Source organism: Microcoleus sp. Pol11C2 (assembly GCF_036701505.1).
GTDB lineage: Bacteria > Cyanobacteriota > Cyanobacteriia > Cyanobacteriales > Microcoleaceae > Microcoleus.
Window position 1 is genome coordinate 75,911 of the sequence record NZ_JAUBQX010000017.1, and the last position, 41,071, is coordinate 116,981.

Annotated in this window: 39 protein-coding genes, 1 rRNA gene and 3 pseudogenes (1 of these 43 only partly in view); 24 read left to right on the forward strand and 19 right to left on the reverse strand. The window is 46.2% G+C overall.

The window, feature by feature from the left end; all coding sequences use genetic code 11:
- Positions 1-571: pseudogene (locus tag QUA42_RS12560) on the reverse strand (SDR family oxidoreductase); its annotated part reaches 41 nt to the left of the window's first position; the annotation flags it as partial.
- An 18-nt stretch (positions 572-589) separates the two neighbouring features.
- Complete coding sequence (locus QUA42_RS12565) at positions 590-700, reverse strand: SDR family NAD(P)-dependent oxidoreductase (RefSeq protein WP_333137557.1); 111 nt, start codon at positions 698-700, stop codon at positions 590-592.
- A 172-nt stretch (positions 701-872) separates the two neighbouring features.
- On the opposite strand from QUA42_RS12565, the gene QUA42_RS12570 reads away from it, so the two are divergent.
- The 3 genes from QUA42_RS12570 (at position 873) to QUA42_RS12580 (ending at position 2,785) form a co-directional block, all read left to right on the forward strand.
- Entirely contained in the window at positions 873-1,421 is a 549-nt protein-coding gene (locus QUA42_RS12570) for a tetratricopeptide repeat protein (RefSeq protein WP_333137558.1), read from the forward strand.
- A gap of 76 nt (positions 1,422-1,497) precedes the next feature.
- The gene (locus QUA42_RS12575; protein WP_333137559.1) at positions 1,498-2,406 is read left to right on the forward strand and encodes a hypothetical protein; all 909 of its coding nucleotides are present in this window, start codon (positions 1,498-1,500) and stop codon (positions 2,404-2,406) included.
- An 85-nt stretch (positions 2,407-2,491) separates the two neighbouring features.
- Positions 2,492-2,785 carry a DUF3288 family protein gene (locus tag QUA42_RS12580; protein ID WP_333137560.1) on the forward strand — a complete coding sequence of 98 codons (294 nt, stop codon included), beginning with the start codon at positions 2,492-2,494 and terminating at the stop codon, positions 2,783-2,785.
- A gap of 33 nt (positions 2,786-2,818) precedes the next feature.
- Here QUA42_RS12580 and QUA42_RS12585 read toward each other — a convergent pair whose 3' ends face one another.
- The 5 genes from QUA42_RS12585 to QUA42_RS12605 form a co-directional block, all read right to left on the reverse strand.
- Complete coding sequence (locus QUA42_RS12585) at positions 2,819-4,081, reverse strand: hypothetical protein (RefSeq protein ID WP_333137561.1); 1,263 nt, start codon at positions 4,079-4,081, stop codon at positions 2,819-2,821.
- Positions 4,082-4,214: 133 nt separating this feature from the next.
- The gene (locus tag QUA42_RS12590; protein WP_333137562.1) at positions 4,215-4,925 is read right to left on the reverse strand and encodes a hypothetical protein; all 711 of its coding nucleotides are present in this window, start codon (positions 4,923-4,925) and stop codon (positions 4,215-4,217) included.
- Positions 4,926-4,977: 52 nt separating this feature from the next.
- The gene (locus QUA42_RS12595; RefSeq protein ID WP_333137563.1) at positions 4,978-6,720 is read right to left on the reverse strand and encodes a tetratricopeptide repeat protein; all 1,743 of its coding nucleotides are present in this window, start codon (positions 6,718-6,720) and stop codon (positions 4,978-4,980) included.
- A 294-nt stretch (positions 6,721-7,014) separates the two neighbouring features.
- Entirely contained in the window at positions 7,015-9,831 is a 2,817-nt protein-coding gene (secA, locus tag QUA42_RS12600; RefSeq protein WP_333137564.1) for a preprotein translocase subunit SecA, read from the reverse strand.
- Between the two features lie 397 nt (positions 9,832-10,228).
- Complete coding sequence (locus tag QUA42_RS12605; protein WP_333137565.1) at positions 10,229-11,167, reverse strand: ribonuclease Z; 939 nt, start codon at positions 11,165-11,167, stop codon at positions 10,229-10,231.
- Between the two features lie 264 nt (positions 11,168-11,431).
- Between QUA42_RS12605 and QUA42_RS12610 the strand changes: the two genes are divergently transcribed.
- Together QUA42_RS12610 and QUA42_RS12615 are read left to right on the forward strand one after the other, a co-directional pair.
- On the forward strand, positions 11,432-12,607 hold the full coding sequence (locus QUA42_RS12610) for a SpoIID/LytB domain-containing protein (RefSeq protein ID WP_333137566.1): 1,176 nt from the start codon (positions 11,432-11,434) through the stop codon (positions 12,605-12,607).
- Positions 12,608-12,853: 246 nt separating this feature from the next.
- Positions 12,854-13,078 carry a hypothetical protein gene (locus QUA42_RS12615; RefSeq protein WP_015174403.1) on the forward strand — a complete coding sequence of 75 codons (225 nt, stop codon included), beginning with the start codon at positions 12,854-12,856 and terminating at the stop codon, positions 13,076-13,078.
- 194 nt (positions 13,079-13,272) lie between these two features.
- Here QUA42_RS12615 and QUA42_RS12620 read toward each other — a convergent pair whose 3' ends face one another.
- On the reverse strand, positions 13,273-14,586 hold the full coding sequence (locus tag QUA42_RS12620) for a hypothetical protein (protein WP_333137567.1): 1,314 nt from the start codon (positions 14,584-14,586) through the stop codon (positions 13,273-13,275).
- A gap of 638 nt (positions 14,587-15,224) precedes the next feature.
- Between QUA42_RS12620 and QUA42_RS12625 the strand changes: the two genes are divergently transcribed.
- From QUA42_RS12625 to QUA42_RS12635, 3 genes are all read left to right on the forward strand, one after another.
- On the forward strand, positions 15,225-15,746 hold the full coding sequence (locus QUA42_RS12625; protein ID WP_333039118.1) for a photosystem I assembly protein Ycf3: 522 nt from the start codon (positions 15,225-15,227) through the stop codon (positions 15,744-15,746).
- A 126-nt stretch (positions 15,747-15,872) separates the two neighbouring features.
- On the forward strand, positions 15,873-16,154 hold the full coding sequence (gene gatC, locus QUA42_RS12630; RefSeq protein WP_006635952.1) for an Asp-tRNA(Asn)/Glu-tRNA(Gln) amidotransferase subunit GatC: 282 nt from the start codon (positions 15,873-15,875) through the stop codon (positions 16,152-16,154).
- Positions 16,155-16,362: 208 nt separating this feature from the next.
- Positions 16,363-17,079 carry a TrkA family potassium uptake protein gene (locus QUA42_RS12635; RefSeq protein WP_333137568.1) on the forward strand — a complete coding sequence of 239 codons (717 nt, stop codon included), beginning with the start codon at positions 16,363-16,365 and terminating at the stop codon, positions 17,077-17,079.
- On the opposite strand, the gene QUA42_RS12640 is transcribed toward QUA42_RS12635, so the two are convergent.
- The 5 genes from QUA42_RS12640 to QUA42_RS12660 all read right to left on the reverse strand — a co-directional run bounded on the left by QUA42_RS12640 (position 17,036) and on the right by QUA42_RS12660 (position 22,448).
- Positions 17,036-18,667, reverse strand: a complete 1,632-nt coding sequence (locus tag QUA42_RS12640) for a sodium:proton antiporter (protein WP_333137569.1) — start codon at positions 18,665-18,667, stop codon at positions 17,036-17,038. The genes QUA42_RS12635 and QUA42_RS12640 overlap by 44 nt on opposite strands.
- A gap of 42 nt (positions 18,668-18,709) precedes the next feature.
- Complete coding sequence (locus tag QUA42_RS12645) at positions 18,710-18,841, reverse strand: hypothetical protein (protein WP_333137570.1); 132 nt, start codon at positions 18,839-18,841, stop codon at positions 18,710-18,712.
- A gap of 78 nt (positions 18,842-18,919) precedes the next feature.
- A complete protein-coding gene (locus tag QUA42_RS12650; protein ID WP_333137571.1) occupies positions 18,920-19,048 on the reverse strand; it encodes a hypothetical protein in 129 nt (42 codons plus the stop codon).
- A 76-nt stretch (positions 19,049-19,124) separates the two neighbouring features.
- Positions 19,125-19,652 carry a hypothetical protein gene (locus QUA42_RS12655; protein ID WP_333137572.1) on the reverse strand — a complete coding sequence of 176 codons (528 nt, stop codon included), beginning with the start codon at positions 19,650-19,652 and terminating at the stop codon, positions 19,125-19,127.
- Positions 19,653-19,733: 81 nt separating this feature from the next.
- A complete protein-coding gene (locus QUA42_RS12660; protein WP_333137573.1) occupies positions 19,734-22,448 on the reverse strand; it encodes a cation-transporting P-type ATPase in 2,715 nt (904 codons plus the stop codon).
- A 337-nt stretch (positions 22,449-22,785) separates the two neighbouring features.
- On the opposite strand from QUA42_RS12660, the gene QUA42_RS12665 reads away from it, so the two are divergent.
- Entirely contained in the window at positions 22,786-23,190 is a 405-nt protein-coding gene (locus QUA42_RS12665; protein ID WP_333137574.1) for a BON domain-containing protein, read from the forward strand.
- A 132-nt stretch (positions 23,191-23,322) separates the two neighbouring features.
- Here the strand turns inward: QUA42_RS12665 and QUA42_RS12670 are convergent, their stop codons facing one another.
- The gene (locus tag QUA42_RS12670) at positions 23,323-23,709 is read right to left on the reverse strand and encodes a hypothetical protein (protein ID WP_333137575.1); all 387 of its coding nucleotides are present in this window, start codon (positions 23,707-23,709) and stop codon (positions 23,323-23,325) included.
- A 224-nt stretch (positions 23,710-23,933) separates the two neighbouring features.
- Positions 23,934-24,269 (reverse strand): YnfA family protein, encoded by a 336-nt coding sequence (locus tag QUA42_RS12675; protein WP_333137576.1) that lies wholly within the window; start codon positions 24,267-24,269, stop codon positions 23,934-23,936.
- Between the two features lie 59 nt (positions 24,270-24,328).
- Between QUA42_RS12675 and rppA the strand changes: the two genes are divergently transcribed.
- The 14 genes and pseudogenes from rppA (at position 24,329) to QUA42_RS12740 (ending at position 35,977) form a co-directional block, all read left to right on the forward strand.
- Positions 24,329-25,006: a two-component system response regulator RppA gene (gene rppA, locus QUA42_RS12680; protein WP_333137577.1), complete on the forward strand. Its 678-nt coding sequence runs from the start codon at positions 24,329-24,331 to the stop codon at positions 25,004-25,006.
- Between the two features lie 18 nt (positions 25,007-25,024).
- Positions 25,025-26,305: a HAMP domain-containing sensor histidine kinase gene (locus QUA42_RS12685; protein WP_333137578.1), complete on the forward strand. Its 1,281-nt coding sequence runs from the start codon at positions 25,025-25,027 to the stop codon at positions 26,303-26,305.
- 340 nt (positions 26,306-26,645) lie between these two features.
- Positions 26,646-27,197 (forward strand): DUF3124 domain-containing protein, encoded by a 552-nt coding sequence (locus QUA42_RS12690; RefSeq protein WP_333137579.1) that lies wholly within the window; start codon positions 26,646-26,648, stop codon positions 27,195-27,197.
- 250 nt (positions 27,198-27,447) lie between these two features.
- A pseudogene (locus QUA42_RS12695) lies at positions 27,448-28,173 on the forward strand (IS1 family transposase).
- A gap of 73 nt (positions 28,174-28,246) precedes the next feature.
- Positions 28,247-29,206, forward strand: coding sequence for an aldo/keto reductase (locus QUA42_RS12700; RefSeq protein WP_333137580.1), 960 nt, complete (start codon positions 28,247-28,249; stop codon positions 29,204-29,206).
- Positions 29,207-29,436: 230 nt separating this feature from the next.
- Positions 29,437-29,490: pseudogene (locus QUA42_RS27745) on the forward strand (hypothetical protein); the annotation flags it as partial.
- Positions 29,491-29,535: 45 nt separating this feature from the next.
- Positions 29,536-31,290, forward strand: a complete 1,755-nt coding sequence (locus QUA42_RS12705; RefSeq protein ID WP_445301311.1) for a protein kinase domain-containing protein — start codon at positions 29,536-29,538, stop codon at positions 31,288-31,290.
- Between the two features lie 28 nt (positions 31,291-31,318).
- Positions 31,319-31,885, forward strand: a complete 567-nt coding sequence (locus QUA42_RS12710) for a GNAT family N-acetyltransferase (RefSeq protein ID WP_333137581.1) — start codon at positions 31,319-31,321, stop codon at positions 31,883-31,885.
- A gap of 150 nt (positions 31,886-32,035) precedes the next feature.
- Entirely contained in the window at positions 32,036-33,280 is a 1,245-nt protein-coding gene (locus QUA42_RS12715; RefSeq protein ID WP_333137582.1) for an RNA polymerase sigma factor, read from the forward strand.
- A gap of 91 nt (positions 33,281-33,371) precedes the next feature.
- Entirely contained in the window at positions 33,372-33,731 is a 360-nt protein-coding gene (locus QUA42_RS12720) for a YciI family protein (protein ID WP_333127087.1), read from the forward strand.
- Between the two features lie 316 nt (positions 33,732-34,047).
- A complete protein-coding gene (locus tag QUA42_RS12725) occupies positions 34,048-34,500 on the forward strand; it encodes a nuclear transport factor 2 family protein (protein WP_333137583.1) in 453 nt (150 codons plus the stop codon).
- Between the two features lie 37 nt (positions 34,501-34,537).
- On the forward strand, positions 34,538-34,969 hold the full coding sequence (locus QUA42_RS12730) for a YciI family protein (RefSeq protein ID WP_333137584.1): 432 nt from the start codon (positions 34,538-34,540) through the stop codon (positions 34,967-34,969).
- A gap of 88 nt (positions 34,970-35,057) precedes the next feature.
- The gene (locus QUA42_RS12735; protein WP_333137585.1) at positions 35,058-35,471 is read left to right on the forward strand and encodes a VOC family protein; all 414 of its coding nucleotides are present in this window, start codon (positions 35,058-35,060) and stop codon (positions 35,469-35,471) included.
- 98 nt (positions 35,472-35,569) lie between these two features.
- Positions 35,570-35,977 (forward strand): VOC family protein, encoded by a 408-nt coding sequence (locus tag QUA42_RS12740; RefSeq protein ID WP_333137586.1) that lies wholly within the window; start codon positions 35,570-35,572, stop codon positions 35,975-35,977.
- 324 nt (positions 35,978-36,301) lie between these two features.
- Here QUA42_RS12740 and QUA42_RS12745 read toward each other — a convergent pair whose 3' ends face one another.
- The 4 genes from QUA42_RS12745 to QUA42_RS12760 all read right to left on the reverse strand — a co-directional run bounded on the left by QUA42_RS12745 (position 36,302) and on the right by QUA42_RS12760 (position 40,257).
- Positions 36,302-37,237: a branched-chain amino acid ABC transporter permease gene (locus tag QUA42_RS12745; protein ID WP_333137587.1), complete on the reverse strand. Its 936-nt coding sequence runs from the start codon at positions 37,235-37,237 to the stop codon at positions 36,302-36,304.
- Positions 37,238-37,276: 39 nt separating this feature from the next.
- Positions 37,277-37,846: a GNAT family N-acetyltransferase gene (locus QUA42_RS12750; protein WP_333137588.1), complete on the reverse strand. Its 570-nt coding sequence runs from the start codon at positions 37,844-37,846 to the stop codon at positions 37,277-37,279.
- Positions 37,847-37,893: 47 nt separating this feature from the next.
- Positions 37,894-38,844 (reverse strand): branched-chain amino acid ABC transporter permease, encoded by a 951-nt coding sequence (locus tag QUA42_RS12755; protein WP_333137589.1) that lies wholly within the window; start codon positions 38,842-38,844, stop codon positions 37,894-37,896.
- A gap of 156 nt (positions 38,845-39,000) precedes the next feature.
- Positions 39,001-40,257, reverse strand: coding sequence for an ABC transporter substrate-binding protein (locus QUA42_RS12760; protein ID WP_333137590.1), 1,257 nt, complete (start codon positions 40,255-40,257; stop codon positions 39,001-39,003).
- Positions 40,258-40,742: 485 nt separating this feature from the next.
- Here QUA42_RS12760 and QUA42_RS12765 point away from each other — a divergent pair.
- Positions 40,743-41,071: ribosomal RNA gene (locus QUA42_RS12765) — 16S ribosomal RNA — on the forward strand; the annotation flags it as partial.

Genomic DNA, 41,071 nt, shown 5'->3' on the forward strand with positions numbered 1-41,071 from the left:
TCCACCGGGCTTGGTCGCTGCACAAAAAAGCCGTTACATCGGCAATATCTTCAACTTTTCCGAGTCTTCCCAAAGCAGGCATTTGACTAAATCTTTGTATTTGTTCGGCGGTTTTACCGACAGTGAAGAGTTCTGTATCTGTGGGACCCGGAGAAATTACATTGACCGTAATTTGGCGATCGCCCAATTCCTTAGCCAGCGATCAAGTTAGCTGTTCCACCGCGCCTTTTGTCGCCACGTAAGCCCCGTAAGTTGGCAGTAGCATCGCCGTTGTCGAACTGGAAAAATTAACAATTCTTCCTCCCTCTGCCATGCGTTTCGCAGCTTCTTGACAAGCAAAAAACGTGCCTTTGACGTTAATTGCAAAAAGATTATCAAACTCTGCTTTGGTAACTTCCGCTACAGGTTTGTAAAGAATTACTGCCGCATTATTGACTAAAATATTGACTTGTGAATAGGTTTCCTGAGTGCGATCGAACAAATGGCGAATTTCTGAGGTTTTACTGACATCGGCTTGCACCGCTAATGCTTTGCCGCCTGCTGCTTCAATCGCTGACACCACATCTTTAGCCTGGTGTGTACCTCTGGCTTAGTTGATGACAACTGATGCGCCTTCTTGGGATAATCGCAGGGGGATAGCGCGTCCAATTCCTCGCGATTCACCAGTCACAATTGCCACTTTTCCTGCTAGTGCTCCCATGACATTTTCTCTGCAATTAGTGTTGATGCTGGTTCAGAATAATCATACTATTTTTTTCCGCATTCCGGTACACAAACAAATTTAAAATCTCAAATAGCCATAATTTTTCTAGAAATCGCGGTTGCTAACTAACACTTGTGGTAAAGTAGTGTCGGCTGTTAAAGTAAAATCTATGAGCGTAAATTTCGAGTTAGCAGAGCAGTATTTGTCCGCAGGCGACAGCCTCCAGAAATCAGGAAAACTTGAGGAGGCGATGGCTCAATATCAAAAAATCTTAGCCATTCAAGCGGATAGTCCGATCGCACTCAACAAGATAGCAGAAATTTATTATAGGCAGCAGAAATATCTAGAGGCGATCGCCTCCTGTTACCAAGCAATTCGCCAGCAACCCAATTTCGCCGCCGCCTACAAAACCCTAGGCAATATCCTGCAAGCCCAAGGAAAAATAGATGCGGCAATTCGTGCCTATTCTAAGACGATCGAATTTGATCCTAATTTTGTCGAAGCCTATGTTAACTTGGGCAGTATGTTTTACAAACAAGGTCAGCTCGATGACGCCATAACTTACTATCAAAAATCTATTGCTCTTCAACCAGATTTAGCCGTCGCTTATTGGAATTTAGGCAAAACTTTGGAAGAGCAAGGTCGAATCAATGAAGGTTTATTTTATCAAAAAAAAGCTCTAAATTTACAGCCGGGGTTAGAAGGTAGAAGCAATTAAGTAAAAAATCACACTTACTGAAGAGGAATGTTATAGTCAAAATAATTCAATCATTAACGATGCAAGCTGGATCAACATGGAAATTAGCCAGAATCCGCTCGAATTCCTAACGGCTAAAGTACAAGAAACTGTTGCCGATACCCAAAACTTAGCCAACCAAATCGCTGCTAAAGTTGAGGAAAATGCAACTCTATTAACGGCGTGGGTACAATCAGCGCCAAGTTCAATGGTTAGTGCTGGGGCGATCGCCACTCAAGAAGCTTTTAAAATAGCACATAACATCCGTTTTGAGAACCTGCCAACTAATCTGCAAATCAAATTTGCGAGGGCTGGTATGCGTGACGGCATCAGAAATGTTCAAGAAGCAGCAAAAGTATTTGAATCCATACCCGCCCAAATTCGTGCCCAAGGCCCAGAAGCAATTCGCAACTTCTGTCAAGATAAAGATTGGAGTCACATCCAAGCGCACGTCAATGGAGGCGGAAGCGAAGCTGCTAACGGGATTTTTGAATATTTTTGGGTGAATCGTGCTCGCGGTGGTGTAGACATGACTGCCGCAGAATTAGCAGTCGCTAAGCAAGTTTTAGCGGATGCAGCCTTTAAAGCAGCAGTTGCGGAAATCGTTGGGGCTGCAATGAAAGGGGCGATCGCCGCAGCAGTAATTGAGTTAATATTTTCTATCTTAGAAAACTCGCTCTTGTGCGTTGAAGGCAAAATTACGCAGTCAGAGTTAGTGGAAAAAGTCGCCAGCGCCACCGCCAAAGCTGGCATTGCTGGCGGTGTTATTACTGGCATTCTGTTAACACTCTGCATGATATTTCCCCCCATTGCGGCGCTTTTAGGTGCCGCAGCGATGCCCTTGGCGGTTGCAGGTATTGGCTTTATGGGAATTCGTGCCTGGGAAATATTTTGTCACGGCGATCGACTATTTGGTATTACTGAACAAACACAAAAATTTCTGGGAATGACTGAAGCGAAAACATAGTAAAACTTTAACTCTCATTAGATACCCGACTTCTTCAACAAGTCGGGCATCTAGGTATTCTAAATGATTGAGAAACATAAATAGTATGGATTCAGTAGAAAAAACTCAAGATCAGCAGCATCCGCAATACAAGCGCGATCGAGCCAGTGTCGATACTTTATTAGCAGGAGAAGCAACCGACTACAATTTATCGGAATTAGCAAGATTGATAATTCGCTACCGAGGCTTTCCCGGTGCTAGAGATATTCAATCGGACTTAAAAAAAGTCTTGCAAAAATGGAATCATACCGAAGAAAGTCTTTACGAACAAACCCGTAAAATTCACGCCACAGGTGAAGTTTACAGGCGACAAAAAAGCGATCAAGAAGATTGGGCATAATAATCCCCAATTTCATGTGATAGCTTCTTCAAATCACGGATTGCTACTTGTTGATTTAGAAATCTCATTAATGATAAAAGACAACAAGTAAGTAAAGGAAGCAGCACAGAAAGAAATCAGCGCAATAATGGCATCGCCAGATAAAACCCCATCTAGCCAACTCGCTTGAATTCGGGAAACAGGAAACTCCTTATCTAACCCGATCTGAATCAGTTTCGATTTACCAGAAATGCGGACTTCTAACCCTTCTTGGGGAACAATATTAAGATAGCGGATCAGTTTAATTCCCGGTTCCTCCACCATGAGAAATTGATTTCGCTTGATTTCCTTTTTCTGCTCTGCCATGTGGACTTCACCCTTAAGAATTGTTGAAATAGGTAAGTTATCGTCCTGATTTGATCCTGTCCTATCTAAACGCTGAAATTGTACATTTTTTACCTCTATTTTACCTCTAAACCATTGCTTAGATTCATTGTTTTTTGGTGCAGGTGGTTGCAGATAGATAGTAACAGGATCGGCAAGGTTTAATCTTAATTCCTGATTGTTGGGTATCAGAATAAATTCTAACTGCCTTTGTTTTTCTGAATCAATTGGCAATTTGACATTTTTCAATTGATATCCTTCTAAGCTAACTTTCAGGGGTTGATTTCCCAAATTAAGCTGTAATATATTAGTATTAGTTGGTTTTTTTACTGGTGTCAGCGAAAAAGCAAGCTGATTGCGATAGGTATCGTAACTCAGATTATTAACTTTTGTATCAGGTTGCAGCCGCAGTTCTGTGAATTCTAGTTCGCTAGATTGTTTCAGGTTGGCGGGAGCAATTGACCACTTACTTGTGCTATCTATTGGCTCTATTTCTAAGATAGTGAGTTGATTTAATGCGGGCGTAGATTTGCTTTGAATTTTTCCTGTAAAAGTGAGAGTTTGTTGGCCTTCAATTTCTAAACTTTTGATGCCGCGAACGGTATCTAAAAACAGTTTTGGCTCTTTACCAGCGTATGTAAAGCTCATCTCTTCTACGGTGAGATTGCTTTCAAAAATGTGGGTACTCGGTACAAAAGCGGCAAGCGTTAAACCGCTAAAGATTAGCAAGAGACCTAAAACAAAAGTGAGTATTTTGTTTGACCATAGATAGGTGGAGAGGGATTTTAAAGTTTTAATCACCCAATTTAACCCCTTTTTTATCCCAGAAATCACCAGCGGTCCTGTGGCAATCAGCTTTTGCCAAATTTTATCTATCTTTATCGCGCTGAGAAAAGCACCAATCTGCTGCTTAATTGTTTGCCTGCGTGCCATGTTTTAATCCTGGGTGATTTTAAGCTGGTAAGCTGCCAAATCTGACCTTTATTACAAAAAAATAGTTTGTACTAAGCTTTTTAGGGGTTCAAGGGCTTCAGTCATTACTACAAACTGAATCCTTGACAAGCATTTATTTTAGCCAGTTAGGATTGTGTTCAAAGACAAATTTCCGATTAATTTTCTCTGGAGGCTTCCCTCGTGGCTCAATGTCCGCCTCAATTTGCAATTCATAGCGGCCGGCTGGGGCATTGCGGCTATCCCAGGTAAAAATCATTTCATTAGTTTGGGCTATATTGCGGGGGTTGCTGTATACTTCTTTACCGTTTCGCAAAATTCTAAAGACAGGGAATTTTACCCGACTGGGGCTATAGAAAACAAATTCGTACTGTCCAGAACTTTGCCCTAAAATAACTGGGACGTACACCACTTGTGAACCGAAATTCACTGAGGCTAAGGCTCGCAGGCTATTGCTAGGAACCTCCTCTCGCTTGAGAACGTAGCTATCCCATAATAAGGTATAGAATCCGCTGTTTTCAGTAAGCGAAGGGTTATCTAATTGATAGTTTTTGTCTAAAGATTGCACTTTCACTTCTGGCTTTCCGCCGCCGTTGATCCCGGGAATTTGCATTGAGACTTCTGCTGGATAGCTGGGGATGTTGCGGGTGGCGATGGAAATTAACCGCAAACTATTGCCACTGACCGATTGCCGCTTGATGCCTTCGCAGCGGTTGTCTCGGCGGATGTAGTCGGTGGAACTGAGGTTGCCTTCGGGACAGGCGAGGGCGGGCATTTGGCTGAGGGTGAGGGCAATGACGCTGGCAAATAAAAGTTTGGCGTTCATAATTTGCTTCGTTGACTGGGTAATGCGGTTATCTTAGGCGGCGTTAGCAACCTTATTTAATTCCCAATGCTCGTAATTTTTCCATAATTACAGGCATGGGATAGGCAAAACCAAGGCCTCCATCAACTTCTACTACAATGCCTAAAAGCTGATTTTCTGAATTGATGACTGGGCCGCCGGAGTTGCCGGCTTGAATGGCCGTCCCGGATATCTGCAATTGTTGGGTGTTGTAGCTGCTGATTGTACCCGGTTCTATAGACCAAGGGATGCCCCGCACTGGATGGCCAATGGCCCGGACAGACATCTGGCGCTGAATGGGGTTTGAGGAAGTGGGCAAGGGTTTGATATCGTCGGGAAGGGGGTCGGTGACTTCTAAGACGGCGATATCGAGGTTGTCATTGGCAGAGGTCATGCCTAGAACTCGGGCATTTCGCCGCATCCTGAGTTTGCCAGAGGGGGGTTCGCTGAAAAATTCGACTTGAATGTTTTGACCTTGTTGTCCTGTGGCTTGCTCAAAGATAACGTGGCGGTTAGTGATAATTAAGGTGCGGTTGCCATCTCGCTGAATGACTAAGCCAGTGCCGTACTCGCTTCCCTGTTTCTCGGTGCTGGAAAAGTCGGCTTTGATGAGTACGACTGAGCGTAAAATAGCGACAGCAGGTTCATTTTGCGGCAAGTATTGGCGATCGTCCATTGCTTCCACGCTTTGGGGATTTCGCCGCAGGGTCAACAGCCGTTCTGCTTCTTTGAGGTTGTTGCTGGCAATGGGATAATTGGGGTTTATTTGGAGCGATTTTTTATATTCTTCAATGGCTGCTTCTAACTTGCCTTGCTGCTGTAGTGCCCATCCTAAGTTACTGTGAGCCATAGTATGGATACTGAAAGGTGTTCCAGACCTACTATCTGGCAAACTCAAAGCTTGCCTATAGTTGGCGCTCGCTTCCTCCACTTTCCCTTGGCGATGAAGTATCGCGCCCACCCCGTGGTAAGCATCGGCATATTTAGGGTCAAGTTGGATGGCTTGGCGGTAGGCTGCGATCGCTTCTTCTAGTTTCCCCTGGTTATCCAGACTAAAGCCCAGACCACTGTAGGGTGGGGCTAATTTAGGGTCAAGTTGGATAGCTTGACGGTAAGCTGTGATCGCTTCTTCTTGTTTCCCTTGTAAAGAAAGTTGTGTACCCAAATTATGGTAAGTTATGGCAGATTTGGGGTCAAACTGGATAGCTTGGCGGTAGGCTGCGATCGCTTCCTCATGTTTCTCTTGGTAACTCAGTATAACGCCCAGATTCTTGTAAGCTTCGGCTAATTTGGGGTCAAGTTGGATGGCTTGGCGCGAGGCGGTGATCGCTTCTTCCAGCTTCCCTTGCTCTCTCAGCATAACGCCTAGATTGTAGTAAGCTGCCGCAGATTTGGGTTCAAGTTGGGTGGCTTGACGCGAGGCGACAATCGCTTCTTCTAGTTTCTCCTGTTTATACAGCGCCATGCCCAGATTGTAATAAGCATCTGCATATTGGGGGTCAAGTTGGATGGCTTGGCGGTAGGCGGTGATCGCTTCTTCGAGTTTCCCCTGTATATAATACAGCGCAATGCCCAGATGGTTGTAAGCTTTAGCATTATTTGGCTCAAGTTGAATAATTCTGCGGTAAATCGCTTCAGCTTGCGAGTAATTCTCTGCTTTTTGAGCCGCATTTCCTTGTTGAAATAACTCCTCAATCGTTTGAGCCACCGCCAACTGAGGCATCCCAGCCAGAGACAAAGTTAGCACCAGAGCGAGTAACCGGAAGGGGGATTTCACAGAGTACAGCCTCAATCTCAAATTTTAGGTAAAAGCAATTACTTTAGTCACTTCAATTATTGTAGCGTTAGCTCGCACAGCCGGAGAAGGCACGGTTGCTGTAAAACTGCCAACCGTTGGAGCCGTTGTCGATGTCATTGAAATTGCTTGATTGCTGCAAGAAATTCTTTTTCAGCAAAGTGATCGTTTGTTTGCCTATTATGATTTTAGGGTTAAATTCCCTTTAAATAAAACTTAAAAATGAAAGATTAAATCTTTCATTTTTAAGTTTTAAGTGTCAACTATTAACTATCTTCAAACCATCTCTGGCGAAACTTGCATTGCCGGCTGCGGCTGGAACTGGAACAGCGAATAAACCACATTGCGGCGGATATCCGTCATCATATCCAAAAACAGCTCATAACCTTCAGTTTTGTACTCGATCAGCGGGTCTTTCTGGCCGTAACCGCGCAGCCCTACAGACTCGCGTAAAGCATCCATTTGTTGCAAGTGTTCTCGCCACAAAGTATCAATTTGCTGCAAAATAAAGAATCGTTCCGCATCTCGCATCAATTCGGCTCGGATTGCATTAACTTCCGCTTCTTTAATGTCGTAAGCATTGCGGACTTGTTCGTGCAGGAATGTTTTAATTTCCTCAACGGACAAATCTTCTAGCTGATCCGGTGTCATGTCAGCCAGCAGATAAACAAATTCCTTCACCTTGCTCACAAGTTTGTCGAGTTCCCATTCTTCCGAAGGTAAATCGGGATTGATGTATGCTCCCACGATGTCATCCATCGTCTGTTCGGCATATCTAATTACCTGTTCTTTGGAGTCCAAACCTTCCAATACTCGGCGACGTTCCGCATAGATTGCTCGACGCTGATTGTTCATCACTTCGTCGTATTCAAATACCTGCTTGCGGATATCGTAATAGTAGGTTTCGACTTTTTTCTGAGCGCCTTCGAGGGAACGAGTCAGCATTCCAGATTCGATCGGCATATCTTCCTCAACACCGAAAGCCTTCATCAAACCGGCCACCCGTTCGCCGCCGAAAATCCTGAGCAAATTGTCTTCCAAACTCAAGAAAAACCGCGTTGAACCCGGGTCTCCTTGGCGTCCCGCCCGGCCGCGCAACTGATTGTCGATCCGGCGCGATTCGTGGCGTTCGGTACCGATGACGTGCAAGCCTCCCAACCGCACGACTTCATCGTGTTCGGTGCTGGTAAAAGCATCGTATTCGCTGCGAGTTAAATTGTAAGCTTCCCGCAATTTTTGAATTACCGGGTCTTTTGTCGGCGCTTTTTCCGAAGCTATAGCCACGATATCATCGGCTTGCAATTCCGTGAGCGATCGCGCGCCGTACTCCTTCACCGCCAATTCCACCGCCTCCACGAGCATTTGTTTGGCATTTTTCGATAGTTCCGTGGGGAAAATCTGCGCCGAAGCTTTCCAAGACTTTACCTTTTTCTTAGTCATATCAAAACCTTGAGGGGCGGGGCGGCCACCAATACCAGGTACTTGCACCAGCGAAAAGTCTTCGTCATCCTCGGGTTTCACGATTCGGGGCATAAAATACTCCCGCAACTTGAGGCGCGCCATGTACTCAGAATTACCGCCCAAAATAATATCAGTACCGCGTCCCGCCATGTTTGTCGCGATCGTCACAGCACCTTTGCGTCCGGCTTGAGCGATAATTTCTGATTCCCGCTCCACATTTTCCGGTTTAGCATTAAGCAAATTGTGAGGAATTTTCCTCTCCAGCAGCAGCCGCGACAGCAACTCCGACTTTTCTACGCTTGTAGTGCCCACCAGCACCGGCCGACCGATCTCGTGCATTTCCGCGCAGTCTTGGGAGATGGCATTCCACTTCCCAGCCTCCGCCTTGTAAACCATATCCGAAAGGTCAGTACGGCTGGTAATCCGGTTAGTGGGAATCAGCGTCACTTCCAGATTGTAAATCTTCTCAAACTCAGTCTCTTCAGTCTTCGCCGTCCCCGTCATCCCCGACAGCTTCGGATAAAGCAAAAAGAAATTCTGATAAGTAATCGTCGCCAGCGTCTGAGTTTCCGGCTGAATTTCCGCCCGTTCCTTGGCTTCGATCGCCTGGTGCAAACCGTCACTCCAGCGCCGTCCAGGCATCACCCGGCCCGTAAACTCATCCACAATCACGACTTCGCGATCGGGAGTGACGATGTAGTTAATATCCTTAATAAACAATTCCTTGGCCTTAATCGCATTAAAAATGTAATGCGCCCAAGGGTCAGCCGGGTCGTACAAATCCGTAACACCCAACAACTTCTCAGCTTCACCAAAGCCTTCATCGGTCAATAGCACATTCCGAGCCTTTTCGTCAACCTCGTAATGTTCTTCATTTTCCTTTCTCAGAGCAGCAGCTACCTCAGCCGCCCGTATATACTTCTCACTGGGGCGTTCCACCTGGCCGGAAATAATTAAAGGCGTCCGTGCTTCATCAATCAGCACCGAGTCAACCTCGTCAATCACGCAGAAATTAAAAGGACGCTGCACTACGTCTTCCATGACAGTAGCCATGTTGTCGCGCAAATAGTCAAAGCCCACCTCGCTGTTAGTGGCGTAGGTAATGTCGCAGCTATAATTTTTCTTTCGTTCCACCTGATCCATGCCCTGCTGAATCAGTCCCACAGTCAATCCCAGGAAGCGGTGCACCTGCCCCATCCATTCCGCGTCCCGCCTTGCGAGATAATCGTTGACGGTGATGATGTGTACGCCTTTGCCGTTGATGGCGTTGAGGTAAGCCGGCAGTGTCGCCACCAGAGTTTTGCCTTCACCGGTTTTCATTTCGGCAATTTGGCCTTTGTGCAGGATAATGCCCCCGAGGAGTTGGACATCAAAGTGGCGCAGTCCCAAAACCCGTTGTCCCGCTTCCCGCACTACTGCAAAAGCTTCCGGCAAGATTTCGTCTAGTATCTCTTTCTCCTCGTTGAGAGATTTAGCTTTTGCCAGACGTTCTTTAAACTCCGCCGTTTTGCCTCTGAGGTCGTCGTCTGAGAGTGCGCGGAAGTCTTCTTCCAAAATATTGATATCAGCTACCCAAGGCTGAAATTTTCTCAGTTTGCGCGCGTTGGGATCGCCTAGCAGATTTTTAAACATGGCAGGAGAGGCAGATTTTTAATAATTTAGCTATTAGCTTTCAGGGTTAGGGGCTGTAGTGTTAGCCACAACATATACCCTCCCCGATTGTAGCAACCATTGGCTCTCCTGGGCCGTCGCTGGGGGCGATCGCTCGATTTGGGATTTTAGATTTTAGATTGAAGTTGGTGAAGGTGGGTAGCGATCGCAGCTCAGGTATATCTGCTTATTGACAATTGCAGGGCGTAACAGACTTTCCGGCCTGTTCCACAATAGATTAATGTTTTTGTTGGATTAATTTCAGCAACAGGCTTTCCGGCCTGTTCCACAATAGATTAATGTTTTTGTGGGGTGGGCCCCAGAGCCCGCCCCGATCGCCCTTATTGAAAATGGCTTCACATCTCAGGTCAGATTAACCCTAGTTTGAAACAGGGCGCGGCACTTCGTAAGTCAAAAAGTCATAGGCCATTTTCGTATTCGGAAAAATTGCCTGCGCTTCCTTGAGCAAATCATCCAGGACGATCGCATTTCCGGGAGCATAACGCGGACTAAAATGCGTCATAATTAACTGTTTCGCCCCAGCGATCAAAGCCACTTGAGCCGCCATTGTGGAAGTTGAATGCAGGCGATCAAATGCCATTTGAGCATCTTGATGAGCAAAAGTAGCTTCATGAACCAACAAATCAGCATCCTTCGCTAATTCCACGGCACCCTCACAAAAAACCGTGTCAGTACAATAAACAAACTTGCGCCCGATTTGATCCGGGCCACAAAAATCAGTACCTTTAAACTGTCGCCCATCCTCTAACTTTACCGTTTTTCCTTGTTTTAATTGACCGTAAATCGGCCCGGAAGGAATACCCACAGCCTTCGCTTTTTCTACATCAAAATGTCCCGGACGATCTTTCTCAGTTACTCGATAACCAAAAGCAGTAACTCGGTGCTTCAAAGGGCCGCAGCTAACAATATATTCGTCATCTTCATAGATGATTCCCTCGTGAATTTTGTGTATCTTAACCGGGTAAGAAAAATGAGTTTGAGAATACCGAACACCAGCTTGCAAATATTCTTCAAGTCCCGGAGGCCCGTAAAGATCGATGCGCTTGACATTCCCCGCCAAACCGCAGCTAGCCAGCAAACCCATTAAGCCGAAAATATGGTCGCCGTGCAGGTGAGTGATGAAAATGCGGCTTAGTTGGCTGACTTTGAGATCGCTGCGCAGAAACTGGTGCTGAGTTCCTTCGCCACAGTCAAACAGCCAGAGTTCCGCTCGCTGGGGCAAGCGGAGGGCGATGCTGGAAACGTTGCGCGATCGCGTGGGTACGCCGGAGCTAGTTCCGAGAAATGTAATCTGCAAGAGTCAAATCACCTCAATTAAGTCTTAAAAAATATGTTACATATATCCAGAGTGCGACAAATCCGACATATAGGAAATAGTCGCAGGCAGGAACCGGGATAAATCGCTGTTCCTGCGAACATCTCTTCGCTAAAATCATTTTTGACAAGCGTACAGAGCGATCCACCCAATTCTAACGTTTTGTTTCTTCCGTTCCCCTTCCTTTTTCCCTTGCCTTCTCTTAAAAATTCTTAAACTCATACAGCACAGGAGGAAAATTTTCAAATGCAGTCAGGAGTATTTTTTGGTTCCGTTTTTTCGACATTAAAAAAACGCTACTTTTGGATTTCGCTGTTGTTTTGGCTGGCAATGGTAGCCCCAGCACAGGCTGCGCTGATCTTGCGAGTGGCGGTACAAGACGGGGCAAGTCAGGTAAAAGTCGGCAGTTCTACTAAGGCTGCAATCCGCGACGGTAGCGGGCGCAATTTGGGCGAACTGTCGGCAAACAGTTCTCAGTCAGCTCAATTTCGGTCGGGAACAGTGGCGATCGGTCGGTGGGCGGCCAACCAAGTTTGGATCGAGCCGACGGGGAACGGTTATGTCTGGATTGGCGATCGTTGGTATCGGGGACGCACGCTTCTGGTTCCCCAAAAAGGAGGCTTGACTGCCATCAACTACGTCGATATCGAAAAATATCTCTACAGCGTTCTCGGCGCCGAAATGAGTGGCAATTGGCCTCAAGAGGCTTTGAAAGCCCAAGCAGTCGCCGCCCGTTCCTACGCTATCCACCAGCGCCTCAAAAGCGAAACCGACCTTTACGACGTAGACAGCACTCAGTCTTCGCAGGTTTACAAAGGACTGCAAACAGAATCTTCTGGCACTTATTCGGCAGTCGATGCAACAGCCGGTCAAGTTCTGGCCTACAACGGTCAGATTATTTTAGCCGCTTTCCACTCTGCCTCTGGGGGACATACTGAAAATGTCGAGGATGTTTGGACAGAACCTCTGCCTTACCTGCGTGCTGTTCCTGACTTCGACCAAGGGGCGCCGGTTTACCAATGGAAAGAAAGTTTTTCCCGGGATCAAATCAGCAATAGGATTTCTGGCGTGGGCAATGTGATCTCGATGAAGCCAGAACGCACTACCGCTTACGGCAGCGTTTTGAGGATGAAAGTAGTTGGAGATGGCGGTTCTAGGGTCATGACTGGCGCAGATTTACGCCGGGTTTTAAATTTGAGGAGTACGCGGTTTACCGTGATTCCTCAGTATGGGGGCGGTGGGAACCCAAGGAACAGCGGCCAAGCTCCTACGGGTTTTCAAGTTGCTGGCAAAGGTTTCGGTCATGCTGTAGGAATGAGCCAGTGGGGGGCATACAATTTGGCCAGACAAGGATACGGCTACCAGCAGATTTTGTTGCACTATTACCGAGGTGCTACTTTGGCCAGAATTGCAGTCCAGTAACTGCTGGGAATGCGGAAGAAGGAAGAAGGAAGAAGGAAGAAGGAAGAACGGAAAAACAACTATTCCTGTATCTCTGACTTCCGTGTCCTGAATACAAGGAATTGGGAACTTGTACGGCGCTTCGACTACGCTCAGGAACCGCGTAGCTGAAGTATTGGAAATTGGGAAGTGGGAATGACTAATGACTAATGACTAATGACTAATGACTGATCACTAACTACATGACTAACTAGATTAAGGATTGCTATGCAAAAGTGGGAGTATTTATTTGTGGATGCGAATATGTATCCTTTTGGAAACAAGCTGATCAGTTTATATGTAAACGGTGAAGAACAGCGAGATTGGAAACAAGGCTCGCTTCATCTATTTGTTAATCATTTGGGCGAGGAGGGATGGGAACTTGTGGCTCTGGATCACGACTCGAAGTATGACCAAAATTGTTTGATTTTTAAACGCCCTAAGCTTATTTAATAAACCTCGGAGTATAAAAAATTATGACATCAATAAAAATTGATATTTTCCACAATTCTTAGCAACGAGCTAAAAACCCGTTCCCCAACAAAGATATTTTTTTTTGGAACAGGCATCCTGCCTATTCTTGAAAAGAGTGCAAGATCTTAGTGCAACCTAACTTAACAACCAACAACTGTTTTTTTTTCTTAGTATTACAAGTTGTCGGAGCGATCGATCCGGCGCTGCCATTCGGCATCTATTTTGGCTGACTGTTCTAGTTCTTGTTGGGTTAATTCTGTTTCTGTTGTATAAGCTAAGTCTTCTCCAGTCAGAACGTTTTCTGCTGCAAATTCCTGGGCGTAGGCCAGTTTTTTGAGTAAGTTGGCATCTGGTTCGTTTAATAACATTGCTCGCTGCTGACGCTCTTGATTGCGGGATTCTATCCGGCTATTTTTCCACTGAATCCAGAAGTAGCGAATTAAAGGAATTGCGAGAAATCCGACGCCGTAAATCAGGATCATGGGATAAACAGCGCTGACGAAACCGATAAACCCACCGGCGATCAAATTATTAGTTAATAGATTCCCCAAAACTAACGCACCGACAAGATTGACGGCTCCTAACCCTGCCGCGAGCATGATTTGGCCGGAGCTGGCGTTGCTGAAACGCCACAGCATTTCTCGCAAATAAGCTACTACTGGTTCAGAATTTCTCTCGGTGGCTGTGGTTTGTAATTGCGGGAAGTGGTAGACTATTTGCCCTTCGGGACTGACTTCGGGACGGCCGTCAAAATGGGCGAGAGCCGGTAACATATATTCTTCGTATTCTCGGGTGTATCCTTGTCCGAGATTGTCGAGATATGGGGCAATTTGTTCGGCGACGACGGCGCCTCGGTTGTTGCGAATTGCAGTCGCAATATCACTCCACTTGCGCTCCTCTAGATTGTGATTTGGATTCCCATCTCCAAATAGAAAGGAGAAAACTGCTTCTAGAAAACTCATCTGGGGTTTTTGGTCAGTTAAGCGCGATCGCTGCTGGTAGTATGGTTGGTCATGGTTCCAGTAAAATATCCAGATTAAGTCGTTCCAGAAGTAGGGAAAAAAGGAAAAGCCGCCGCCTCTGCCGCCCCCGCTACCACCGTCTCCTCCGCTGCCACTGTTATTGCTATCGCCGCTGGAGAGTAAAATCGTGATAGCAACAAAAATTAAGAGGATAGAAGCTACCAGCACTATGCCGAAAGATATCCGAATCAGATAAAATAAAATGCGCCAGATTTTTTGCCACCATTCCTGCAACTGCAAGCGCAAGAATTTGTTTCGCAAAATATCTCGAAAGTTCTTGGGAAATAGGTAGGCAATGTCGCCGGATTCTGCTACTTGCAGGTTGCCGCCTGCTTCGGAGGCGAGGGTTAACAGTTCTCGCTGGGCAAAATTGACATCTAATCCAGCTTTTGCCGCCACGTCTCCAACCGTAACGCGGTAGCCAAGTTGTTCGACGGCTTGCATAATGGTGGGATTCGGAGCCATAGGTTTCTCTCTGTGAAAATTACCCGGTTATTTTTATTATATATTGCGGGAATTCGAGCTGGTTTTGGCGATCGGGTTTCTGATTTTTTTTGAGGCTGCTCTTGACTTTGGGGCAAAATATTGCTACTGTTTTGCCGAATAACTTTTAAGTATGGGCTGAACTCGGATAGCTTAATAAAACTTTGTGATTGAATTTCTCCTCGGCAGGCTATTTGCTTGTTTGCTCTGAGAGTCAACGAGGGGGATGGTGAGTAAAGTTAGTAGGGTACGGTGCGCGACGCGATCATCGCCCGTTGGTGTTAGCTTTCGCGATCCGAAGGAAAGCCATAGAAGAGGATTGTCCCTGCACCCTCGAGCAGAACTTTTTCCACCGTTGCGGGTTTTTGTAAGTTTTGTGTAGAGTACGAGAGAGAGGTTAAAGAAATCTGGTTTTTTTGCAAGTCTTGCAAGACTTATATAAAATAGATAGAACTTGCGAGAGTGTTAAACCCAAGGGCGTGTTTTAAGGTTCGCAGTTGCGATCGACTAAACCTTTTAGCGCCCTCAACACAACGGCCCACTACAACAGTGGCGCAATTATTAATAGGAAAACTTTACAGGCTAATTTTTCTGATTAGCCACTAACCAAAGAATCGCATATGCCAAGAACTCAACGCAACGATAACTTTATTGACAAAAGTTTCACGGTAATGGCTGATATCATCCTGAAGATTATGCCAGCCAAAAAGCAGGCGAAGGAAGCTTTTGCTTATTACCGGGATGGTATGTCAGCTCAAGCAGATGGCGAATATGCTGAAGCGCTGGACAATTATCATGAAGCGCTGAAGCTGGAGGAAGATCCTTACGATCGCAGTTATGTCTTGTACAATATGGGGCTGATCCATACTAGCAACGGCGAACACGATAAAGCTTTGGAATATTACAGCGAGGCTTTGGATCTCAATCCGAGAATGCCACAAGCACTGAATAATATTGCTGTGATTTACCACTATCAAGGGGAAAAGGAAAAGGAAGCGGGCAATATTGAAGGGGCGGAAGGCCTGTTTGATAAAGCTGCGGATTATTGGAAAGAGGCTATTCGCTTGGCCCCAAACAATTACATTGAAGTGCAAAATTGGCTTAAGACGACAGGTCGATCGCAAATTGATGTGTATTTTTAACTAGGATGAGAAGGGGCATGGGGCATTAGTTATTTGTTCTATGTTTGTTGTTGTTATTGTTCTTAATAACCAATTCCCCATTCTCCATTCCCCATTCTCCATTCCCATTCCCCATTCCCCATTTTTATGATTGACAGAGAAGAAGTTCGGAAAGTAGCGAATTTAGCGAGATTGGAATTAACGCCGGAAGAAGAAGAGCAGTTTACTGGTCAACTTAACGGTATTTTGGATTATTTTGAGCAGTTGAGTGAACTAGATACGAGTAAGGTGCAGCCGACAACGCGGGCGATCGATGTTAGTAATGTAATGCGATCGGACGATTTGCAACCTTTTGCTAAGGGAGAAAGTATTTTGGAGGGAGCTCCCGATCGCGATGGGGAGTTTTTTAAAGTGCCTAAGATTATGTAGGGTTCCCGCTGCGTACCTAACTGAGGAAAATCACTTGAGGGGCTGGCTCCGATGCCAACCCCACAAGCAGATTAAACTAAGTGTCGAACAAGTAATAAGTAAGCCCCGTAAAAGCCACCCCACAAGCAGATTAAACTGATAGAAACCCAAAACAATCTCACTCCTAGGGATAAATCTGTAACGTTCATTCTTGGAATGACACATAGTCATGTACATATTAATTGGTGGAGCAGGAATGATGGGGCTGGGTTTAGCCCAGCAGCTATTAAAACTCGGTCATACGGTTGCAATCATCGATGCCGACCCGCTTGCGTGTCGCTTTGCTCGTGAAAAAATCGGAGTGATGGCATTTGAAGGCAGTGCGGTGAGTACAACGGTTCTTCTGGAAGCGGGAATTAAACAAGCAAACGCAGTCGTTGCAGCACTCAGCGATGATGCACTGAATTTAGCGCTGATCACCCTATCCAGGAGCTATGGCATTTCCCATATTGTGGTGCGAATGCGCGATCGCGAATTCCTGGAAGCCTATCGACTTGCCGGAGCCAGTCACATCATCAGCACTATTGATTTGGCAGTTGCATCAATGGCGAATGCGATTGAATACCCCCAAATCGAGTCGATGATGCACTTTGAACACGGGCAAGTCGAGGTACTAAAGCTGCCAGTTCCAGGCGATTGCAAGGTGGCAGGTCACACCGTTGCTCAAATTGCTCAAGACCCTCGTTTTCCAAAAGGTTCGCTGATTATTGGTTATCAATGCCATGCCTGCGCCAATCTGGAGATTCCGAACGGCAATACTGTTCTTGAAGCAGGCTCTACCATCTTGGTCGTCACCCGTCCAGAGCTAGTTCACCAGATGATTGATTACCTCGGCATTCGCGCTAGTCATCTGCCAACGTTAGAAGTTTCTCATCCAAATCTTTGATGTAAGGATGAACCAGATCCTCTGGGACAATTCGCTTGCGAAGGGCATCGCTAACTGCTCCTTTTTCTGCTAGAAGCAATCGCCGTCGAATCGTATCTAGCCCGCTACGATCGCCCTGTACTTGCCCGGCCCGATGTTGATTGTAGAGATCGCGCAGCACTCGCTCAGAGTGTGCTACTCGTGCTTGATATGATGCCCATAACTCTTCGTAAACTGCCTTCGGCAACACGCCAGATTTCAGCAAACTATCTAGCTCATCTTGAGCCGCTTTGGAAGCGATCAACTGAATCTGTAACTGCCCAGCTTCCTGCATTACATCAGAAACACGGCTAATTTTTAGTCGTTTTACTATCCACGGTAAACTTAATCCCTGTCCGACCAAAGAGAATAAAACTGCACCGAACACCAGGGCAATGATGTTATCCCGTCCTGGTAGGGTCAAGGGAATGGCAACAGCTAAGGCCATTGAGAGAGACCCTTTAATATTCCCTAAAACCAAAATGTGCTGCCAGCGTAGCGGAATGGGGCGATCGAACCAACGCAGCCCCGCTAATAACAAATAGACCGAGAGAATCCGTCCCAGTTGATAGGCCAGAATCACCAATAAAATCGATGGCAAAATTCTCCACAGCGTCAGCGGGTTAATTTCAATTCCAATCAGCAGGAAAATAAACGTATTGACGCCAAAACCAGCGTATTCCCAGAAACTCAGCAAGGTAATCCGATCCGAGGCAGACGAACTGCGAGGCAGCCCAAGGTTGCCAAAAACAAGTCCGGTGATGACCACCGCCACTGCGCCCGATACGCCTAAAAATTGTCCGATTTGGAAGGTTCCCAATGCGAGAGCGACGGTTAGCAAAAGGCTACTCAACGGATCGTTTAAGCGAACAAATATCGGCACGCTCAAGTAACCTAAAACACCCCCAACCAGTGCCCCACCTAAGGCAACCACGAGCAGTTCCTTCACGCCTTGTATAGCGGTGAGAGAGCCTGTCGCATAAATTACCAAAACCAAATTAAATGAAATTAGAGCAGCCGCATCATTGAACAGAGTTTCTCCCTCAACAATGGTGGACAATCGAGAAGGCACACGGATCTCTTTAAAAACCGCGATCATCGAGACTGTATCAGTGTTTGCCAGAATTACTCCGATTAGCAATGCCGGAATCCAGTCTAGCCCCAGCCCAAATTTAACCAGAACAGCGATAATTGCTGAGGAAAAGATCGAGCCTGGACCCGCCAGCAGGGCGATCGGCTTAAAGGTGCTGCGGAGACGGCTGATATCCGTATTGATAGCTGCTTCAAAAATCAGAATGGGTAGAAAAAGATTTAATACTAAAGATGGGTCTAAACCAATTCGACGCGACAAGAGCTCCGTAATGGGCAAGCCTGCTAACACTAAGCCCGTCACGTAGGGAATTCGCAACCGTTGGGTTACGAGTGCAACAAAAGTTGCAATCAGCAGCAGAATGATCAAGATGATTACCAATTCAGGAATGGCTCCTGCCGTTTGGCTATTTGTAGCAGGAGCGCTGCCCAAGGGAGGTGCTTGCGCTACAATCCACTCGATCGCCGATACTCCTCTCATAAACTCGTTTTCCTCAAATAAATTGACAGATTAACTACCGTTTTAGTCTACAGGAAACGGTTCACTCTGCTGTAGACGTAACTGCAATTTATGTGGTGTATTTGGATGAATGCCGATGAAGCTGAAATAGGATTTCTGGGTTAGTTGGGCGATCGGATCGTTTTTAGAGTGCAATTTTTTTGGTAGATCTGGATGATTTCCCAACCCTTACAGGATGCTAATTGCTCTTAATTGTGCTGGTTTTTAATTTTTTTATACAGTCTCTTCTGAAGTCTTGCCTACCCGATCGCGGTTGCCGAACCGGCTAGTAAAGGAAGTTGTCGATCCATATCTCATATCTAAGGAGTAGGAGAGCGATCGCCCAAAATCATCGACAGTCAAAATTTTGAGTGGTTTTGGACGTTCTGATTGGCCGGAATAAATTCCTCGAAGGTAATCGTCTTTTCTGACCTTGAATTTAGGTAGCATCACAGACACGCCACGTCAGAATCTCCCAACGTTTAAGGACAGGTTCAGCAATCACGATCTCATTTTCTCTTGCCTCCATAACGATCAAATAATCTCCCTGGTTAAATCTGTCATTGTAAATTCTTGCTTGTTCTTCTGGCATCAACCATCCTTGAAGTGCGCCGTATAGACCGCCAGCAGTTGCAGCAATCCCACTTCCAAAGAAAGTTGCTAAAATGCTTTCCACCGCTACGGCCTGACCAATACCGGGAATTAGCAGGCTGCTGAGTCCAACAATTAAGGCTAGTGAACCTAGTCGTAGGCTGCCTAAGATCGCGCCTACTTGTGCGCCTGCTGCTCTTGTGATTAAAATTTGCTGCACGCCCAGAGAGTCCAAATCATCATTGTCAGAAGGTTTAGCAATCACTGAAATTTTGTGCATGGGGAAGCCCCTGTTTTTTAGCTCAACTAGCGCCTGCTTTGCGTTTCGATGATTAGTAAATAGGCCGCTAGCACGTTTGAGGTTTTGGTAATTCATGAGAGATATTCAATATTCAACGCTACAAAATTGGTAAAGAGTGTGTAAAGCCACTGGCAATAATTGCATCACAAAAACCACTTAGTTCAGAGGTGCAAAACGCTTTAGTAAAGCTGACAAAGGAATCATTGGCAGTCCGAATCCGATACAAATTAAGCCTTGGATTGGGTTCAAAGCTTCAGTGTCGAATAACTGATTCATAATGCCCAATTGGCTAAACAGGAATTGGAGAATAAAAATAGCCGCAATGCCGATCGCCACAGCATAGCCAACGGATTCATCTTTACCGCGCAGTTTGGCGGCGATCGCCGGAACGAAGCGACTGATGCTTAACAGGTAAAAAGCTTCTGCCGCCACCAATGCTTGAATTGCCATCGTCCGGGCTAGAGCTTCATTGCCTGTGGTTTGGACGATCCATTCAAACATCCCAAAGATCGCAATCCAGTTAAATACCGAAACTGTCAAAATCCGAGCCGTCAGCCTGCGAGACAGAAGCGGTTCATTGGCAGGTCGAGGCGGCTGTTGCATGACATCGGGAGAGGGTGGCTCAAATGCTAACGGTAAGCTCAACGCAACTGAACTGACCATATTCAGCCAGAGAATTTGTACTGGCAAAATGGGTAGCGGGGTTGCCAGAAGTACGGCAATCAAGATGGTCATAGACTCTCCACCATTAACGGGCAGGATGAAGGCGATCGCCCGCAGCAGATTCTTATAAACCGTGCGCCCTTCCTCAACGGCTTTCTCGATCGAAGCAAAGTTGTCATCCGTCAGAATCATATCTGCGGCTTCTTTTGTGACTTCAGTGCCCGTGATGCCCATCGCTACCCCAATATCAGCTTGCTTCAGGGCGGGAGCATCGTTAACTCCATCTCCAGTCATTGCCACAATCTCGCCCTTAGACTGAAGTGCTTCGACAATGCGGAGCTTTTGTTCTGGCGCTACACGAGCAAACACGCTGCTTTGTTCGACAGCATTGGCTAATTGCTGCTGATTCATTTGAGCGAGTTCTTGACCGGTAAAAACGGGAGCCTCTTGGGTTTGATTTAGTCCCATTTGGTGCGCGATCGCTGCTGCTGTTTTGGCATGGTCGCCGGTAATCATCTTCACCTGAATTCCTGCAGACCGACAGGCTTGAATCGCTTGAATCGCTTCGGGGCGAGGCGGGTCGATCATGCCTTGCAGACCCAAAAAAGTTAATCCTTGCTCAATATCAGAATGCTCAATTGAAGATTGCGAAGCGGGTACAACTTTCTTGGCCAGTGCTAGAACTCGCAGCCCTTTTTTCGCCATCCTCTCTACAGCTTGCTCGATCGGCGCCCTGTTGATGGCGATCGCCTCTCCCTCTTCATCGAGCATCTGGCGACACCGCTTCAGAATTGCCTCAATTGAACCCTTGACATAAATCAACCGTTCTGGACGATCGTCATGTAAGGTTGCCATGTATTGAAACTGAGATTCAAACGGCAGTGTATCGAGTCGGGAAAGCGATTCCTCCAGTTTCTCAGTAATTAACCCCGCTTTTTGGGCTACCGCAACCAGCGCCCCTTCGGTTGGACTACCGACTACAGTCCAGTTTCCATCTTGCATTTCTATATGTGAATCGTTGCACAAAAGTCCTGCTTGCAAGCATTCATATAAGGCAGGTGCGTTCGTCAAATCAACGGAATTTCCATTTACAGAAATTTCCCCGTCTGGTGCATATCCTCCACCGCTAACCCGATAACGCTTTCCTCCTGCATCAATCTCTTGAACCGTCATTTGATTCTCAGTTAAGGTTCCGGTTTTGTCGGAACAAATCACCGTGGTGCTACCCAACGTCTCAATTGCCGGAAGTTTGCGAATAATGGCGTGTTGCTTTGCCATCCGGGAAACCCCGATCGCCAGTGTCACCGTTAAAATCGCGGGTAAGCCTTCAGGAATTGCGCTGACGGCAAGCGCCACAGATGCCTTGAACACCTCAACCCAAGAAAATCTCTGGGCAATGCCTGCAGCAAAGGTGAAGGCAGCCAAACCTAAAATGACATAGAGCAAGGTTTGGCTAAATTTGTCAATTTTGCGACTCAGTGGGGTTTCCAACGTCGTGCTTTGCTGCATGAGTTGCGAGATGTGTCCGGTCTCGGTCATGTCACCAATGCTGACGACGAGTCCGCGTGCCTGTCCAAACGTTACCAGGCTTCCGGTATACGCCATGTTCGTGCGATCGGCCAGTGCAGCGTCTGCCTCTAGCGCCTGGGATTGCTTCTGAACCGGGACAGATTCTCCTGTTAATGCTGACTCATCAACCTGTAAGTCACGGACTTCGATCAGCCGCAGATCCGCAGACACTTTATCCCCAGAAGACAGCAAGACGAGATCGCCAGGAACCAGTTCGCTGGATGAAACCACTTGCTTTTGACCGTGGCGGAGAATGGTTGCCTCAGTTGCAACAGATTTTGCTAAAGCGGCGATCGCATTCTCTGCCTTTGATTCTTGAACAAAACCAATGGTGGCATTCGTCAGAGCAACCCCAAAAATTACTCCTGAATCAATCCACTCTTTCAGAAATGCTGTCACTATGCCAGAGGCTAACAAAATGTAGATTAGCGGCTGATTCAGTTGCTGAAAAAATCGCAACCAGGCACTTTGCTGCTTCTGAGCCGTTAGTTGATTGGGACCGAGGATCTCGCGCCGTTGGGCTGACACGTCGGAAGATAGACCTATTTCCAGGTCACTCTCTAAAAGCCGAGCTACTTTCTCGACAGAGAGGTGATGCCAAGAGTGTTCTACTAATTTTTCTACATTTGTTGCAGTCATAACGTTTCTTGTTAAGCCCAATGCTTCTCTGTTATTTCGTCTTGTTTCTAGCGTCATTGATGAATGTGAGGGAAAAGTGACCGACTGATTTCTGTTACTCACATTTGGATCACATTTGCTCCCTAGACTTAGGAACAGAACCGATTGAGATAGCTTATGGACTTGCAAACCTTAGTTGACTGGATGTGATTGTTGCCTTTTAATAGGGTTGTAAAAAGCATTCCTTTTGATAGATGAACTATCCTACATTCACTTGTTAAGTTGAAAGGCTCAAAGCCTTCATGCTGAGGTTTATCGGCAAAATTGCGTTTCACAACAAACAAAACAAACAAAAAATATGCAATTATTAAAGCTATTTGTGCAAGGAATCATCGTCAGCACTGTTGCAATTTTGGGTTTAGGTGCTTGCACTTCCCCCAATACTTCGCAGACAACTGTCCCATCTACTTCTGCTCCCACAACTGCCACTGAAAATACGACTGCTCCAACCGCTTCTTCGCCTGCAACCACAACCGCACAGACGCCTCAGAATCAAGACATTGACGATATTGCCGATCGCGTAGAAGAGGCCTTAGACTCCGATGGCACCCTCAAGCAATTCGATTTGGACGCAGACGATCGGGATAATTCTATTGTGTTAACAGGGCGCGTTCAAACGGCAGAACAAAAAGCATTGGCCGAACAAATTTCTCGGCAAGTTGCAGCGAATGTTTCCATCAATAACGAAATCGTCACTCAGTAGTTCTTAATCGTCAAGCGGCAAGAGTATTTGACACTTATTGCCGCTTGAGGAATTGCGCGCTCGCAGCGAGGAAACTTATGGATTTGCCAACCTTATTTGACTGGATGCGATCGCCATATTGAAACAATAAACTTATTCAACCAGCTCGTAACGGACTAACTGGCGAACATTTTGACGTGATAACTGGAGTTCTTGCGCGATCGCTGCCTCTATCTGGGTTGCGTCAGTCATTGGCAATTCTAATTCCAATCGCTTCAAAATCGGTTCTGCTGTTTCTACCGCAACCTGGGTTGTGCCTTGTTTTCGGTTAATCACCGCGTTGATCAGCAATATATTGACAGACACCGTTGCTTTAAGCTGGGTATCTGCCTGAAGTTTATTCTGTGCGATCAGGGGTTGTTGTAATTCTTGAGCCATTAGGAAGCTGGAGCCAACCCAAAACGCGATCGCCACAAACGGCAATGGCAACCAAAACTCTGCGCCTGATGCTTTTAGCCAACGTTTAGTAACCTGCCACATACTACACCTATCTGTTTTAAACGCTTGGCCTGCGATCTATAGCAATCCTTGCAGAAGTCGTAAATTTTTTACCCACCCCAACCCTGCCGGAACCCGCGGGGATGGAGTCAGAAATTCACAAATGATTGAGGATTGCTACATTTGCACTTTAGTGGAGTTACTGCTCTGCTGAAATCATACTCAAGGCCGATGCGTCAAATGTTTCAGTTCCATAACCATACCACTCAGCGATGTGGACTCAACAAAATTACAGCGGTTCCAATCAGGGAAATTGTAACACCAACCAAGTCCCACTTATCTGGCTTAACTCCTTCAATGAGCCACAACCAAACCAGAGAGCCAAGAATGTAAATACCTCCATAGGCAGCATATACTCTTCCAGCATTTGAAGCATTGACTTGAGTTAGAGCAAGCGCAAAACAGATTAAAGCTAAAATGCCTGGAACAATCCACAAAATACTCTTTTCAAGTCTCACCCAGGCCCAGAAAGCGTAACATCCAGAGATTTCTGCTAGAGCCGCAAGTAGAAAAAAAGCAAGTGTTGGCATTTTTAGATTCATACTTAAAATAGGTAAATTCCATCAGCATATAAATGTTATAAGCCCAATTAAAGAAATATATGAGAATCCTACTTGTGGAGGACGACCCAAAGCAACTGATGCCGCTTCAAACAGTGCTGTCTCAAGCAGGACATAGCGTGGATGGGGTAAAAGATGGAGAGACGGCACAGTGGCTGTTATCAGAAAAAGAATATGATTTGTTGATTTTGGACTGGATGTTGCCACATATAAGTGGGGTAAATCTATGTCGTCAATATCGATCGGCAGGGAAAACAGCGCCGATTTTGATGATCACGGCAAGAGATACCACGCCTGAAAAAGTGACCGGGTTAGACGCAGGGGCAGATGATTACCTGGTGAAACCGATCGATTTGGTTGAATTCATGGCACGAGTCCGGGCATTAAGACGGCGATCGCCCCTTTGGCAAGGAGATACGCTCAGCCTTGAGGATCTGCACCTCCACCTCGATACTCTTACTGTTGAGCGACAAGGTGCAACCGTTTCCCTCTCCAGTCGCGAGTTTCAGTTGTTGGAGTATTTTCTGCGTCATCCCCGACAGGTTTTGACTCGGAATCAGATTCAACAAGCCGTGTGGGAATGGGGGACTGAACCAGAGAGCAATGCAATCACAGTTCTAGTTCGCAAACTCCGCCAACGCTTGCAGGCTGTAGGATCGGCAGACTGGATTGAGAGCATTTACGGTATGGGTTATCGCCTCGCTTCCCCTCTCAAGTGACGATTGTGAAGCCAAGTCATGTTTAATCAAAGTCGTCGGAATCTGGCTCGTTGGTTCACCCTCTCAATGGGAAGCATTCTTGTGCTGTTTGCTGGGGTGATTTATCAGATTGAGGTAAAAGATAAACTAGAGGCGCTCGATCGACTGCTATATGACAAAACTCGAGTCATGGCTGCCAGCGTGCATTATGAAGTTCGCAAAAACGAGAGCCAGGTCGATCTGAGTCATGTCCCCTTGTTAGGCAGTGGGTCTCATCCCCTTGCAGAAGATCTGATTTATGTACGCTGGTATAATGCGCCAGGGCGGTTAGTTCGTTTTTTCGGGACTCCTTCATCACAGCAGTTAAATACGCCCTTTGGTTATCTCACAGTTCGATCAACCGATCCACTTTTGGGAAAAGGAATCTGGCTGCGTCAGGTGACATTACCCGTTGAAGGTAGAACAGGGGTACTCGGTTATCTTCAGGTTGCAACTCCCCTGACAGAAACTCAAAACAGGCTCACTGAGCTTCAGATTGTCCTAACTCTCGCTGTCCCGCTGACACTGGGCTTAATTGCCCTCACAGGTTGGTTTCTCAGTGGGCTGGCCATGCAACCGATTCGGCAAGCCTATCAGCAGCTTCAGCGCTTTACAGCCGATGCCTCTCACGAGTTGCGATCGCCCCTGTCTGCCATTCTCACTAATGCCCAGCTTGGGTTGCTCATCGCGGCTGATGATTCACGTTACCATCCTCCCTTAGAAAACATTGTAGATAGCGCAAAATCAATGGGAGCGCTGGTGAATAATTTACTGCTGTTGGCTCGTCATCAGGGGCGACTTGCCCCGGAATCGCTCAGGTTAATCAATCTCAACGAGCTCCTCAGCAATTTAGCCACCCAGTTTCTCCCACTTGCAGAAGCCCAAAATATCAAACTGATTTGCGAATTACCGGAACAACTTATTGAATTATTGGCCGATCCTGATTTGCTGCGGCAAGTAGTCGAAAACTTGCTTTACAACGCCTGTAAATATACTCCCGCTGGCGGAACTGTAAAGATACGGCTAGTTCTTCCTTCCAATTTGGCAGTCATTCAGATCATCGATACGGGAATCGGTATTCCAGAAGCGGACTTACCCTATATTTTTGATCGCTTCTATCGAGTAGACACCGAGCGATCGCAGGAGAGTGGAGGCTTTGGGCTGGGGTTGGCGATCGTCCAACAAATTGTCAAGGCACACAGCGGACAAATAGAGGTGACAAGTGCAGTGGGCAAAGGCTCAACGTTCCAGGTTGAACTACCGGTCAAACCTTATCACTAAGCTGCCTCAAGGAAGAGAGATGCTTGTAGTATGTAGTTCAATAATGTTTGTTTTTGAGGTGACAATAAATTCTGTAGGTATTAATTGGTGGAGCCGGAATGATGCGGCTGGGGTTAGCCGAACAGTTTAAAATTCGGTAACACCATTGCGAGCGTTGACAAATACCAGCTTGCCTGTGGGTTTGTCCGTTAAAAAATAGAGTTTTCAACGGGTCATTTAACCGATAAACTTGCTGTCCTCAAATAAATTGACAGATTAACTACCGTTTTAGTCTGCAGGAGACGGTTGATTGTGCTGTAGACGTAACTGCAATGTATGTGGTCTATTTGGATGAATGCCGATGAAGCTGAAACAGCATTTCTGGGTTGGTTGGGCGATCGCCGCGATCGTCATTACCTCTTGTTCAGAGCAAACTACCTCACAAAGGCAACAACCTGATATAAAACGTGAAATTTCACTGAGAGCAGTCTCGTTAGATAAAACAAAAGTTGTGATGGGACAAACCGTATATGTCCCTATTTACTCACATATTTATCACTACAATAGCCAGGATCAAGTCATGAATTTGTCAGCCACCCTCAGTATCCGCAATACGGATCTGACAAATTCGATTATTATTACTTCGGTGCGTTACTACGATACTAATGGGAAATTGATTAGGCAGGACATTAAGAGTCCAGTTGAACTCAAGCCGCTTGCTTCCACAGACTTTTTCATTGCAGCCGATGATACAAGTGGAGGGTCAGGTGCAAACTTTATTGTGGAGTGGGTTGCAGAAAAAACAGTTTATGAGCCTGTCATTGAAGCTGTCATGATTAGTACCTCTTCTTCTCAGGGCATTTCATTTATCAGTCCCGCTAAAGTTCTCAAGCAACACAAAATACCCAAGTGATTTTAGAGGATTAAATTATTGCTTTACAAAATAGTTTGGGGCTAGCCTAGAAGGGATTGAGGTATTGCTATCCAAAAATTCTATTTTGCAACTAAAATGTCCCCATGTTTACATAAAATAAGCTTTTTAAGTAGGTCGGTGGGCAAATTTATAAGTATGCAAAAAAATATTAAGTAGGGTGATGAGACTTAGGTAGTGATACACAGTAAGGGTTTAATATTAAATCAACATAAATTTCTGAGAAAAAAGGATGGAATGTCCTAATTATCCAAGTAAACTTTTTATGAAAAATGGAAAGAATCCTTAGGGGAAACAGCGATTTAAATGTAAAACTTGTAGTCGTCAGTTTAGGGAAAATTATCAATATAGGCGGATTTCACTCCTATACTAAAGCCTTAATTGAGCGACTGATTTTAGAAAAAATTTCTTGAGCCGGAATTGCTAGAGCTACGGGGTATCTATTCGATGGCTTCAGAATTATATGAATAAAAAGTATGCCGAAATTTCCTAAGAAATTTTGGTGATTAAAAAACCGAAAGGTCAGTGGATATTACAGCTAGATGAAATGTCGTCATTTGTCAAAAACCAGCGAAAAAAAGCAATGGATGTGGATAGTTTTAAATCAAAATACCCGTGAAATTGTTGGACTTTATATTGGAGGTTTCTCAAAAAAAAAAGCGTCCAATTTCTGGCAATCTTTACCTCCTGTCTATAGACAATGTGCTGTTTTTTATACTCATTTTTGGGGATTTCATTCAGAAGTGCTACCTTTTAAAAGACATCGACCTGTAGGCAAAGCATCGGGTAAAACCACTTATATTGAAAGACATAATAATACTTTTCGGCATCGAATTTATCGTTTGGTTCGTAAAACCTTCTCTTTAAAAAAAAACTGCAAAACCATATTATAACAAGTTTAAACTTTGTACATCAGTATAATTATTGCATAAGAAAACGATATCATTACTGTGGATGAATACCCAACTTTTGTCTGTTAAGATTAGAGTGCTTGAGGGTGAATACTAAAAATATAAATGAGGACTTAGGGTATGCAAAAGCGACAATTGGGGAGATCACAAATTCAGATTACCCCGATAATTATGGGGACTTGGCAAGCTGGGAAGCGGATGTGGGTGGGAATTGAGGATGCTGAAACTGTCAAAGCCATGCGCGCGGCTTTTGAGGCAGGTATTACCACCTTTGATACGGCTGAGGTTTACGGAGAAGGGCATTCGGAACAAATTATCGGTCAAGCACTTTCAGATGTACGATCGCAAGTAGTTTATGCTAGCAAAGTTTTCGCCAACCACCTGAAACCCGATTTGTTAGTCGAAGCCTGCGATCGATCGCTAAAAAACCTCAACACCGATTATATCGACCTTTATCAAATCCACTGGCCCGCTGGCAGTTGGAATTCCGAGTTAGTGCCAATTGCAGAAACAATGGATGCCCTGAACAAATTAAAAGAACAGGGAAAAATTCGGGCGATCGGCGTTTCCAACTTCTCCCGCGCCCAAATAGAAGAAGCCGCCCAATACGGACGCATCCACAGCTTGCAACCGCCCTATTCTCTGTTTTGGCGCTGGGTAGAAAAAGATGCTATGTCCTATTGTGTGGACAATCATATCTCCATCATTGCCTATTCATCTCTAGCTCAAGGAATATTGACAGGTAAATTCGGGCCAGAACACAAGTTTGAAGAAGGCGACCACCGCGCCAAAAATAAGCTGTTCATCAAAGAAAATTACGACCGAGTGCAAACAGCATTAAATCAACTCAGGCCAATTGCCGATCGCCACCAGACAACCTTGGGCAACTTAGCTTTAGCCTGGTTGATTTCCCAGCCACAAACAAATGCCATTGTCGGCGCGCGCGACGGGAAACAAGCAGCCGAAAATGCTAAAGCTGCTGAGGTAAAATTGAGTGAAGAGGAATTAAAAGAAATTGACGCGATCGGGCGCAACGTCACCGATCATTTAGACGATAACCCCGTTATGTGGAATTTTTAACAGGGGTAATTCAGGACTAGCAAAACTTCTATATGTAGGGTGCGCTATTGGCGTGCACCTTACCCCTCTAAGTAGCGCGTAAAACCCCTTTGAGAATAAGTCCTATAAATTTTATAACGTCGGGCAAGAGGTATAATATTTACTGCATAGTGCAAATATTCAAAAACATAAAATCCCAAATCCGTAATCCGTAATCTAAAATCTAAAATCGAAGGAGTTACTGCCTAAACCCCAACTGTTCCCAGCCACAAAACCCTCCCGCAGCCAAAATTTGTAGGAATTGCCGTTCAAAACTGCTGCTGCGCGATCGCTACCCGGCTATAAAGGCGATCGGACAAGGCGGTTTTGGTAGAACATTCCTCGCCGTTGACGAAGATAAACCCTCAAAACCCCGCTGCGTCATCAAACAATTTTTACCCCCAGAAATCCAACTCATTCCATCAGCAAGCAATCGCAACAGCAAAAAAGCAGCCGAACTTTTTGAACAAGAAGCAATGCGATTGGACGAATTGGGAAAACACCCTCAAATTCCCGAACTATTAGCCTATTCCATCCAAGAGGGCCGGCAATATGTAGTCCAAGAATTTGTAGACGGGCAAAATTTAGCACAAATTGTAGAAACAGAAGGCACATTTACAGAAAATCAAATTCAAGACTTACTCAATAGCTTATTACCCGTCCTTCACTTCATCCATTCCCACAACGTTATTCGCCGAGACATCAAACCCGGAAACATCATTCGCCGCGCCGACAAACAATTAGTTTTAGTAGACTTTGGCGCCGCAAAAATTGCCACAGGTACAGCATTACTCAAAACAGGAACCAGCATCGGCAGCCCCGAATACATCGCCCCGGAACAAGCTAGAGGCAAAGCATTTTTTACCAGCGATTTGTACAGTTTAGGCGTAACTTGTTTGTATTTACTAACTCAAGTTTCCCCATTTGACCTGTTCGATCCTGGTGAAGATGCCTGGATATGGCGGCAGTATTTGGCCAACAACCCGGTGAGTGAACAACTCGGGAAAATTTTAGACAAAATGATTGAAAATGCTACCAACCGCCGCTATCAAACGGCTGTTGAAGTATTAAAAGAAATTAATCCCCAAGTGGCGATCGATCTAGCAATTCCTCAAACAAATTCCAAGTTAGTTAAACCCGGAAAAACTCCCGCCCCGCACCACCAACAAACCTATAACTGGCAATATTTTCACACCCTCACAGGTCACAAAAACTTAATTTACTCTGTGGCTTTCAGCCCCAACGGAGAAGTTGTAGCCAGCGGCAGCGATGACAAAACAATCAAGCTGTGGGGAGTAGAAGACGGGCAAGAAATTGTCACTCTCACAGGACACGCTAACTCGGTTTATACAGTAGCCTTCAGCCCGGACGGACAGATGCTAGCCAGCAGCAGCCACGACAAAACTGTCAAACTTTGGCGGATGAGAGATGGACAAGAAATCCGCACCCTGATCGGTCACAGTAACTCAGTTTACGGCGCAGCTTTCAGTCCCGATGGCGAAATTATTGCTAGCTGCAGTTGGGACCAAACAATCAAGATTTGGCGAGTCAAAGACGGGCAAGAAATTCGCACGCTTGCGGGTCACACCAATTTAGTTTATTTTGTTGCTTTTAGCCCTGATGGAGAAACTATTGCTAGCTGCAGTTGGGACAGAACAGTCAAAATTTGGCGAGTTAAAGATGGGAAGCTACTTCGCACAATTACAGGTCATACAGACTCCGTTCGCTGCATAGCTTTTAGTCCAAATGGAGAGTTTCTGGCTAGCGGCAGCCATGACAATACTATTAAAATTTGGTGGGTCAAAGATTGGCAAGAAATTTTAACGATCGCAGGACATTCTTGGTATGTTGATTCTATTGCTTTTAGTCCCGATGGCGAGATTCTGGCTAGCAGCAGCAATCAAACTATCAAGATTTGGCGAGTGAAAGACGGTCAAGAAATTTGTAATATAGCAGGTCATACTAACTCTGTTTATTCGGTTAATTTTAGCCCGGAAGGAGAGTTTTTGGCTAGCGGCAGCAGTGACAAAACTATTAAGATTTGGGAGAATATGATGTTTGTTTAATAGCCGATAATTATTAAAGTTGTAAATCATGATAAAGATTGTAACCAGAAGATTTCTGCTGCGTGACTTTGTAGATTCCGATCGATCGCCATTCTTGGAGTATCAAGCCGATCCGCGCAACCAGACATTTTACGAACCCGATCGGTCTAGTCCCGACCACGCCGCACGTTTATTTGAGATGTTTCAGGCATGGGCTGGCGATCGCCCTCGACTCAATTACCAACTGGCGATCGTACAACGACAGGAACCTTACGCCCTTGTCGGTTGCTGTGGACTGCGGGGAAAATTGTCTGAAACTGGCGAGATGGAATTTGGTCTAGAACTGGCACCAGCCTATTGGGGGCGATATGCCTACGCGATCGAGGTCGGGCGTGCGCTGCTCGACTTTGGGTTCGCGGAACTCGATCTGAAGGCGATCTCCGGGTCTACCGTGAGTGCAAATACCCGGATCGCTCGGTTGGCCGAGTGGATAGGAGCACAGGTGGTTGCTACCCGCCCAGGGTCATCATGGATGTCCGATCGCGGTTGGAGCGAGGTCGATTGGCGGATTGCACGGGAGCAATGGCAGCATCGTACTCTGCGGCACGGCCAATAATATAGCCTTTCTCAGATAGATCAGGTACAAGTTTAGATTTTAGATTTTAGATTTTAGATTTTAGATTGGGGGATTGGGGAATTGTTAATTAATTCGTGAATACCTCATTTTTCCGAGAACCGCTATATATGTTTGTTTTGTGAACGCTTTATGAATGAGACAGCAGCCAATCAAATCCGTCAGCAGGTGGAAGCTGTGTACCGGTCCGAGTCGCGCCGCGTTTTAGCCACACTGATCCGCTTGCTCGGTGACTTCGATCGCGCCCAAGAGGCGATGCACGAAGCCTTCGCTGTGGCTGTAGCGCAATGGCCCCGTGACGGCATTCCCGCTAACCCGCGATCGTGGCTTGTTTCAGTGGGTCGCTTTAAAGCGATCGACACCATCCGCCGTCGCGCCCGCTTTGATACCCACTTGGCAGAACTCGCTCAACAACTCGATCCGAGTGACACCACGATCGAGGATGACGAGGACCTTGAGGACGATCGCCTGCGCTTGATTTTCACTTGCTGTCATCCGGCCCTGTCGCCAGAAGCTCAGGTGGCGTTGACGCTGCGGGAAGTCTGCGGACTCAGTACCGAGGAAATTGCCAGCGCCTTCCTGATTGCTCCCCCCACGTTGGCGCAGCGGATCGTGCGGGCCAAGGCGAAGATCCGATCCGCACGCATTCCTTATCAAGTGCCGTCGAAAACCGATTTGCCCGATCGATTGGACACCGTGCTTCAAACGATCTACCTGGTGTTTAACGAAGGGTACGCGGCCTCATCTGGCAGATCGCTGACGCGGGCCGATCTCGCTGGCGAAGCGATCCGTTTGGGACGGCTGGTAATGGAACTGTTGCCAGACTCCGAAGCGATCGGACTCCTGGCGCTGATGCTGCTGCAAGAATCGCGGCGCACCGCACGCACTTCCTCCACAGGCGACCTCATCCTTCTAGAAGACCAAGATCGATCGCTCTGGAATCAAGCACAAATTTCTGAAGGCAGGTTACTGGTGCAGCAATCGCTATCATCGGGACGGTTTGGTTCGTACACGCTTCAGGCTGCGATCTCAGCCGTGCATTCAGAGGCCCAGAGTGCTGCTGCAACGGACTGGGCGCAGATTGTGGGCTTATACGACCTGCTCGTGCAATTAGAGCCGTCGCCGGTTGTTGCCTTAAATCGGGCGGTGGCAGTGGCAATGCGTGATGGCCCCTTAGCGGGACTGCAATCGATCGACCAAATATTAGCGCATGGCGATTTGGCAGACTACCATCTGGCACACTCCGCGCGAGCCGATTTGTGTCGGCGGCTGGGCAGAACGGCTGATGCCAGAGAATCCTACCAAAAGGCGCTGGCGATCGTGAAACAGGAACCAGAGCGTCGTTTTCTCGAAAAACGCCTTCGCGAGTTAGGCTGAAAAAATTTTTTGCTTCGCTGTCGATTTGCAGCCTCGCCGAACGACTACTCAATGAAGGTGACTATCCGATCGAATTTTGGAGTGAGTAACGATGAAATATATATTGCTGATTTACAGTGACGAAAATGCCTGGACTGAAAGCGAGCTGCAGCAATGCTACGCAAAGTCTTTGCAGCTAACCCAAGAACTGCAAGCGAACGGTCAATATTTAGGTGCTTCGCCGCTACACTCGATCGCCACAGCAACCAGTATTCGAGTGCGTGACGGCAAAAAACTTGTCACCGATGGGCCGTTTGCGGAGACGCGCGAACAACTCGGCGGCTACTTTCTGATCGATGCCAAGGATCTAGACGAAGCGATCGCGATCGCAGCACGCATACCAAGCGCCAGTAAGGGTACGGTTGAAATTCGCCCGATCGTGGAACTGTCGGGCTTGCCATCAGACCAGTAATTGCCGTCAATCGATTTTAGATTTTAGATTTTAGATTTTAGATTGACCCCACGGATAAATGCGGGGGCTTGAGGATTTTCGATTTGCGATTTTGGATTGATTCCACGGATAAATCACGTGGCGGGTACCACCTTTGAAATTCGCTTGTCAATACCGCTCAACGCAAACTTTCACATCCGCACTGACAAACTTTTTCAGAAAAAATGTTCAACTTGTCGATCGCACCCACCTCTATTCGACTAGATGGTAGAGCAAGGGTTAGCAGTTTTCAATCTGCGCCCGGAAAACCAATCGACATCAAGAAGGAGATACCACCATGACTGTGACAACCGAAACCACCAAAACACAAGACGAAGCCCAGATTCGACAAATCATAGCAGATACGGCCAGTGCCATCTGCGCCAAAGACCTCGATCGCATCATGGCGCACTACGCCCAAGATGTGATTATTTTCGATGCAATACCGCCGTTCCAAACCAAAGGTGCAGATGAATTTCGACGGACGTGGGAGGCGTGCCTGCCTTGCTTCCCGGACTCCTTCGGGATTGAGATGCGAGACCTCAGCCTCACCGTGAGCGGTGATTTGGCGATCGCGCACTGGCTTTTTCACTTCACAGGGATGCCAAAAGATCACCCAGGGGCGCAGATGTGGATGCGAATCACCTCTGCGTGCCAGCGGAAACAGGGCAAATGGCAGATTGTTCACGAGCATTGCTCTGTCCCCTTCGATCCAGAAACGTCTCAAGCCGTTTTCAGGAGCGCACCTTAGCCCAGCTCAACAACCATAAATAAAAGGAGATTTCACGATGAAAGTCATGGTTCTAATCAAAGCTACCGAAGATTCAGAGGCAGGCGTCATGCCCAGCGAACAGCTTCTGACGGAAATGGGGCAGTACAACGAAGCATTGGTCAAGGCGGGAATTATGCTCGCTGGCGAAGGGCTACATCCCAGCTCAAAAGGAGCGCGGGTGACGTTTTCAGGCACAAATCGCAGCGTGATTGACGGGCCGTTCACAGAGACAAAAGAGTTGATTGCCGGATTCTGGATCTGGCAAGTGCAGTCGATGGACGAAGCCATCGCTTGGGTCAAACGCTGCCCCAACCCGATGCCAGGAGAATCCGCGATCGAAATTCGCCCGACCTTTTCAGCAGAGGACTTCGGCGAATCCTTGACGCCCGAACTCAGGGAACAGGAAGAACGCATTCGGGCGGGGACAGAACAACTCCAGCGTTCTTGAGGGCATCAATACTGCCTAACTTTTCGTTCGGCAGCCACATCATTTCCCATGAATGGATTGCTCGATCGACTATTAACCAAAGGAGTACATGATGCAATCGAATATTTATCTCTTTTTTGACGGTGAATGCGAAGCTGCATTTAAATTCTACGAACAGTGTTTAGGTGGCAAAATCGACGCGATGATGACCTATGGGGATGCGGCCATGTCTGAGGAATTTCCCTCCGAACAGCGCGATCGAATCATGCACGCCAACTTAACGGTTGGTGGAATGGTATTGATGGGTTCTGACACTCCACCCGATGGCTTTAAAAAACCGCAGGGATTCTCTGTGAATCTTCAATTTGACGATCAGGTCGAAGCGGAGCGGATCTTTCAAAAATTGGCAGAAGACGGAACGGTAAAGATGCCATTCCAAGAGACCTTCTGGTCTACCCGTTTTGGAATGCTTGTCGATCGATTTGGCACACCGTGGATGATTAATGTCCAGCCAGCTACCTAACCCTTTCAAGTTTGCTCACAGGCCTTACCCTTCAATTCAAACATTAGCGAAAAATCGTTAATGTTTCACCTTGCGATCGAAGTTAAAAAGGAGAAAACATGGCTACTAAAATTTTCGTGAATTTACCCGTCAAAAATCTCGATCGGTCTGTCGAATTTTTTACTAAACTTGGATTCAGTTTTAACGCCCAGTTTACTGACGAAACTGCCACTTGTATGGTTGTGAGCGAAGACATCTTCGTTATGCTCTTGACAGAAGCTAAGTTCAAGGAATTTACACCCAACCCAATTTGCGATGCCAGCAAGAGTACAGAAGTGCTGGTGTGCTTGTCTTCCGAGAGCAGAGAAGAAGTGGATAAAATGATTCGTAACGCAGTTGCTGCTGGCGGAACGACCTACAATGAACCGCAAGACTACGGATTTATGTATAGTCATGGCTTTCAGGATTTAGATGGCCACATTTGGGAAACTATGTTCATGGAACCCAGCGCAGTCAATCAAGGTTAGGCATTTTCTTTGTGCTTCCTGAAAACAATACAAAGCTCTTCTCAATGGGTCTAAGTTAGTGATTGCATTGAGAAGAGCGATCGAATATCCAAAAAGACCGCATACACCATCAGTTCATCATCTAAAGCACTTGGCTACAACTGCGTTTCGCCGTATTTCGTTGTCGATGGTGTAGCAGAAACATCGCATTTCTCATCTGAGTATTGGCAGCGTTCAAACTGAGGCGGTTCCCCAATGAATAGGGAAAGCCGATCGACTCTGAAGTCCGCATCAACGCTACGGTAGTGATGATTGCTGAGGTCGGCGATGGCTGGCCATCCTTTTTTAAACAGAAGTACGATCGGCCTTTTTAAACCTCTTCAACAACTCCGGCGTCACCAAACCTTGCGGAAAAAATATCGTCCCCAACACAATCAGCAACCCAAAAATAATTAAACGTCCATCCCGCAGAAATTGCGCCAACCAAATCGGCAATCCCTGGATAGTTGCGATCCCCCTCAAAACCTCCGGCAAAGCAGTAAACACCATCCCACCCAAAACTGCTCCCAGAAAAGTTCGGCTACCACCAATCAACACAGAAGTCAAGTAAATAATACTAGCATCAAAAGTCCCTTGACGCGCGTTCCAAGTATTCAGGAAATGAGCGCTAACTGCACCCACAACCCCAGCTAAAACAGCACCTAACGTGAAAGCCAAAACCTTATAAAAAGTTGGGTTAATGCCGATCGCATCAGCCGCCAACTCATCAGCCCGGATCGCAGCAAAAGCGCGCCCCACCCGAATCCGTTCCAGCCGATACACAATCGCCATACTTACCAACAGTAAAGGTACTACAATCCACAAATACTCGATCGGCGTCGCAAACGGTTGCGGAATCCCAAAAATGCCCACAGCCCCGCCAGTGATGTCCAGATTCAACGATAAAACCCGCAAAATTTCCACAAAAGCAATAGTTGCGATCGCCAAATAAATCCCGCTTAACCGCAGCGCCGGAATTCCCACTAAAATCCCCAGCAACCCCGAAACAGCCCCTGCAATTATCATCTCCAATAACAGCAATGGCAGAGGAAACAAACCCCCTGTCTGTTGAAACACCGTTGTAGACAAAATCGCCGCAATATACCCGCCTAAAGCATAAAAACCAGGGCTAGCCAGAGACAACTGTCCAGTCATTAGAGGCAAATACAGCGACATTCCCAACATTGCACCCAGCAACATCGAAACGATTAGAAACCCGTAAGTAGTAAAAAATGTAGCCATAACTTGATTTTAGATTGGAAATTATTAGGGAAAATCTGGTTAACTTGGTTTCCAATTACGATTAATTAAGCTAGTCTGAATGTGGTCTTCCCACCGACCATTTATGAACAAATAGTCTCTAGCGTAACCTTCCACCACAAATCCCAATCTTTTAAGTAGATTACCACTACGCTGATTGTGAGGCATATAATTTGCCATAACGCGATGTAAATTTAACTCTTCAAAAACATATTGAATTGCAACTCGCACAGATTCACTCATATAACCTTTACCTTGTTGCGCTTCTGCCAGATTATATCCCAAAAAGCAGAAATGACCGGCACCTCGTACAAAATTATCAAAGTTAACGTTGCCGAGAATATACTCAGGATTAGCCTTATCAAAAATCCACAGCTTTAAAGATTTGTCAGACTCAAATCCTTGGAAATCTTTCTCTACTTGTTTTTGCCAATAACTTTCCGTTAAAAAATCCTCCGCCCACTGTCGGTGCCAGGGAGTAAAAAACTTTTGATTGTCACTGTAAAATTTAATAATTTCGCAGATATCGTCTTGATTTGCTAATCGCAAAAAAAGGCGATCGCTTACAATTAATGGAACTTCCACTTTCATATAACATCCCTTTAGCGACTGATGCACTACAGTTATTGCAAATAATCCTAAACTTTTTGAATCAAGCGCCGTCCAAACAAACCCTGCGGTCTAACCAATAGCATCATAAACAATATGCCAAAAGCAACAGCATCCTTATAAGCCGAAAAATCACCAGGCACAAAAGCCTCCACCAAACCAATTATAAACCCACCCAAAACAGCCCCAGGAATACTCCCCAACCCACCAAGCACAATCACCGCCAAACCCTTCAAACCAAAAGCAATCCCAAAATACGGCCCAGCAATACTAACACTAGAACCCACCAAACTCCCCGCCAAACCAGCCAGAAAACTGCTCACAAAAAACGTCAAAACAATATATCTGTCAGTATCAATACCCAACAGACTAGAAGTAGTAGCATCTTCAGCCACCGCCTGCATTGCTTTGCCAAATTTAGTGAAATTTATCAAGTAAGTTAGAAGACTAACAATCGCAATAGCTACGCCAAAAATCAGTATTTGAACAGTGCGAATAGGAATTTGTTTATCCGCCGTACCAAAGTTAATAGCTGCCGGCAAATTCCCGTAAGTATTAGTAGGAAAAGTGTAAATTTCTGCACCAACAAGATACTGGATGATATTGGCGATCGCCACCGCCGCCCCCAAACTAGAAACCACCGTCAGCAGAGGATCTGAGTGTCTGCGGCGCAAAGGCAAAAAAGCAACTCTTTCAACAATTACTCCCACCAAACCAGCCAGCGTACTGCCCAAAATTAGCGCCACAGCAAAAGGAAACTGCACGGGAATTCTCGCATTAGCCAACAACCCGTTAAAACCAAAAGCACCGCCCATTAGCGCATAAGTGAAATAAGCACCCAAAGTAAACACTGCACCGTGAGCAAAATTAATAATTCCGAGAATAGAAAACACTAGGGTGTATCCCAGGGCAAAAATAGCATACACGCTGCCGATCGACAAACCATTCAAAAATTGTTGCAGAAACAGAGTTAAGTCCATCACCAGTTAAGAATTGAGCCTCACACCGAAATCATTCAACAACAAAAAACATACACTTTTTACTTCGACTTCTGACTTCCCCCCTTGGGGGGGCAGGGGGGGAGACTTCAGAGTCACACTCAATAACTCATCCGTGTATCCGTGTCTTGCCTGAGTTCATTTCAAAAATTCAAATTTACCGTTATTACCATCAGCATCCATTTTTATCTGTGCCACATAAAACTCTTTCTGATTGATTTCACCTTCCGGCGTAAAAGAAATTTCCCCCAGAGGCGTATCGTACTTTCCACTCAACAACTGCTGATTCAAATTTGAACGCAATTCTGCCACAGGCTTTTGGCTAATCTTCGACTTAGCATTAATTTCTTTTAAGGACTCAACAAAAACTTGTACCCCAGTAAAAGCTTGAGCGCTAAACTGAGGCGGTTCCTTCTTAAATTGAGCGCGATAAGCATCACGAAAAGCCTTATTAATCTCATTCTGATATTCCGGGCTGTATGCTTGGGCAATTAAAACCCCCTCGCAAAGAGCCTTGCAAACCGAAAATACATTGGAAGTATTCAGACCGTTGCCCCCAATGATAATGCCTGTGTAGCCCAACTCCCGCAACTGCTTAATTAAATTGCCTCCATCTGCAGCTAACCCAGAAATAATTATCAAATCGGGCTTGACATTTATGCCATTAGTGGCTTGAGATTGGAAATCTGTATCAGTAGTCAAGAATTTTTGGACTGTTGCCAATTCCAGTCCCATATCTTTAACCGTTGTCTGAAAAGTTTCAGTCTCAGATTTGCTAAAAGCATCATTCTGAGCAAAAAACACGGCTACTTTCTTAATATTGGGATTTTGCTTCAGGGCCGCTTTAACTGCATTAGGTGCTACCACGGCGACAGGCGCGGAGACTCGGGCCACATAATCGCCAATCTGGGGAATGCCTTTAGCGGTGTTGGATGGTCCGAGTACAGGAATTTTGGCGCGATCAGCGATCGGATCGGCACTAAAAGCCTGCTGCGAGAGAGTTGGGCCCACAATACCCACCACCTTATCCTGATTGATCAGAGTATTGAAGGCATTGATCGCCCCTTGTTCATCTCCACCCGTATCTTGGAACACCAGTTTAATCGGCGTCCCATCCACACCGCCCTTATCGTTGAAATACTTCTCAGCAATTTTCGCCCCAGCCACCTGTTCCTGACCGAGCAAAGCCACATTGCTAGTTTGCGCCACCCCAACCCCAACGGGAATAGCGGTAGAGTTCCCCGCCGCCGAACCCTGTGGCGAAGTTGCCGGAGATGGCGAAGTACCTGGAGATACTGTAGTCGGTGTTTGGGGAGTGTTCGTCTGAGTGCAAGCCATCAGCAGTGAAGCGCAGGTAACGAACAAGGCACTAGGGCCAGGGGCAGGTTTTTTCATGAGCGGGCGATCGAACATCTATATATAGAACATCTACACGTAGAGATATTCTACCCATGCGCGGTAGATACTCCCCCCAAAAGTCCCATCTTGCCCAAAAAAAAGACCCCTTCCCGGAAAGAGGAGTCAGCCAGCGGAGGCAGGATCGGGAATAAACAGCTCAAACCCTTGGTATGTATGGATTTAAAAAAAGTCAAAAATATTTTTGCAAAACGCTTGACAACACCTTGCGAAATAAGTATATTAATAAAGCGCCAGAAGAGAAGCGGTTCAAACAACCGCGAACTAAAGGTAAAAAACTGAACCTAGAAAAAAGAATAGTTTGAAAGCTTAAAGCACTATTAACCTCGTCAAAAAAATCAAGATAGAGAGATATAGCGAGAGCTGATACTCAATATCGCAAACAACGAGAAAAAAGTCAAGGGAAAAAAACCAGCTTTTATAGCTGAGTAGAAAGAACTTGATATTAGCCAAAAGAACTCAACAACACGGAGAGTTTGATCCTGGCTCAGGATGAACGCTGGCGGTCTGCTTAACACATGCAAGTCGAACGGAGTAGAAATACTTAGTGGCGGACGGGTGAGTAACGCGTGAGAATCTGCCTTCAGGACGGAGACAACAGTTGGAAACGACTGCTAAGCCCCGATGTACCGAAAGGGAAAATATTTATAGCCTGAAGATGAGCTCGCGTCCGATTAGCTAGTTGGCGGAGTAAAAGCCCACCAAGGCGACGATCGGTAGCTGGTCTGAGAGGACGATCAGCCACACTGGGACTGAGACACGGCCCAGACTCCTACGGGAGGCAGCAGTGGGG

What these genes read in the sequence shown, in the direction of transcription:
- QUA42_RS12580 (WP_333137560.1), top strand. Translation starts at nt 2,492, where the DNA reads ATGGATTCAGTAGAAAAAACTCAAGATCAGCAGCATCCGCAATACAAG.
- QUA42_RS12710 (WP_333137581.1), top strand. Translation starts at nt 31,319, where the DNA reads ATGATAAAGATTGTAACCAGAAGATTTCTGCTGCGTGACTTTGTAGAT.
- QUA42_RS12575 (WP_333137559.1), top strand. Translation starts at nt 1,498, where the DNA reads ATGGAAATTAGCCAGAATCCGCTCGAATTCCTAACGGCTAAAGTACAA.
- QUA42_RS12565 (WP_333137557.1), bottom strand. Translation starts at nt 700, where the DNA reads ATGGGAGCACTAGCAGGAAAAGTGGCAATTGTGACTGGTGAATCGCGA.
- gatC (WP_006635952.1), top strand. Translation starts at nt 15,873, where the DNA reads ATGATTGACAGAGAAGAAGTTCGGAAAGTAGCGAATTTAGCGAGATTG.
- QUA42_RS12740 (WP_333137586.1), top strand. Translation starts at nt 35,570, where the DNA reads ATGGCTACTAAAATTTTCGTGAATTTACCCGTCAAAAATCTCGATCGG.
- QUA42_RS12635 (WP_333137568.1), top strand. Translation starts at nt 16,363, where the DNA reads ATGTACATATTAATTGGTGGAGCAGGAATGATGGGGCTGGGTTTAGCC.
- QUA42_RS12675 (WP_333137576.1), bottom strand. Translation starts at nt 24,269, where the DNA reads ATGAATCTAAAAATGCCAACACTTGCTTTTTTTCTACTTGCGGCTCTA.
- QUA42_RS12665 (WP_333137574.1), top strand. Translation starts at nt 22,786, where the DNA reads ATGCAATTATTAAAGCTATTTGTGCAAGGAATCATCGTCAGCACTGTT.
- QUA42_RS12755 (WP_333137589.1), bottom strand. Translation starts at nt 38,844, where the DNA reads ATGGACTTAACTCTGTTTCTGCAACAATTTTTGAATGGTTTGTCGATC.
- QUA42_RS12620 (WP_333137567.1), bottom strand. Translation starts at nt 14,586, where the DNA reads ATGGCTCCGAATCCCACCATTATGCAAGCCGTCGAACAACTTGGCTAC.
- QUA42_RS12610 (WP_333137566.1), top strand. Translation starts at nt 11,432, where the DNA reads ATGCAGTCAGGAGTATTTTTTGGTTCCGTTTTTTCGACATTAAAAAAA.
- QUA42_RS12750 (WP_333137588.1), bottom strand. Translation starts at nt 37,846, where the DNA reads ATGAAAGTGGAAGTTCCATTAATTGTAAGCGATCGCCTTTTTTTGCGA.
- QUA42_RS12590 (WP_333137562.1), bottom strand. Translation starts at nt 4,925, where the DNA reads ATGAACGCCAAACTTTTATTTGCCAGCGTCATTGCCCTCACCCTCAGC.
- QUA42_RS12735 (WP_333137585.1), top strand. Translation starts at nt 35,058, where the DNA reads ATGATGCAATCGAATATTTATCTCTTTTTTGACGGTGAATGCGAAGCT.
- QUA42_RS12745 (WP_333137587.1), bottom strand. Translation starts at nt 37,237, where the DNA reads ATGGCTACATTTTTTACTACTTACGGGTTTCTAATCGTTTCGATGTTG.
- QUA42_RS12625 (WP_333039118.1), top strand. Translation starts at nt 15,225, where the DNA reads ATGCCAAGAACTCAACGCAACGATAACTTTATTGACAAAAGTTTCACG.
- rppA (WP_333137577.1), top strand. Translation starts at nt 24,329, where the DNA reads ATGAGAATCCTACTTGTGGAGGACGACCCAAAGCAACTGATGCCGCTT.
- QUA42_RS12720 (WP_333127087.1), top strand. Translation starts at nt 33,372, where the DNA reads ATGAAATATATATTGCTGATTTACAGTGACGAAAATGCCTGGACTGAA.
- QUA42_RS12585 (WP_333137561.1), bottom strand. Translation starts at nt 4,081, where the DNA reads ATGGCACGCAGGCAAACAATTAAGCAGCAGATTGGTGCTTTTCTCAGC.
- QUA42_RS12760 (WP_333137590.1), bottom strand. Translation starts at nt 40,257, where the DNA reads ATGAAAAAACCTGCCCCTGGCCCTAGTGCCTTGTTCGTTACCTGCGCT.
- QUA42_RS12660 (WP_333137573.1), bottom strand. Translation starts at nt 22,448, where the DNA reads ATGACTGCAACAAATGTAGAAAAATTAGTAGAACACTCTTGGCATCAC.
- QUA42_RS12725 (WP_333137583.1), top strand. Translation starts at nt 34,048, where the DNA reads ATGACTGTGACAACCGAAACCACCAAAACACAAGACGAAGCCCAGATT.
- QUA42_RS12615 (WP_015174403.1), top strand. Translation starts at nt 12,854, where the DNA reads ATGCAAAAGTGGGAGTATTTATTTGTGGATGCGAATATGTATCCTTTT.
- QUA42_RS12700 (WP_333137580.1), top strand. Translation starts at nt 28,247, where the DNA reads ATGCAAAAGCGACAATTGGGGAGATCACAAATTCAGATTACCCCGATA.
- QUA42_RS12640 (WP_333137569.1), bottom strand. Translation starts at nt 18,667, where the DNA reads ATGAGAGGAGTATCGGCGATCGAGTGGATTGTAGCGCAAGCACCTCCC.
- QUA42_RS12730 (WP_333137584.1), top strand. Translation starts at nt 34,538, where the DNA reads ATGAAAGTCATGGTTCTAATCAAAGCTACCGAAGATTCAGAGGCAGGC.
- QUA42_RS12570 (WP_333137558.1), top strand. Translation starts at nt 873, where the DNA reads ATGAGCGTAAATTTCGAGTTAGCAGAGCAGTATTTGTCCGCAGGCGAC.
- QUA42_RS12655 (WP_333137572.1), bottom strand. Translation starts at nt 19,652, where the DNA reads ATGAATTACCAAAACCTCAAACGTGCTAGCGGCCTATTTACTAATCAT.
- QUA42_RS12715 (WP_333137582.1), top strand. Translation starts at nt 32,036, where the DNA reads ATGAATGAGACAGCAGCCAATCAAATCCGTCAGCAGGTGGAAGCTGTG.
- QUA42_RS12690 (WP_333137579.1), top strand. Translation starts at nt 26,646, where the DNA reads ATGAAGCTGAAACAGCATTTCTGGGTTGGTTGGGCGATCGCCGCGATC.
- QUA42_RS12670 (WP_333137575.1), bottom strand. Translation starts at nt 23,709, where the DNA reads ATGTGGCAGGTTACTAAACGTTGGCTAAAAGCATCAGGCGCAGAGTTT.
- secA (WP_333137564.1), bottom strand. Translation starts at nt 9,831, where the DNA reads ATGTTTAAAAATCTGCTAGGCGATCCCAACGCGCGCAAACTGAGAAAA.
- QUA42_RS12685 (WP_333137578.1), top strand. Translation starts at nt 25,025, where the DNA reads ATGTTTAATCAAAGTCGTCGGAATCTGGCTCGTTGGTTCACCCTCTCA.